Consider the following 56,552-nt stretch of genomic DNA (forward strand, 5'->3'; position numbering starts at 1 on the left):
TATCAAATTCCCCAAAATCATGATTAAAAAATTCTGCTGTAATGGCTTTTCTTTCAAGCATACAAACATAATCAGGCTTTATACCATGCTTAGCTAAAATAGGATAAGAAGAATCCGCACAAAAAATCGTAGCTTTATTAGCATATTTTTTTAATAAAGGAAGTTGTTTGGTAAGAGATGGCCCTGTAGAAACAATAATAGCTGTATCACTTAAATTCTTTCTTTTAGAAAGTAATTCTGTATAACTAGGATGAGTGATCATTTGAGGAAGATTATAAACAAATTGTTCTATGCCTTGAAGGGCATCAAGTGGATCATTGCCATTTCTTAAAATGATATTTTTAAAAGTTTCTGCTAGTTTATGATTGATTTTTAAAACATCTTCATGAAATCTTTCATAATAATTACTCATCAGTTCTAAAAAATAAATTCTAGAAAATTGAAAGAAAGGTTTGCTAGAACAAAAATCAGAAAAAAATTCTATATCTAAAGAACTAGTTTCTAAAATCATCAATCTTGAATTTTGTAATTCATTTGAAAAATCTAAGATATGAAACATCACCCAAATGATTTCTATATCTTTTTCAAAAACAACAATATGTTGATGATTTTTATTTTGCAATAAAGCTTTAAATAAAATTCCATTTCCAAAACCATAAAAATACAATACAGGATAAAGTAGATATTTATCATTATAAGTGTTTAACATAGTGTTTAATTCATCAATAACATTTTCATAAAGAAAAGTATTATCACTTGTATCTTTTAGATTGATATCAAGATTATCTTTACCTAAGATAAGTTCAAATTTACTAGATTTGATTTCTTTTAAACTTTCTTTTAAAAGAATATTGCTTAAAGCCTCAATGTTTTTGTTAAAGAGTTCTTTTTGGGTAGGGGTGAAAGTCATCATAAACCCCATCCATCATCTACTACTAAGGTTTGTCCTGTGATAAATTTACTCTCATCACTAAGCAAAAATACCAAAGTTCCGCATACATCATCTGCATCTAGCATACCCTTACTCGCACAACAATTTCTATAAGCTTTTAAAAAAAGTTCGTTTTGATTGTCTAAAATTCCCCCGCTTGCTAGGGTATTAACACGTATGTTTTGATTAAAAAGCTCTTTAGCTAGCCAAGCGCCCATGTGATTAATCCCTGCTTTTATCACGCTATATTCTAAAGAGCTTTGCATAGAAGTGCCTTTATAGTTTTCAAATTTTGGCGCATAAACTCCCATGATGGAGCTAAGATTGATGATATTGCCATGACCTTGTTTTTTAAAAAATTTCACAAATTCTTGAGCTGCCAGCATAAAACCTGCTAAATGTAAATTTAAACTTTCACAAATTTGTTCGTATTTGAGTTCATAATAAGGCGTTTTACCCCAATCTTTACCAAAAGGATAGCTTGAATTGACAAAAGCATCGATTTTACCGTATCTTTCATGGCTTTTTTGAAGGGCGGTTTGTAAGCTTTCTTGTTTGGTGATGTCAAGTTCTAAGCTTAAAAGTTTTGTTTTAAAATTTGTTTCTAAATTTTCTTGCAGTTCTTTTAAGCGTTCTTTGTTGATATCTGCGAGTATAGGGATACCTTTGCTAAGAAGTATTTTTTGACAAAGCGCTTTACCTATGCGTCCACAAGCTCCTGCTACAAAGATGATCTTATTTTCAAGCATTAAAAATCCTTTGGCGATAAATTTTTTAAAGAGATCAAAAACTCTACGATTTTAAAATCAAGTTCACTATCTACATCAAAAGCCGTGCTTTCATCCATCACAAAAAGCCCTGTTTTTTCTCCAAAAACACTATCATTTTCTAAAAGATAATCCCTTTTGAAGATATAAATACTAGCGTTCATATCGTAGCATTTTGGGGCACTTTGGCGGGTAGTAAAATTTCCTTCTTTGGATTTTACTACCTTGTTATTTTGTATTTCTATGAGATTAAAATAAGGATTGCGTCTAGCTGGAACTGCGGTAATGAGATTGGAATTATCATTTTTAACAAAACTTTCATAAGCTTTTTTTATATCAAGGCTTGAGCGTAGTGGAGCTGAAGCATCTAAGTCTATGAGAGTTTCAAAACGCGTTTTAAAGTGCTCTTCACTTCTTAGCAAGGCATCACGCATAACAGGAAGTTTTGCGGCCTGATCATTGGCAAGATGGGCTTCTCTTTTAAAAAAAACTTCAGCACCGTATTTTTGAGCTACACTTGCGATTTCATCACTATCAGTACTTATGACTATGTGTTTAAAAAGTTTTGAATTTTGAGCTTGTATGATGCTATAAGCTATCATTTCAATTTCGTTAATCTTTCTAATATTTTTGTTTTTAACGCCTTTACTTCCACCTCTAGCACAAATGGTGCATAAAATTTCAGCCATTTTTTTTCCTTACTTCATCGCAAAGTTCAAGTACTTTTAAAGCTTGCTTAAGATCGCAAAGTTCTTTGTCTTTTTCAAAGATTGCTTGATGTAAATTTTGAAGAGTTTTTATCGTATCGTTTTCAAAATTTAAGATTTTTTGACTTTGATCTTTGTGATAAATTTCGATTTTATTGTTTATTAAATCGGCTTTAAAGCTTTTTTCTAAAGTATGAATGGTAATTTCTCTTTTGTTAAATTTAGAAAAATAGCCTAATTCTATATGAATTTTAGCTTCTTGTGAATTTTTTAAAACCAAAAAGGCAAAATCATCGCTTGTTATGTCAAGCTCTGAAATTTTAGCATTTTGGGAGTGCTCAAGCTCTAAGTTTCCAAAAAGAAAAAAGGCTAGATCGATTTCATGAGAAAGATCGAGTAAAACCCCACCACCTAGCTCTTTTTTAGCGCTGTAATTTTGCCTGTAGTCTAAAGCCCTCCAATGGGGCAAATAAGAATTACAAACCAAACTAGCAAAATAATTTTTTTCCTCTTTTAAAAGCTTTTTTAAAGCCACAATCACAGGATGAAAACGTAGTAAATACGCCACATAAATGTGATTTTTTGAGCTTGTGAAATTTTGCACCTTTTCAAATAAAGGTTTTTCTACGAGTATGATTTTATCTTTTACAAGCTCATTTAAAGTTTTTAAGGTGTTAAAATGCTCTGTAGTGATATTTGCGATGATAAAAAGATCAAATTCGTTTAAATCACATTCTTTTAAAGAGCGATAAATTGGAGTTTTTTCAAACTCTTCTTTTTTAGCACTTAAAGAAAGCAAACTTACTTCATACTTTAAATTTTTTAAGGCTAAAAAATGCTTTTTTCCTATGCTTCCAAGGCCTATGATTAAGATTTTCATTTAAAATCCTCATTGGCTTTTAAAAACTCATCTGGCCTTCCAATGTCAATCCAATAATCATTGATGATATAGGTATTTACCTTGCCTTTTTGTAGAGCGAGTTTGATGAGTTCGGGCATGTCTAGGTATTCGTTTTTAGTAATTAAATTTAAAATTTCATTTTCAAGTACATAAATTCCTGCACTTACTAGAAATTTTTGAGTAGGTTTTTCTTCTATATTTTCTATAAAACCTTGCTTTTGAGTGATCACTCCATAAGGAATTTGTTGCTCAAACTCACGCACGCAAACGCTCATTAAAGCTTTTGATTTTTTATGCGCTTTTAAAAGATCATTAAAATCAAGCTCGGTTAAAATGTCTGCATTCATAACAATAAAGCTTTCTTTAAATTCTTGTTTTATAAGGCTTAAAGCCCCTGCTGTGCCTAGTTTTTTACGCTCTTTAATATAAGAAATTTTAACCCCAAATTTTTGTCCTTTTTGAAAATAATTTTCTATGATTTGTTTTTTATAATTCACACAAAAGATAAAATTTTCAAAATTTTGATTTTTAAATCTTTGGACTATGCTTTCTAAAATGGGTTTTTTGCCTACTTTTAACATAGGTTTTGGAGTATCTTTAGTCAGCTCTTTTAAGCGAGATCCTAAGCCTCCAGCCATGATGATAATGAAGTTTGGATTGGATTTTAAAAGTGATGAGATAGATTTTATAGAAAGGATTTGCTCTTTTTCATCTAAAACAGGAAAGTCATAAATATCGGTTTTAGCAGAAATTTTTAAAAGCTGTTCTTTGCTTGTGTTTTCTTTTATGGTGATGGGATTTTTAGTGTAAATATCCTTGATACTATCTTTTAAAGTTTTGCCACCAATTAAAGCTTTTCTGATGTTTGAATCACTAATGACTCCTAAAAATTTATCCTTTTTATCAACTATAATGCCTAGTCTAACACGTTCTTGCCCGACTATTTTTAAAGCTTCTTCTATGCTTGAATCAGGGGTGAGTTTGAGTTTGTTTATATTCATACTAAGCCTTATAAATCGATGAAATTTTTATGTAAAATTGTATCTAAATTTACATTTTTTAGGTAAGTTTTTATGATTTTATTGGGATTTTTATTATTATCATAAGGGTTTTTGAAATTTTTTAATTTTTGCTTAAATTCTTTGCTTTCTAATTTTTCAAAAGCTTGATCAAGAGCATTAATTTCACAATCAATGATATTTTGAGTTCTTAAACGCCCTTTTTGTCTATCGCCTATATTAATGCAAGGAGTTTTAAAAAAAGGGCTTTCGCTAATACCACTTGAAGAATTGCCTATCATGGCCTTGGCTATTTTCATAAGACTTAGGTATTTTTGTGAGCCAAGATTGTCAAAAATTTTAGCCTTGTGTGAGTTTTTTTGGCAGTAATTTTGCAAAATTTCATTGATTAAAAGTCCATTTTCATCGGCATTTGCTTTGGTAAAAATCAAACTTGCGTTTTTAAGGGTATCAAGTTTTTTAAGCAAGGTTTTAATCTCTTTTTGAGTGTTTTTTACATTTAAGGTTAAAGGATGATAAGTGATTAAGTAAAGTTCTTTATCTAATTTCATTTCTAAGGCTTTTTCTAAGTCTTTTTTGTTTAAAAAACTCATATTTTTTATGATAGTAGAAGCTAAAGAGCCTATGTTAAAAACCCTTTTTTCTTCTTCTCCAAGTTGTAAAAGCCTTTTTTTATAAATTTCATGACTTACAAAATGTAAATGTGACATTTTTGAAATGCTGTGTCTTATACTATCATCAATGGCTCCTAAAGTAAGCTCCCCACCACATAAATGCACTAAGGGTATGTGCATCAAAAGACACACACTTGCTACGCTAAGCATTTCATAACGATCACCTAAAATCACCACCATATCAGGTTTTAAGTCTTCAAAAGCTTGACTAAAAGCACTAAAGGCTAAGCTCATGCTTTTACAAAGGCTTATTTTATCATCACTTGCGAGTAATATAGGAATTTTTTTAGTGATTTTAAATTCTTTTTCTATTTCTTTATAAGTGAGTCCAAACTCAGGACTTAAATGTGCTCCTGTAGCGATGATTTGAAGGCTTAAATCTTTATCATTTTGAATTTCATGACATAAATTTCTTAAAAGATACCATTCAGCCCTTGTTGCACTGACTATACAAATCTTTCTTTTACTCACGGATAAGCTCATCTTCTTTGTAGTTTTTAGTAGCAATCTTACCCAAAAACTCTTCATATCTCATAGCACTTATACCATTTGCGGGACGTTTGGTAGTAAGATTTTCTTCGCTAAAAATTTCTCCTTTTTGTATATCTTTTTTGGCCACTAAACTTTTTCTTACTATGTTGATATTTTTTTGTTCGCTTTTACTTGCTTTTTTTATGCCATCACCCATAGCCTTTTGTATTTGTCTTATTTGAGTGCAAAGCATTTTAAGTTCATGAGGTTCTAGGCTTGCTTTATGATCAGGCCCTGGCATATTTTTATCTAGAGTGAAATGCTTTTCTATCACACAAGCTCCTAAGGCCACAGCAGCTAGAGAAATGTGTATGTCTTGAGTGTGATCAGAATAACCCACATCAAGCTTAAAAGCGTCTTTTAAGCTTTGCATGGCTTTAAGATTGACTTCATCAAAAGGGGTAGGGTATTCTGTAGTGCAGTGCAAAAGAGTGATATTTTGGCGTTTAGCGCCATTTTTGCAAAGCACATTTAAAGCTTCTTCTATCTCGCCTAAATTTGCCATGCCTGTTGAAAGTATGATTTTTTTATTAAGCTTTGCAATTTTTTTAAGATAGGGTAGATTGGTGATTTCTCCGCTTGGAATTTTAAAGATTTTTAAGCCTAACTCATTTAAAAGATCTACACTTTCAAGATCAAAAGGAGTAGAAAGAAAGGCAATATTGCATTTTTTTGCGTGTAGGATAAGCTCTTTATGAGCTTTAAGATCGAGTTCGAGTTTTTGTACCATTTGAAGCTGACTCTCATCACTAGCTGTGGTTTTAAGCTGATAGGGTGCTTTTTTAGCCTTTGTGCTGATACAGTTTTTGGCTTTAAAACTTTGAAATTTAACAAAATCAGCCCCTGAATCTGCTGCGATTTCTATTAACTTTTTAGCTAAATTTAAATCACCATTGTGATTGACTCCTGCTTCTGCGATGATTAAAGTTTTTTTCATGATTTTTTCCAAAAATTTTTTCTTTAATTATAGCATTAAAGCAAGAGTTGTTCCAAATTATTTTAAAGGATTTTTTAGCTTAAATTCTCCAAAATCATTTTTATAAAATAAATCCATATTATAGTGTTTTTCTACTATTTTCCAAAATGTAGTTTTACTAATATCTATGAAGTTGCAAAAATCTTCAACGCATTTATTGTCAAGCTTATGATCTCTTTTTTGTACAAGTTCAATAGCTTCTTTTCTGCCTAAAAGTCCATAACGCACGAAACGAGCTGTGTAATCACTCGCACAAGCATGACCAAATTTAGGGTATTTCATCCAAGCATGTAGGATATAACCTATACTATCAACTTGATCAAAATTTTCTGCACACATTGTTCTATCCCATTCGCCTTCTAGATCAGTAAAACCACGACTTTTAGCAAAAATATAATTGCTATAAGAATTCCATTTTACAAAATAACTTAGATAAATAGGGTCAAGTTTATCGAGCTTATCTTTGTTTGGATTGAAAAAGAGTTGCAAATTTTCTTCTTTGATTTCATCATCTATAAATTCATTTATATCTAAATCACTAGCTGTACCATTTAAAAATATTTCTTTGGCACTAGGAGTTTCTTTGGCATCACTACCTCCATATTCAAAGCTAACATTTTCCCCATAAACCAATAAAGGTGTATTAAATTTTAAAGCCATAGCAAAAGGATAGCTGTAAATCAACCTATCAATAAACCAAGTAGGTTTTCCATATTTTTCAAAGGTTTTTAGCATAACTTTTTTTTGAGTTTTGATATCGGGTTTTAAGCTAATGATATGACAACCAAAAGTTTCACTTAAATTTTTAAGATTTTTCTTACCCGCTTCAGTCATAGTGAAATTATCTTCAACACTAAAAAGAATAGGATTCATTCCAAGTTTTTCTTTCATAATATGCACTTGAAAATGCGAATCCTTACCTCCACTCACAGCAATAGCGCAATCATATTCAAATTTTCCATTCATTCTGCGGTATTTATCGCATAAGGCTTCAAGCTCTTTAAATCTTGCTTTATAGTCAATATTTTCTTTATTTTTATGATTGATACAAGCTGAACAGATATTTTTACCTTCTTTATCTTTTGTAAAATTAATACCAGGTCTAGTATTTGGCATCACGCAGTGATCACAATAAATCATTTCCACCCCTTCAATTTAATAAAAAGGTTAGATTATATAAAATATTAAATTAATATTTACTTATTTTATAAGATATCACTTATTTTTGTTTTATTTTTTCTACCTAAAATTCCTTTTTCTAAGGCCTTTTTAAAGATTTTTGGATGGTAAAAATTTTCATCTTCTTCTTTTAAATTCTTACAAATTTTATCACAAAGTTCTATGCCTATAGTGTCGATAATATTTAACAAATTTCTTTTTTCATAAAGCAAATCATAAACTGTTTGACATTCTTTGAAATTGTAATTGTATTTTTCTATAATTTTAAAAAACGATGAAATTTCATTGAATAAAAGTAAATTTGCTAAAGCTCCTCGATTGCCTTTGCCGTGAATGATATGAAATCCTAATTTTTTAAGATCTTTCAATGGGGTAAATCGTTCTAAATTAGAACCACAAAGTTCTATTAATTTGATATAAATAGGATTGAAAAAATGTATAAAATCGCAGTTTAAATCATCCATACCCAAAGAACTTGAATTTGAAAAAACTATATTATTATTGTCTCTAAGAATTTGTATGATTTCTTTTTTTAAATTTAAATCTTCATTTAAGCTTTCTATAGTCAAGCTATTTTTAAGATCTTCTATATGTTGGTAAATATTTATTTTTCCGGAGTTAAAATTAGAAAAATCTATTTTTCTTTGTAGAAGTTTTATTTGTTTTTCAAATTCGTATATATTGGGCTTGCTTTTACTATAAACACCTATTTCATAACCCAATAAATAAAATAAAGCACTTATTTGCCTACCCATTAAACCAAAGCCTATGATATTAATTTCTTTCATTGTTTTTTCCTTGTTTTAATTATATTTTTATGAAAAATAAGTTGATTGGATGTGTAGTTTTTGCTAATAATGCTACCTGCGCTTACTATGCAGTTATCTTCTAAGTTTACGCAAGGCAACAGGCTAACTCTAGTAGCTAAAAAACAATTTTTTCCTATGCTTGAATTTCCATTGAGTGTAGCATAAGGGCTTAAAATACTTCCTTCTCCTACCTTGCAATCATGAGCTATGCTTGAATAAATATTACAAAGCACAAAATCTCCTATATTTGAATTAGCATTAATGGTTGCAAAAGGACACACTATAACCCCTTGTCCTATTTTAGCTTCTTTTGAAATAAAAGATTGAGGATGTATAAAAGTGATAAAATTACATGATTTTTTTGAAAGTTTTAAAAGGATTTTTTTTCTTAAATTGATTTGTCCTACACCTAAAGCAAAAGATGCTTTTTGAATCAACTTTTTATCGAAATTATCTTCATTGCCTAGGTATTTTAAGTCAAAAAAATTATTTTCTTGTATATCGATATAGCCTATAATTTCGTAATTTGCATCTTTTAAATAAGAATAAAGCTCTCTAGCAAAGCCACCCGATCCTATGATGATGACATTTTTCACGCACTTCTCCTAAAAGAAGAAGTAAAAAAATCAAATCCCCCCCCGCTACTCTCATATTTTTTCTTATTAAAATTTTTTTAATGCTTTGAATTAAATTTTGCAACGCATCATTCCTTTTTATTTGCTATTCTAACGCTACTAGGTAAATTAACCAAGTGTTTTTCTAAATTTTTAGTGTTTATAAGCTCATCGCTTTGACAGTTTTGAAAAGCTTTTAAACTCGGTAAGCTTTTCCATACAGGACGGACGAAAATATTATTTTTCAAGCATTCTTCTAAAAAGATATTTCTTAAATTCTCATCCTTAAAAAGCAAGGTATTGAGCCAAAAATTGCTTTTTTCATTGCTTTTTTCGTCAACAAATTTGCATTTATCGTGATTTTTAAAAAAATCCTTGTAAATTTTAGCAAGTTCTCTTTTATTTTCTAAAAAAAGTTCCAAATTTTCAAGTCCTGCAAGCAAGATCGCTGCGTTTATATTGCAAAGACGGTAATTATAAGCCACCCTATCATGATCGTATTCGTAAGGATGAGAGATTTTGGCTGTAGTGCTAAGGTGTCTTGCAAGCTTGGCTAAATTTTCATCATCGCTTAATATCGCTCCACCGCATCCGCCTGTGATAATTTTATTGCCATTAAAACTTAAAATTCCACACTGTCCAAAAGTGCCTAAGGCCTTATTTTCATAAGTGCTTCCTAAGGCTTCTGCAGCATCTTCGATTAAAAGGATGTGATATTTTTCACAAAGCTCTTTGATGGCTTTTATATGAGCACTTAAACCAAAGGTATGCATGATAACACAAGCTTTGATGGGTTTGTGTGTAGTTTTGTTATAGCTAAGATTATCTTTTTGATAAGTTTGATTTTCTAAAAAATGCTCTAAAGCCTTAGGACTTAAACTCAGAGTGTTTTCATCTATATCTAAAAAAACGGGCTTTGCACCTGTATAAGTGATAGCATTGGCCGTGGCGACAAAACTTATGCTTTGAGTGATGACTTCGCAGTTTTCATCGATACCATTAGCTAGTAAAGCGATATGAAGGGCTGCTGTGCCTGTATTTGTAGCGACAACAAAGCGTGTTTTAGTTTTTTCTTTTAAAGCTTCTTCAAAACGCGTTACAAATTCTCCCATGCTTGAAACAAAACCACTATCGATACACTCTAAGAGATATTTTTTCTCATTGCCTATAAAACAAGGCTCATGTAGGGCGATATTTTCTTTATTAAAAAGACTTTTTATAAAAGAAATTTCTTTTTCAAACATTATAAAGCTCACTTTTATAATTTTCTAAATTTTCTTTAAAATACTCTATGCTTTGTCTTAAGCCTTCTTCTAGACTTATTTTGCTTTGCCAATTTGTAGTTTTTTTGAGCTTGCTTGCATCGCAACAAAGTCTAAAAACTTCGCTATTTTTAGGACGCAATCTTTGTTCATCTTGGATGATTTTTACTTTAGAATCTAAAATTTTTTGTATGAGATCAAGTACTTCTTGCATGGAGTATTCCGCTCCTGAGCCTATATTATAAACTTCTCCAAAATGTTTTAAGTTTAAAAGAGAGATAAAACCCTCGCAAGTATCTAGCACAAAATTTAAATCTCTTTTAGGGCTTAAATCTCCTAGTTTGATTTCCTTTGCTCCGCTTAAAATTTGTGTGATAATGGTAGGTATGATGGCTCTTGCGCTTTGTCTTGGACCATAGGTGTTAAAAGGGCGTGCGATATTGACATTTAAATTAAAAGAATTATAATAACTCAGTGCCATCATATCTGCAGCGATTTTGCTTGCAGAATAAGGGCTTTGAGGTTGCAAAGGGTGTTTTTCATCGATAGGTGCATAAAAGGCTGTGCCATAAACTTCGCTTGTTGAGGTGTGGATAAAATGTGAAATTTCATTTTTTTTAGCTGCTTCGAGCATATTTAAAGTGCCATTGACATTGGTATCCACATAGCTTTGTGGGGCTGCGTAGGAGTAGGGGATAGCAATTAAAGCGCCAAGATGAAAGATTGCGTCTATATTTTTGGTGATTTTTTCGCAAAAAAAACTGTCTCTTAAATCTCCACTTATAACTTCCATGTCTTTTAAAAAAGGACTTTTTTCTAAATGTCCCCAAAAATTAAAAGAATTATACTGACTTAAAGCTCTGACTTTAAAACCTTTTTTGACCAAGCTTTCGCAAAGATGAGAACCTATAAAACCATCAGCACCTGTAACTAAGATATTTTTCATTCAAAATCTCCTTGTTTTAAAGCATCGCCAAATTTTATATCTTTAGTGGCTTTTTTTCCCAAAAGTTCTTGATAAAATTTAGGATGTAGTCCAAAAGAAGGACGCACTGATTTTACATTTTCTTCGCTGAAAATTTCACCTTTTTTGATATTCTTACTTGCATATAAACTTCTTGCAAAAACACGGTTTTTAAGCGCCTTTTCATCTAAATCTAACTTACCATCGCCTAAAGCACTTTCGGTCTGTCTAACCGCATCTACCATAGCTTTAAATTCATCAAAATCAAGACTAAATTTATTGTCTTCACTTTCTATATTTTTATCTAACATAAAATGCTTTTCTATCACTCTAGCTCCAAGTGCTACTGCCATAACAGGAGCTAAAAGACCAAAGCTGTGATCGCTTAGTCCAACTTCAACATTAAATTTTTCTTTTAAACTTACTATACCTTTTAAATTCATATCTTCTATGGCAGCAGGATAAGCTGAAGTGCATTTTAAAAAGATGAGATCAGAATTTTTTTCTTCTTTAAAAATTTCACAGATTCTAAAAAGTTCTTCTTCTGTAGTAATGCCCGTTGAAACGATAGTAGGTTTTTTTTCTTTGGCGATTAAACGTACGAAATTTTCATCATTGGCTTCAAAAGAAGCGATTTTATAGGCTATAGGATCAAAGCGTTTTAGAAATTCTAAATCTTCTTTGGCAAAAGGACTTGAAAAACAAAGTACGCCTTCATTTTGTGCGGTTTCAAAGATTTGAGAATGCCATTCATAAGGGGTTTTTGCATTTTCATAAAGCTCATAAAGTTTTCTTTTATCCCAAAGCCCACTCTTGATGATAAAATCTTCTTTGTCGCTATTTAGCGTGAGGCTATCTGGAGTGTAGGTTTGGATTTTTATCGCATTAGCACCTGCTTTTTTGGCTGCTTTTATGCTTTTAAGTGCCATTTCAAGACTTCCTGCGTGATTTGCACTAAGTTCTGCGATGATAAAAACTTTTTTATTGGTGTTAAAATTTCCTATTTGCATGTATTTCTTTCTTTGGTAAATTTCCTAACTAAAAATAATATATAATTATATTATATATTTCTTCAATTTATATATTTATATTATATAAATATTACGACTTTGTTATGATTTTGCTTGGTTTTATTCAAAAAATGCCATAGGGATTTAAATCATAAAATTCATTCATTTTTTAATTTTTATATAATATAAATATATAAAATTATAAAATAAAATTTAATTATAACGATATATATTTAAGGCTAATTAAAGGAAATTTATGAAATTTTGCAAAAAATGTGTGATGCCAGATACTAAACCTGATTTGCATTTTGATGAAGAAGGGGTTTGCGATGCTTGCCGTTCTCAAGAAGCTAAAAATCAAAATATTAATTGGCAAGAAAGAGAAAAAGAATTTTTTGAGCTTATAAAAAAATACAAAAAACATCCTGTTTATGATTGTGTTATCGGAGTAAGTGGCGGAAAAGATTCTACTTTTCAAGTAGTTAAAATGCTTGAACTCGGACTTAATCCTTTATGTGTGTGTTTTGAGCCTAGTGTGCCTACGAAAATAGGGCGCAAAAATTTAGACAATTTAAATCATCTTGGCGTGGATTTGATCCATATCAAGCGTGATCCAAAAGTTTATCAAAAACTTGCCCGTGAAGCTTTTATAAGAACAGGGGATAATGAGTGGCAAAACCATTTGGGAATTTTTACTTCTGTTCCACGCATAGCGGTAAATTTTGGAGTGCCTTTGATCATCTGGGGAGAAAGTCCGCAGATAGAGTATGGCGGTCCTGCGAGTAGTAAAAATAAAAATATTTTAGGCAGAGAGTGGCTTGAAGAATTTGGCGGGCTTTTAGGAAATCGTGCTTCTGATATGCTTGGGGTAAATGGTATCACTGAAAAAGATTTGTTTTTATATACTTATCCAAGTGATGAAGAACTTCAAAAAGTAGGAGTTACAGGACTTTTTTTAGGATATTATTTTAAATGGGACTATAAAAAAATTCTTGAAATTTCTAAAAAATATGGTTTTTTAACTCTAGATCATCCTGTTGAGACTACTTATGAAAATTTTGAAAATTTAGATTGTTTTTCTAATCATGTACATGATTATTTAAAATACTGCAAATACGGCTTTGGTAGAGCGACAGATAATGCTTGTTTGGATATTCGTTTAGGTTATATCAGCCGTGAAGAAGGGGTGCGTTTGGTACAAAAATACGATGGCAAGCCCCCTAAAAAGGCTATTAAAAAATACCTTGAATTCAGTGGTTTTAGCGAGGAAGAATTTCAAAAAATAGTAGATTCTTTTACCAATAAAAAAATTTTTAAACGTGATGAAAATGGTAAATTTATAAGAGATTATGATGGTTCTTTGGTAAGAAAAGACGAGTGTGTTTTAAAATGATAGCGCTCATTGATTACAAGGCGGGAAATTTAAACTCCGTTGCTAAGGCTTTTGAAAAAATAGGAGCTACAAATTTCATAGCTAAAAATCCAAAAGATTTGCAAAAAGCAGATAAATTGCTTTTACCTGGAGTGGGATCTTTTAAAGAAGCGATGAAAAATTTAAAAGAACTTGGTTTTATAGAAGCTTTAAAAGAGCAAGTTTTAGTACAAAAAAAACCTATTTTAGGCATTTGTTTGGGAATGCAACTTTTTTTAGAAAGGGGTTATGAAGGTGGAGTTTGCGAAGGACTTGGTTTTATAGAAGGTGAAGTAGTCAAATTTGAAGAGGATTTAAATTTAAAAATCCCACACATGGGTTGGAATGAACTTGAAATTTTAAAACAAGAACCTTTGTATCAAGGCATAGATAATAAGAGTGATTTTTATTTTGTGCATTCTTTTTATGTGAAATGTAAAGATGAGTTTGTAAGTGCTAAAGCACAATATGGGCATAAATTTGTCGCATCTTTGCAAAAAGATCATATTTTTGCGACGCAGTTTCATCCTGAAAAAAGTCAAAATTTAGGCTTAAAACTTTTAGAAAATTTTATAAGGCTTTAAATGTTAAAAACTAGAATTATCCCTTGTGTGTTATTAAAAAATTCTCAACTTGTTAAAAGTATAGAGTTTAAAGATTTTCGCACTATAGGGCATTTAACTTCAACGATGAGAATTTATAATGCACGCAATGTTGATGAACTTATTATCTTAGATATAGATGCTTCAAAAAGCGGAGAAATAGATTTTGAAAGTATAGAAGATCTTGCTAAAGAATGCTTTATGCCTTTAACCATAGGTGGGGGGATAAAAACTCTTGAAGATATACAAAAGATTTTAAATTTAGGTGCGGATAAAATTTCTATCAATTCTAAGGCCTTAGAAGATATGGATTTTATAAGTAAAGCGGCTAATCGTTTTGGTTCTCAATGTATAGTTTGCTCTATAGATGTTAAAAGAAAAGGAGATCAACTTTGTGTTTATGATAGGGGAAATTTACTTGAAAAAAATCCTTTAGAACTTGCTTTAGAATATGAAAAAAAAGGAGCTGGAGAGCTTCTTTTAACTTCTGTGGATTTTGAAGGAAAAGCAAAGGGTTATGATTTAGAACTTTTAGAGATCTTTCAAAATAAACTTAAAATTCCTCTTATTATCAATGGAGGACTTAGCAATCCAAGTGATGGAGTTAAGGCTTTAAATTTGGGTGCTGATGCTTTGGCAGGAGCTTATATTTTTCATTTTTCTAAGTATACCCCTAAAGATATCAAAGAAGAATTAGCTAAGCAAGGCTTTGCAGTCAGATTGTTTTAGACTCATTTTTAAAATTTTTTGTTTTTTTATGAAAAATTCTTGTACAATGCTAAAACCAAATTTGCGGTGTAGGTTGATTACTTGTGTATTATTGCTAAAAATTTCCAACGAAAGTATAGGTACATTTATAATTTTAAAAGCATAATAAATGCTAATTTGTTCTAAAATTCTTCCTATGCCTAATATTTTGGAAAATGGATTAGCATAAAATCCAAAATCTATTTCATTTTCTCTGATGTAAAAATTTATATTTCCTATAATTTGACTGTCTAATATGACGCAAAAATAAGATTTTTTAGTATTATATTTGAGTTTTTTGATAAAATTTTTATGTTCTGGTTTTGATATGAAATGGGTTTGATAGAGATATTTTTTAACTTCTGGATGATTTCTATATTTTCTGATTTTTTCTTTTTCGATATAATTTAAATTGATGTAGTTTTTTAAAAGAATATTACATCGATAATCTTGCATTAAAAAAACAATATTTTTATTTTTTATATTATATTGAGTAATTTTAAAAAAATTTGTCATTAAAATATTTTTAATATTTGTATTTATCCCCCCCCCTATCCAGTTTACTTATTCTTTTTGCAAATTGCTTTTTATAGTTATAATTTTTAAGTTTTATATAAAAGATATTTTTATCTTCATCGTAAATAGTAAAATGATTTTGTTGATATAATTTTAAAGCTTTGTGATTATCTTTAAAAACATAAGCTTTAAGAGTATTTACTTTTAAGTTTTCAAAAGCGTATTTTATAATTTCATTCATTAAAATTTGTCCTACGCCTTTTAAATCAGGTTTTGCATAAAGTCCAAATTCACAAGATTTAGTTGTGATATTGACAAAATCAATCACACCGATCATCTGTTCGTCTTGAAAAACTAAAAAATATTTTTTACTAGAATCTTGATGTAAATTTTTTAAAAATCTTAAATGTTCTTCAAAATCAATGTATTTTGTTTTCATAAATTGACTGATATCGGGGTAATTACGCCATTTAAAAATCAGCTTTATTTCTTGAGAATTGAGTTCTGTGAAATTTTTAAGTTTTATCAATACTTATACTCCACTTCATAGCCTTTTTGAGCTAGCCAAGATGCTGTAAGCTCTTGATTTTTAACATAACAAATAGCTTTAAAATTTGCCTTTAAAAGTAAGGCTTCATTGACCAAAGAACTTGCACTGATGATGAGTTTATTGCTTTCATTCATCAATTTTGCAATATTTTCATGATCGATAAATAATCTAATATTACTATGTAATTTTGCAAATTTTTGCAATTTTTTAAGATTGGGATTAGAAGAGCTGGTTGCAATGCTTATGATTTTTGTTTTAGGTAATTCGCTAGCGATTTGCAAAGAAAGATTTTTTATATCAGTTCCGCCCATGCAAATGAAAAAATCATATTTTTTTTCTCTATTTTCTTTGGCTTCTTGATAAAATTCTTCTCTGATTAGGGCATAAGAAAAACCACATCTTACTTCACATTTAAAAGGTACTAAACCTTCATAATCACTTGCTTTTGAGTAAGCATTGACATTAAGTAAAATGTCACAATGATGAGGCTTTATTTCATCATCAAAGCTTAGAATTTTCGCCCCTGTTTCAAGCTTGATTAGTTTTTCATCATCTACGCTGATGCTATAGTGATCAATGATAAGAAGTTCAAATTTTTCTTCTTTGATGAGATTAATAAGCTCGTAGATACTTTCGCTACTAAGCTCATAAACAGGATAAGGAATTTCATCGATCAAAGAGCCTTCTAAAGGCAAACAAGCAAAACTTACATCATCATATTGTTTAGCTAAGATGAGATCTCTTTTAATATGACCAAAACCTATATGAATGGAGCTATCACTTCTAATAAGAACTTTCATGATTTGCCTTATAAAGTATTTTTGCAAATTCTAAATCTTGCATGGTGTCTATATCGCAAACTAAATTTCTTGGCAATACAAATACACTAGAATGAGATTTAAACATAAAATCTTCTTCAAACCAAGCTTTACTTGTACCAAAATAAAAAGCCCCTGCATCATGATAAGCTTTTGTTAAGTCTTGTGAGCGACTTTTATAATGTTTTTCATCAAACATATAAACTTGATTGTTTTTATTTAAATAAAAAGCTCTTTGTATAGGATACTCAAACTCAGTAGCGGCAAATAAAAACTTGCTTCGATTTTGGATAAATTGTTCATAGGCTTGTTTTAAAATGTCTTTATTTAACAAAGGAGCAGTAGCATAAAGACAACAGACATGATCATAAATTTGATTTTGACTTTGTAAAATTTCTATGGCATTTTGCACTACAGCAGTGCTTGAAGCATAATCATCGCTTAAATTTTTATCACGCACAAATGGAGCTTTTGCACCGTATTTTAAGGCTACTTCTATGATCTCTTCATCATCGCTTGAAAGCACTATTTCATCAAAAATACCCGAATTTAAAGCATTTTCTATGCTATAAGCGATTAAAGGTTTGCCTAGAAAATCAATGATATTTTTTCTAGGAATTCTTTTTGATCCACCACGAGCAGGGATGATACAAAGATTTTTCATAGCTAAGCCTTGTTTTTTGTGTTTTATTTTACTAAAATTTAAGTATAATTGTCTTTAAAATACAATAAAATAATACAAAGAGGGTGGAATAGTGCTCATAAATCAAACCTTTGAAATCGATTCTTGTGATGATGTAGAATTAGGTATTAAAAGAACTAGTAAGCTTGAATACCGCATAAGTTATGATGATGAAAAAGATATCAAAGCTATAGTTTTTGTCATAGGAGGCTATGGAGCTAATGCAAATATTTCTTTTTTAGATTTTGATAGAGAATATATTGCTAAAAATTTTGATGTTGTAGTGGTGCATGTTTTTTATCATTGTTTTTGTGCAAGAAAAAGTATTGATCAAAAGTACAATCCAAAGCTTATTCCTAACAAAGACGATTTAGAGCGTGTAAATAGTATTTTAAGAAATATTAATTTAGGACATTTGTTGGCTAATGAAGATAATTTTGAACAAATTATTTCTTTTATAGAACAAAGAGCTGGAGAGATTAAACAGGCAGGTTTGGTTGATGAAAGTCAAAAAATAGAACTTTTTTGCGATTTTATCCCACCTAATGGAGACTATCAAAACTATGGCATTATGGCAGCTATTGATCATATCAATGCTTTAAAAGATTTAGTGAAATGCTTTCCAAAATTTGCAGATTTACCAAAAATTTATGGGGGGGGGTCATACGGAGGATACCTATCTTTACTCATAGCAAAAATAGCTCCTTGGTATGTGGATGGTGTGATTGATAATTCAGGTGTTTGCTTACCATTCTTGGCGTGCATTTTAGGAAGAGAAATGAATCAAGGGGAATTTTATTTCGAAGGAAGTGGTCATAGACTTTATTGCTTTGTGTATAAATATTGGACTAGAAATATAAATTCTTCTTATTATTTTGGGGATGAAAATTATTTAATTAGAGCAATTTTAAATTCAAATCATCTTAAAATTCAAGCAAATATTGATAGTGATATCGTTTTTTCGAGTTATCATAGTTTGCAAGATATAGGTGCGCCAGTGCAAAACAAAATAGAGCTTTATAAGTGTTATCAAGAATTAGGCTATGATGCTACTTTGCATTTAATAAAAGATGAAAGTGATGTAGATGGTGGATTTATAAAAAGTTTAGAGCATGGGCTTAGAATGACTGATAGAGCTTTATTTAAAAAAGAACTTCCTTTAATGCTTGAAAAACTACAAGGAAAAAAATCTTTTATGCGAGAAAATTCCATCTCTTATCCTTGTGGAAATAAAATTTTTACTTTTAAAGATGTGGGAGATAAGTTTGAATTAGTCATAATAAACTAAAATAAAGACAAAGGATATATAAAATGACAGCATATTTACATATAGGAACCACCAATACAGGAAATCAAGAAAAACAAGGCTTCTTGATGCAAAACGAAGAAAAGCTTTTGCAAAAAGGTTATATTTATCCAAAAAGTCTTAGAGTGGCAAATAGACATTGGGCTTTGGTGGATATGGTTTTAGAATTGGTTCAAAAAGAAGATATTTTAAAAAAAGAGAGTGTTTTAAGTCATATTGCAAATGAAAGACTTCTTAGAACTATAGAAAATTTTAAAAGTGAAAGTACTTTACATAAAGATAAAAAATTTATTTTTTCAGCTGAGGGTATAGTTTGGGATTTTTCGACTAAAAAACATGTAGAAATTTTAGAAAAGATTATGAGAGAGTTAGGTTTTACTCAAATTTATGTTATTGTGTATTTTAGAGATATTTTAGGTTATTTAAACTCACATTGTTCTCAAGATCATAAAAACAATATGGGGTATTATTCTGCTGATTTTGCTCCGCAAGATCATCCTAGAAAATATATTTTTGACTACGAGTGGATTTGCAAAACTCATGCTGAGGTATTTGGAGAAGAAAATTTGATAGTAAGACTTCTAAGAGAGGATTATGTAGGAGGGACTTTGCTTAAAGATTTTGTTTATCATTTAGGACTTGAATGGGATGAGAGTTTTGTTTTAAAACAAACCAAAAATGAAAGTTTTAATCTTTTAGGAATGGAGCTTATGTCAAGATTAAATCAAAAAGATTTAAAGCAGGATAATCTTAATTCTTTGCTTTTTATGGCAAGAAGAAAATTTGAAGGCAGTAAAGAAAAAAGATTAAAATTTGCAGTGCAAAAAGATATTGCCAAAGCTTATGTGGATTATTTTGCTTCTTCGCTTGAATGGGTAAAAAACAAATATTTCCCGCATAAAAATTCTCTTTTTACTCCTGTAAATTGGGAAGAATATGAACAAAATTATACTTTAACTCATACACTAAGCAAAGACTGGGATGATGTGGTGGATTTTATAGCGCAAATTATTGTTTCTAAAAATGAAATCATCAGTTCTTTAAAAGAACAACTCGAACTTGCAAGGAAAGATTAGTCTTTCATTGCAATTTCAAGCATTTTCTTAATATTTTCAAAGCTTTCAAAATTTTCAGGTGTGATAAATTCTGCTTTTAAGGGTTTTTTATAAAATTTTTCTATTTCAGCAACCAAAGCCATGATATCGATACTATCGATAAAATCTTCACTTACTAGATTTTCCATACTCTCATTGATATCTGTTCTTTCTATATTGATAAAAAATTGTTTGATTTCTTGCATTTTTTCTCTCCTTTGGTTTTTTGAAATTATAAAACATTTATTTAAACAAGTTCTTTTAAAACTTTCCTATCAATCTTTCCATTTTGATTGAGTTTAAATTTGTCAATTTTAATAAAATTTTTCGGGATCATATAAGAAGGTAATTTATCTTTTAAAAAAGCTTTAAAATTAATCTCATCTTTGCTTTCATAAAAACAAATAATATCTTCTTTAAAAATACAAGCGCTGTTTTTTACACTTGTATGAGAATTTATCACGCTTTCTATTTCTCCAAGTTCTATCCTATGCCCCATATATTTGATCTGATTATCTGCTCTTCCATAGCATAAAAGCTCTCCAAATTCATTATAAGAAACAATATCTCCTGTTTTATAGAGTAAATCCAAATAATTATCATGCAAAGGATTTTGAATAAAAGCTTGTTTGGTTTTTTCTTTGTCATTATAATACCCTAAAGATAAAGAAGTTCCACGCACGAAAAGCCCTCCTTTAACACCTATTTGTTTAGGACTTATGAAATTCATATTTTCATCAAAAACTAAAAGTTCTGTGTTTTTACATGCTTTGCCTATGGGTAGAAGTTCTTCATCTTTAAAAGTGCGATTGATGATATAAAAAGAACATACATCAGTGATTTCTGTTGGACCATAAAGGTTGGCAAATAAGGCATTGGGTAAGTGTTTACGCCAAATATTTAGCTGTTTATTGGGCATGATTTCACCACAAAAAAGTATCTTTTTTAAGGCATTTAAACTAAAATTATTCAAAGCCTCAGTATTTGCAAAATAAATCAGCACCGAAGGTACCCAAAATATAGTGCTTACTTTTTCTTTTTCAAGACATTCTAAAATTTTATTTGGAAAGGCAAAAAGATGATTAGGTAAAAGGTGTAAAGTCGCTCCTGATTTTACACTTGAAAAAATATCTAAAATGCTATTGTCAAAATAAAATGGCGCTTGATTGGCTAAAATTTCATTCTCATCAAATTTAAAAGTCTCACACACCCAAAAAGTATAATCAATCACACTCTTGTGTGTTATGCTTACTCCCTTAGGAATACCTGTACTTCCACTTGTAAAAAGAACATAAAGTAAATTAGTATCTATATGTTTTTCTTTTGCAATTTTTATTAAACTTTCATCTATATTAAAACTTTCAAAGTCTTGTGTATGAAGCGTAGGTAAATCTAAGTTAAAATTTAAGTCCTTTGAAGTGATAAAAAGTTTAGGCTTTAAAACCTCTATAACTTTTTCTATTCTTTCTTTAGGACTTTTTTCATCTAAAAGGGTATAAAAATTTCCACTTAATGCCACTCCAAAAAATGAAATTAAACAATCAATCCCTTTAGGTAAGATGATTAAAATAGGAGTTTGAGTAGGATTATCATTTCCTAGGTTTCTTAAAATTTCACTGGCTAGTTTTTTAGAAAAGAGATCAAAGTCTTTATAAGTGATTTCTTTTCTTTCTTTAGCAAAAGGTTCTATAAAAGCAGTTTTTTCGCTAAATTTGATTAAACTTTTTTCTAAAAAATCGTAGATATGGGTTGTCATGATTTTCCTTTATAACAAACAATATGCATTTTTTTTAAGGCTTTTAAGGTTGCTTGTAGATATTTATTTGCATTGATGCTTACAATACAAGAATTTGCAAAATTTTCTACTTTAAAATTATCATCTTCTTGTAAAATTTTAATTTGTTTATATACATCTAAATCTGAGTTAATATCCAATTTTCTTACATAATAGTTTATTTTTATATTTTTACTCATGCCATTTTCAAAGATTATTTTACCTTGAAATTCTTTAAAATATCTATAAGGCACCCTAGCTTTTTCTTCGATAAAATGTGTAAAAGTATATCCATTAGTTTTCGAACCAAGAAGAATGATTTTTCCGTTTATTTTAGATAACATGTCATAAACACAGTCTTCTCCAAAACAACTTGTCTGTTCTTTTAAAAATTCTTTTTCATTCTTTCCTTTTATTGCAAAAGAAAAAATAGGATCATTATTTCTTTTTACTCCTTCCCATAATCTAAAAAATTCATTTAAAACTCCTACTTTACTTTTAGAATAAAGTTTGTTGTAAACTTCATTTTTGCAAAAACTATAACTAAAAACAGGCATAATTAAAGTGCCATTTTTTCCTATAATATCCAATATGGCTTCTATATAAATGCTAAGATGTTGTTTTTTTGGCAATAAAGCCGTTCCAAATTTAAAAAGTTCTGTATGCATGCATATGGTATCACCTTCTTGAATTTCTAGTTTTTCTAAAGTTGCTATCAAATCTTTTTTTGTGTAATTTTTATTACCTGCTTTTAAAAATTCAATCATAGATATCCTTGTTATTTATTGAATCGAGTATGGAGTTTTTAATTTTCATTGATCGCTAATCCTTTGAAATTTAAATTTTCTTTAACAATTTATTGTGTAGCAAAGCTAAAGAATGCACTTTTATTCTTGTTTATTTTTTGTTAAAAGTCGAAATTAAGTTAATATTAATTTTTTAGATTATATTAATTTTTTTATGGAAAATGCATCTTAATTTTACTTTTAATTATGGTTTTTGGAATTACAATTATAATCTATATTTGTTTAATATTTTTTAAGTCTAGTTTTAAAATATTATTTTAATTTTAATGTATTTTAGATATTATTTTAGAATTATATTAATAAAAAATGGAAATTTTCATTAATATTTTTTGTTCTTTTGTCGATAGTGATTTTATTAAAAATTATTAAGAAGGGATTGGATATGGATAAAAATGAATTTTTAAACGCACTTGCTGAAATTTTAATGATAGATACAAATGATTTAAAAGAAGAGGCGGAACTTAATTCTTTTGACGATTTTGATAGCGTGGCTATTTTAGAAATTTCTATTCTTTTTGAAAAAAATTTAGGTATAGAAGTATTTCCTATAGAAATAAAAAAAATGAAACAAATAAAAGATTTATTAAAACTCGGAAAATTTATATGATAAATTTAAAAAATAAAAAAATTTCTTATGTGTGCGGAATTTTACCATCTAAAAAAATTCAAAATATAGATAATCCTAATTTTGATGAAAAAACAAAAAATAAAATTATTCGTCTTTCTGGTATAAAAGAACGTTATATTCTAGATAGGGATAAAAATGAAAATATGCTCAGTCTTTATAAACAAGCCGGAGAACATGTGATCAAAAAGCAAGGTTGGAATAAAGATGAAATCAAGGGGATTATAGTAGTATCTCAAAACCATGAATATAGATTCCCATCTACCGCTGTATTATTACAAGAAGAATTAGGACTATCTAAAGATTGCTTTGCTTATGATATTGTAATGGGTTGTTCCGGTTATGTGTACGGACTTTTTGCAGCAATGGGTCATTTAAACGAAGAGTGTGATAAAATTTTACTTTTTGTGGGGGACCCTATTAATGATTTTGTATATCCTAAAAATAGATCTATCGCTTTTTTGTTTAGCGATGCAGCAAGTTGTACTGCTTTGGAGTATTGTCATGGATTCAATGTTCAATTTTTATTTGAAACGGATGGTTCTGGACGAAATGCTATTATTGTGCCACATGGAGGCAGTGCTAACTTAATTAATTGTGAATCATTTCAAGAATATCAAGATAGTGATGGAAATACGAATATTAAAACTTGCATGGAAATGAAAGGTTTGGAAGTTTTTAATTTTTCTTATAAAAATGTTTTAAATATGATTTTAAAAATTTTAGAAAAAAATCAATTAAATATTAAAGATATAAGTAAATTTTTTTTGCATCAAGCAAATCACTATGCTTTATTGCAAATAAAAGATAAATTAAAAATATCCGATGAATTTTTTCCAATAAATATAACAAAATATGCTAATACAAGCTGCACTTCCATAGCAATTTTGCTTGCAGAGGAAAAAAATATCATCAGGGATAACATTATAATGGCGGGTTTTGGTGTTGGCTTATCTATAGGCGTAGCTTTGTTTAATAAACTTGAGTTTGAAAGTGAATTGTTATTTGCAAATTAAATTTTTTGTATTATTTTAACTTATGATAGGAGTAATTAAAATGAATAAACAAGAAATGTTAAATGCATTGGAAGAAATTTTAATGCTAGATAATGGGGGTTTAAGCGAAGAAAGTATTTTAAGCGATTATGAAGATTGGGATAGTTTAGCTTATTTGAGCTTAATGACTCTTTTTGATACTAAGTTAGGTATGAATATTAATTCTGAACAAATTTCCACATTAAAAACAGTTAAAGATGTTTTAAAATTAGCTAATATTAATTAAAAGATTTATTATGCAAAGTTTTAGTCAAGCAAAAATTGCACATATTACTTCCATCATTCCGAGTAAAAAGTGTTTTAATCGGAAGAGTGAGCATTTTAGTGAAAGAGAAATTAATAAAACTTTAAAGCATATAGGTGTTGAAACACGCTATGTTATAGATAAAGACAAAAATGAAAAAATTAGTGATTTATTTTTAAAAGCTGCCAATAAAACATTAAAAGTACTCCAGTGGGATAAAGAAAGTATTGATGCAATTATTGTTGTTTCTCAAAGTAATGAATTTCGTTTTCCAGCTATGGCTTGCTATTTACAAGGAAAATTAGGCTTAAGGCAAAAAGATTTGTTTGCTTTTGATATTAATCTAGGATGTAGTGGCTATGTGTATGGGTTAAATGTTGCTTATAGTTATATCTCCAATGGATTAAATCGCATTTTGCTTTTTGTTGGAGATGTGTCAAGTAATGTTATTGACCAAAATACAAGAGATGTTGCTTTACTTTTTGGCGATGGTGTTAGTTGCACTGCAATTGAAAATAAAATATCTCAAAGTTATTTTTGTTTTAAAACCTTAGGTAAAGGATATGATTGTATTATGGCTCCTTATGGGGGGGGTAATGCAAATGAAGGGTGTGGATGTTTTTGACTTTGCATTAAAACATATTCCTTTAGAAATTGATAGAATATTGCAATTTTCATCTTTAAAAAAAGAATCTATCTCACAATTTTATTTTCACCAAGCTAATGCATTTTTATTGACCTATCTGGGAAATAAATTAAATATTCAGGATAAATTACCAATTAATATTAATAATTTTGGCAATACAAGCTCTAACTCAATTCCCTTATTAATCAGTGATACTAAAGATAAAGATTATTGTAATGTTATACTTATGGGCTTTGGCGTTGGATTATCTGTGGCAACTTGCATGTTGGAAACTCTGGATTGTACTTGTACTCTTTTTTATGAAGGAAGTTTATGAAATATTTAAATGATTATTGCAATTGTGATGTTGAAAAGAAGGAATTTGAAAAACTTTATAAAAAATTTTGGATTTTTGGTTGCCACAGGGATGAAATAAAAAATAATAAAGATTATATAGTTTTAAGAATTTATGATTTTGAAATTATTATCTATAATGATAATGAAGAAATTATTGGTTTTTATAATATTTGCCCACATCGTGGAGCAAGACTTTTAAATGTTGAAAATTATGGTTTTTTAAAAGATAATGGAGAGATAAAATGTCTTTATCATCATTGGAGTTATAAAAATAAAAAGCTTCTAATCCCCAATAGAACAGAATTTGATCAAGTTAAACAATTTGATCTTTTTAAGTTAAAAATAGATTTTTGTGGAGATTTTATATTTTTTTCACATGATGCAATATATAGCTTAAAACAACAATTAGAAGGTTTTTATGAAGAATTGGAAAAAATTAGTTATAGTATTAATTGTTTTATAGGTTGTAATTCTCCTATAGATTACAATTCTAATTGGAAGATAGGAGTAGAAAATAGTTTAGAAATTTATCACGTAAATTGCGTTCATCCAGAGTCATTAGGAATATTGCAAATCAAAGATGAGCCAAAATTTATTAATTACAACTCTAAAACACGTGGAAAAATTTTAAATGAAAAAATTTATTTAAAATTACAAAAAAGCAGAACAGTTTTTTTGGAGGATAATTATTTTGAAGATAGATATTTTTCTTATCATTTATTTCCTTTTACTATTATTAGTTCAACTTTTGGATATTCGTATTCTATTCAAAATTATTTTCCTAATACTTACAATAAAACTTATTTTATTTCAAGAAATTATATTGCTAAATCGAGGTTAGATACTAAACTGTTTGCTAAAGAGATTATTGCCATGAATAAAAGAATTTTTCAAGAAGATGCACAGGTTACAAATTTAATTAAAGGAAGTAAATTTTTAAATTTTCTAAATTTTAGTTATGCAAAAAATTTAGAACAGAGAATTTCTTATTTTCATAAACAATATGAAAAAGCAATGAAAGGAAAAGAATGAAAGAAGATTTTTTTCATTTAAAAGATAAAGTTTGTTTAATTACTGGTGCAAGTAGTGGCTTAGGTAAGCAAACATGTAAAATTTTGGATTCTTTTGGGGCAAAAGTAATTGCAGTAGCAAGACGGGAGGATAGATTAAAGGAGTTAAAAGATGAATGTAAAAATTTAGATTATAAAGTATATGATTTAAGCTCTCACATGGAAATTAAAAATTTGGTTGATGAAATCGTAAATCAATATGGCAAAATTAACGCGATGGCTTATTTTGCTGGAATTTCATGTATTAAACCTTTAAGGATGGTAGATATAGAAGAAGCAAAAAAAGTTTTCGATATAAATTTCTTTAGCTGTTTAGAGCTTTTAAAATGTCTTTACGATAAAAGAAAATCAGAAAATCTCAGCGTTGTTTTAATCAGTGCTGTCTCTTTAAAATTAAGTGTGTCTTCTATGAGTATTTATGACGCTTCAAAAGGAGCTTTAAATTCGTTGGTAGTAAGTCTGGTTAAAGATTTTGCTAAATTTGGATATAGAATTAATAGCATTTTGCCAGGGCATATAGATACAGAAATGACACATAAAGCTTCTTTGATAAGATCAAAAGACTATGAATATGAATTAGCAAATTTTTATCCTTTAGGGGTCGGAAAAGAAAGTGATATTGCTAATTTATGCACTTTCTTATTAAGTCCTTTTAGCACTTGGATAACAGGTCAAAGCATTGTTGCAGATGGCGGAAGAAGTATTTTTTAAACTTTAAAGATATTTTCATTCTTATTAAATGTTGTGATTAAATCAGTGTAAAAAGGCTTAGCTTCGATTAGAGCTAAAAGTGTATTGCCAAAACCAATTTCTTTGAAATATTGCTTTTTTCTTAAAAAACATGTAATTTTATCATCGCTAGTTGCCACTCCTTGATGTCTTACAAAAAAGCTAATACTTTTTTCGAATTTGTTGTTATTCTCATCAAGTATTATTCCTTTAAATGTTTTATGGTATCTGTATTTAATACCTGCACTTTCTTCTGGATAATGAACAAAAGTAAAGCAATCTTTATTTCCAAAATTTAAAATTTTTCCATTATTTCGCGTAAGTATTGCATAAACACAATTTTCATCAAAGCATGATTTTTGTTCTTTGTTTAAAAATAATTCTTCATGGGCACCTTTTACAGCAAAAGAAAAGATAGGATCGTTGGTTCTTTTTACTCCTTGTTGTTTTCTAAAGAATTCATTTAAAGCTCCTACGGTGCATTTAGAATTAAGTTTATCATAAATTTCGTTTTTGCAAAAACTATAAGTAAAAGTTGGCATGATAAGTGTTCCCTCTTTACCAATGACTTCAAATAAACACTCAAGTAAAGCATTTAAAAAATCTTTTATAGGTAAAAGAGGAATGCCAAAGTTGTAAATCTCGCTATGAGAGCAAATGATATCGCCTTTTTGTATACCTAGTTTTATCAAAACTTCTATTAAATCATCTTGAGAATATATTTTTCCATTATATTTTAAAAGCTCTTTCATATTTTCCTCACTAGTTTGTATTCTAAAATTTTTTCCAAAAGTTCTTTAAATTCATAAGCTTGCATGTTTAAGATATTGGCTATATCGATGATATCATTTTCCCCATCACAATAAGCTAGAAAATTACAAGCCAAAGGAATGTCATTGGCAGTGCTAAGGGTATGATATAGTCCTCTTTTGCCAAGATTAGGTTCGCATACTATAGTGTTTTCATATACAGCGTTGATTTCTAGATTTAAAATCATTTCTTGCATGCTTTGAAGTCCACCCATTAAACCTTTTTCAGAGATAAAATTGAGATCATCTTTTGAAGTGTGGTATTGTTTATACTCTCCATACTTGGTGCGAGATACTCCTACTATGCCAAGATTTACAAGCGGAGCATTATATTGTCTTTCATCGCTTCCACGATCTAAAAAACCAAAAGCTTTGAAATTTTCTTTATTTTTAAGCGTATGCAGGGCAACTTTATCGCTTAGAGTGTTTTCTTTAGGTGTATGTATGAGTGAGTAAGCATGATCATCGCCTAAGCAAGAAAGCACAAAGCCTGCTTTAACATGTTTTTTTAAATGCTCTAAATGTTTGCTAAGATAGACTATAGAGCCTATGGTTTCAGGGATGATGACAAAGCGGTAATTATATCTTCTTTCTTTTAAACTCAAAAGCCATTTTGCTAAGAAAATAGCTACCACAGGGCTACTAAGCTCATTATTTGCCATGGAAGGGTGGCAAAGATAGGTTGAAATTAAAATTTCATCTTTTGAATTTTGTGTGCTAGGTAGGATAAAATCAGCATAGTCCAAAACCCCATTTTTATCATGTTTTGCATCGATATAAACTTTGTATTTGCCTTTTTTAAGTTTTTTTCTTTCATTATGCGTGAGACAAAATCCCCAACGTCTTTTGTAATAACTCGTTACATAAGGAATAGCATCGGGCATTTCTTCTATGGAGTAAAGATGATTTTGAAGTTCTTCAAGTTCGATTTCTTGATCGATGGCTTCACTATAGTTTAGAAGGTGTAGATTATGCTTTTTAAAATCACAAATTTTTTCTCCTTCTGGAGTGATGATATAGGCTTCTTTGGCATTCCATTCATCAGGGACTATCCAGTCAAAAACCTTTGTACCACTTTTTATAGAGTGAAATTTGATTATACCCCCCCCCAGAGTTTTATTTAAAATTTCTAAACTATCTCTAAAACCTTGCCCTGTGATGCTTCTAGGGATAGGAAAAAGTTCGCAAGCTAGTTCATACATAGCCTTTCCAGTTTGGCTAAAATCTTGACTTCTAAAGTCTAGCTTATTCACAATATCCCTTTTTAACTTTTTCAAGAATGCTAAATAAAGTATCTTTTACAAATTTTGCATCTTTTAGATTCATTTCTTGATGACAAGGTATGCTAAGCTCGGCTTTGTAAAAATTATCCGCATTTTGGAGTCTGATTTCTCCTAAGAGTTTTTTATAAAAACTAAATTCATAAGTTGGTTTATAATGTACCTGTACGCCAATTCCTGCATGAAGTAAGCTTTCAAAAAGTTCTTCTTTTTGACAATAAAATTCAGGAAAAAGCAAGATAGGGTATAAATGTCTTGAACTTTTTTTATAATCTTTGATTTTTATCGTGGAAAAATAAGGATTTTTTTCAAATTCTTTATCGTAAAAACTTGCGATTTCTTCTCTTTTTTCAAGATTGTGATCGAGTTTTTTAAGCTGGTTTATCCCTAAAGCACAAGCAACATCGCTTAAGCGGTAATTATAGCCAAGTTCTACCATATCGCTATCCCAAAGCCTTTTTTTAATTATACCATGGCTTCTTAAAAGCTTGATTTTGGTGATAAGCTCTTCATTATCACTCACCACGGCTCCACCTTCAAAAGTGGTAATAGGCTTAACAGGGTGAAAAGAAAAGATAGAAAGATCGGCTTTTTTCCCTACTTTTTCACTTTTATACAAAGCACCTAAAGCATGGCTTGCATCATCGATTAAAGAAATATTATATTTTTTAGCAAGGCTTGAAATTTCATCCATTTCAACGCTATTGCCCGCAAAATCCACTACGCTAATAGCTCCTATATTTTCGCTATCCTTTAAAAGTCTTGCTTCTAGTTTTTTTTCATCGATATTGCCATCGTTTTTAATGTCGATAAACTCTACCTTAGCTTCCGCCATTAAGGCCGCATTAGCCGTAGCAGCGAAGGTTAAAGGGGTAGTTAAAACGATTTTTTCTTGGACACCTAGTGCCGTGTAGACAAGATGAAGAGCTGAAGTAGCTGAGTTTAATACACAAGCATGTTTTACACCCACATATTCGCAAAGGGCTTCTTCAAATTCATCTACCTTTTTACCCCCTGTTAAAATTTCATCTTTTAAGGCTTTTATAAGTGTATCTATATCGCTTTGATCGATGTTTTGATGAGAATAAGTAAGCATTTTAAAAACCTTCAGTGTGATTGATGATTTCTAAAAGTTCTTTTTCGCTTGCCCATAAAGGATTATTATCCGAACTATAAGAAAAACCATCTTTTACTTTTTGTCCTTTTTCGCCTAGGGCATTGATGCTAAAGTCATTATCTTTATCCACAAGTTTAATACTCGGGCTTATAGCATAGTAGTTTTCAAATTCATAGGTTAAATGACTATCATCGCTTGAAATCATGATTTCATGTAGTTTTTCTCCTGCTCTTATACCTATGATTTTATGGCTTAAATTAGGAGCTAAAGCATGAGCTAGATCGGTGATTTTCATTGAAGGAATTTTAGGGATGAAAATTTCTCCTCCGTGCATTCTTTCAAAATTACTCAGTACAAATTTCACTCCATCTTCAAGAGAGATCCAAAAACGAGTCATTCTTGTATCGGTGATAGGAAGTTCTTTAGCTCCTTCACTGATGAGTTTTTTAAAGAAAGGCACTACTGATCCTCTTGAGCCAACAACATTGCCATATCTTGTAACGCTAAAGCGTGTTTGTTTATTGCCTGCTATGTTGTTTGCAGCGACAAAAAGCTTATCGCTTGCAAGTTTGGTTGCACCGTATAAATTTACAGGATTGCAAGCCTTATCTGTGCTAAGAGCGATACATTTTTTAACCCCATTTTCAAAACAAGCATCGATGACATTTTGCGCACCGTGTATGTTTGTTTTTATACATTCCATAGGGTTATATTCAGCAATAGGCACATGCTTCATCGCAGCAGCATGTATAACAAAATCCACATCACGCATAGCAGCACTTAAACGCTCTTTATCTCTTACATCTCCTATAAAATAACGCATACAAGGAGCATTAAAAACGCTTGCCATTTCAAATTGTTTAAGCTCATCACGAGAATAAATGATGATTTTATTAGGTTTATAGTTTTTTAGTAAAACCTTGGTATAGGTTTTTCCAAAAGAGCCTGTTCCGCCTGTGATTAAGATATTTTTTTTGTTAAACATTTTGCCTTCCTTTGCTTAATTTTTAAAATTAAAGCAACAAGTGTTCCTATTTTAAAATTCTTGGCAAGGTTATGCCAGTTTGGGCTTGATACTTGCCTTTTTTGTCTTTATAAGTGGTGTCACATTTTTCATCACCTTGTAAAAACAACACTTGTGCTATGCCTTCATTGGCATAAATTTTTGCAGGTAAAGGCGTAGTGTTTGAAATCTCTATAGTGATATGTCCTTCAAAACCTGGTTCAAAAGGAGTAACATTGACGATGATACCACATCTTGCATAAGTGCTTTTGCCAAGACAAATAGCTAAAACATCATCAGGCATTTTAAAATACTCTATAGTTCTAGCTAGGGCAAAAGAATTTGCAGGAACTATACATACATCACCTTCAAAATCTACTACATTTTCTTCTACGAAATTTTTTGGATCTACTACGGTTGAATTAACATTGGTAAAAATTTTAAACTCACGCCCTACGCGTATATCATAGCCATAACTTGAAAGTCCATAGCTTATCACTCCTTTTCCTATATTTGCTTCGCAAAATGGCTCGATCATCTTGTATTCTAATGCCATTTTTCTTATCCAGTTATCTGCTTTTAAGCCCATTTTTAACCTTTTAATATTTGTAATTTTTTATAAGGATTATAACCTAAAAAATCTATATTTTTTATGATTTTTTTCTTTTTTAAAGTTAAATTTTAAGTTTTTTTATATAATACAAGATTAAGTTCTTAAATTTTAGGAGAATTTTATGACAAAAGAAGAAATTAAAGAGTTAGTAAACCTTTTTGCTGAAGCAAATATTAGTAAAATTAAGATCAAAGAACAAGATGGTTTTGAAATAGAACTTGAAAGAGATATGTGTTGCGACGTTCCAGCTCCTGTTTGTCCTCCAGTTCCAGCTCCACAACCTATCAATGTAAGTGTTGTAAATGAAGCTCAACCTAGCCAAAATGCAAAATCAAACAAGCCAAGTATAAACAGCCCTATGGTAGGAACTTTCTATCAAGCTCCAAGCCCAGGTGCAGCACCTTTTGTAAAAGCGGGTAGCACAGTTAAAAAAGGTGATACTATAGCTATTATCGAAGCGATGAAAATCATGAATGAAATTGAAGCGGAATTCGATTGTAGGATCGCTGAAATTTTAGTTGCTGATGGTCAGCCTGTAGAATTTGGAATGCCTTTATTTGCGGTGGAGAAATTATAAAATGGAAATTAAAAGCATATTAATTGCTAATCGTGGAGAAATAGCACTACGCGCTTTAAGAACGATTAAAGAAATGGGTAAAAAAGCAATTTGTGTGTATTCTGAAGCAGATAAAGATGCTTTATATTTAAAATACGCTGATGCAAGCATTTGTATAGGAAAAGCAAGAAGTTCTGAAAGTTATTTAAATATCCCAGCTATTATTACAGCAGCTGAAATTGCTGAAGCAGATGCGATTTTTCCAGGATATGGATTTTTAAGTGAAAATCAAAATTTTGTTGAAATTTGTGCTAAACATAACATCAAATTTATAGGTCCTTCTGTAGAAGCTATGAATTTAATGAGTGATAAATCAAAAGCTAAACAAGTAATGCAAAGAGCAGGTGTGCCTGTAATCCCAGGAAGCGATGGGGCTTTAGCAGGAGCTGAAGCAGCTAAAAAACTTGCTAAAGAAATAGGCTATCCTGTGATTTTAAAAGCAGCTGCTGGCGGTGGCGGCCGTGGCATGCGTGTGGTGGAAAATGAAAAAGATCTTGAAAAAGCGTATTGGTCAGCTGAAAGCGAGGCTATGACAGCTTTTGGTGATGGAACTATGTATATGGAAAAATACATTCAAAATCCACGCCATATAGAAGTGCAGGTTATAGGAGATAGTTTTGGTAATGTGATTCATGTGGGTGAAAGAGATTGTTCTATGCAAAGACGCCATCAAAAACTTATCGAAGAATCTCCCGCGATTTTGCTTGATGAAAAAACACGCACTAGGCTTCATGAAACTGCTATTAAGGCAGCCAAAGCTATAGGATATGAAGGTGCGGGAACTTTTGAGTTTTTAGTTGATAAAAATTTAGACTTTTATTTTATAGAAATGAATACACGTTTGCAAGTTGAACACTGTGTAAGTGAAATGGTAAGTGGGATTGATATCATAGAACAAATGATTAAGGTAGCAGAAGGTTATGCCTTACCATCTCAAGAAAGTATTAAATTAAATGGGCATTCTATAGAGTGTAGAATCACGGCAGAAGATTCTAAAACTTTCTTGCCAAGTCCAGGCAAGATTACTAAATACATTCCACCCGCAGGACGCAATGTCAGAATGGAAAGTCATTGTTATCAAGACTATAGCGTGCCCCCTTATTATGATTCTATGATAGGTAAGCTTGTAGTTTGGGCAGAAGATCGCAATAAAGCTATTGCAAAAATGAAAGTAGCTTTAGATGAGTTACTTATAAGTGGGATAAAAACAACCAAAGATTTCCATCTTTCTATGATGGAAAATCCTGATTTTATTAACAATAACTACGATACAAATTATCTTGCAAGACATTAAAATTTCCCTATTAAAGGGAAATTTTAATTGTAGTTTTTATCTTAAATATTCTATATTGATTTTAGAGCGGAGTTTATCAAAATAATCCTGTATGAAATTTTGTCTTTGTTCGCTTACATAAGCGTTTAAAACTTCATTTTTAACTTGCTCATATTCAGGAGTTTGTGCTCCATCTTTGCTTTTAACTTCATAAAGTTCATAGCCATTTTTTCCATTTAAAACAGGGGAAAAGCCTCCAACAGGAATTTGCGATAAAAGCCCTAAAAGTCTTGGATCGGCATTGCTTGTGTTTAAAGATGCATTTTGTGGTTTAAGGATTGTTTTTTTTGTATTTTTGATATTTTCTAAAGTTTGAGGATTGTTTGATAAATAAATATTTGCATTAATTTGTGTATAAAAAGTGAATTTATCTTTATTTTGTTCGAAAAATTTTTTTGCTCCATCATCACTAAAATCAGTTTTTGCCATACTTACGATTTTTTCATAAAGCTTTCTTTTTTCTAAATCTTTTTTTAAATTTGCACGAAATTGTTCATAGCTTTGATTTTTGGATTTTAAATTTGCTTTGAAAGCATTTAAAGTAGTTTTGTTTTGAGCAAGCATTTTATTTATAGCATCGTCAAGCTCTAGTTCATTGACTACAATACCCAGTTGTTTCATTTGTGAAATTTCCATTTTTTCATTGATGAGTATGCCTAAAGCTTTATTTCTATCAATTTTAAGTGCTTTCATAGTTTGATCTATATCATAAGTCGTGATAGGCTCTTTGTCTACAATTACAGCTATAGCATTAATGGTATTTGCACTAGCTAAACTTGCAAAAAATGCAAAACTTAATAAAATTTTTTTCATTTCAAACCTTTATTTAAGTATAAATATCGCATTATATCAATAAAAATTTAAGAAAAGGCAAAAAATGCACGAAAAACTTACAACGCGTTTTGCTCCAAGCCCAACAGGGTATTTGCACATAGGTGGACTTAGAACAGCTCTTTATAATTATTTATACGCTAGAAAAAATGGTGGAAATTTTTTACTTCGTATTGAAGATACGGATTTAAAAAGAAATTCCAAAGAAGCTACTAAAGCAATTATCGAAGCTTTTAAATGGTGCGGTTTAGAACATGATGGAGAAGTAACTTACCAATCAGAGCGTTTTGATCTTTATAAAGAATATGTCAAAAAGCTTTTAGATGAAGACAAGGCGTATTATTGTTATATGAGTAAAGAAGAATTAGAAGAATTACGCGCCAAGCAAGAAGCCGCCAAAGAGCGCCCAAGATATGATGGAAGATATAGAGAATTTAAAGGCACGCCACCTCAGGGTATAGAACCTGTTGTGCGTATTAAAGCACCTCAAAGCGGCGAGATTATTTTTGAAGATGGGATTAAAGGCGAGGTAAAATTTAAAGCAGAGGATATAATGGATGATTTTATCATTGCAAGAAGTGATGGAACTCCAACTTATAATTTTACTGTTGTTATTGATGATGCTTTAATGGGAGTAAGTGATGTGATTCGCGGGGATGATCATCTTTCAAATACTCCTAAACAAATTGTACTTTATGAAGCATTGGGTTTTAAAATTCCTAAATTTTTTCATGTGGCTATGATACATGGAGAAGATGGTAAAAAGCTTTCAAAAAGACATGGGGCAACTGATGTTATGGAATACAAAGAAATGGGAATTTTACCTCAAGCTTTGCTTAATTTTCTTGTGCGTTTAGGTTGGAGTCATGGTGATGATGAGGTATTTTCGCTAGAAGATTTGAAAAAACTTTTTGATCCTTATCATATTAATAAAAGCGCATCTTGTTATAATGCTAAAAAGCTTGAATGGCTTAATACTCATTATATTAAAACTTTACCTTTTGAAGAGATTAACCGTCAGCTTAAAGATCTTGGTTTTGATTTATCTGTTTATGAAAAGGCAGGATTTTTACTTGATTTATTAAGAGAGCGTGCAAAAACCTTGCATGATATTATCAATGGTGCAAAAAGCATAGTTAATACGCCGCAAAATTATGATGAAAATGCAGTGCAAAAATTTGTTAACGAAAATAATTTAGAATTGCTCCAAGCATTTGCTAATACACTTAAAGATCAAAAAACAGGTAAAGATTTTGAAGATTTTACAAATGATTTTTTAGAAAAAAAAGAAGCAAAGTTAAAAGATTTGGCTCAGCCTATACGCATAGCTTTAACAGGGAGTGCGGTAAGTCCTAGTATTTTTGAAGTATTAGAATTTTTAGGGGTTGATGAGTGTAAAAAAAGAATAGAAAATTTTTTAAAAGTTAGAGGAAAATAAAATGAATTTAAAAGAAGAAGCTTTAAAATACCATTTAGGTGGGAAAATTGATATTGTGCCAAGTAAGCCAATGGCTACAAGTTATGATCTATCTTTGGCGTATAGCCCAGGAGTTGCAGAACCTTGCCTTGAAATCGCTAAAGATAATGAGCTTGCTTATACTTATACAAATAAGGCTAATTTGGTAGCTATAGTTAGCGATGGTTCTGCTGTTTTAGGACTTGGAAACATAGGAGCACAGGCTTCAAAACCTGTTATGGAAGGTAAGGCTTGTTTGTTTAAAAAATTTGCAAATGTTAATGCTTATGATATAGAAATTGATGTTCATAGTGTGGAAGAGATTGTAAATTTTTGCAAAGCTTTGGCTCCGACTGTGGGTGGGATAAATTTAGAAGATATAGCTGCTCCAAAATGTTTTGAAATTGAAGCGGCTTTACAAGATTTAGGAATTCCTGTAATGCATGATGATCAGCATGGAACGGCTATTATTTCAACTGCGGGACTTATGAATGCTATGGAGATAAGCGGTAAAAAATTTAAAGACATTAAGGTGGTTGTAAGTGGCGCAGGTGCCGCAGGTATAGCAAGCGCTAAGATGTATAGAAATTTAGGGGTCGAAAATATTATTTTAGTAGATAGCAAAGGTGTTGTTTCTAAGGATAGAAATGATTTAACTCCTCAAAAGCTTGAATTTGCTGTTGATTCTAAGGAAAAGACTTTAAAAGAAGTTTTAAAAGGAGCTGATGTTTTCCTAGGACTTAGTGCGCCAAAAATTCTTGATGATGAAATGGTTTTAAGTATGGCAAAAGATCCTGTAATTTTTGCTTTGGCAAATCCTATCCCTGAAGTGATGCCTGAAGATGTGGCTAGACTTAGAAAAGATGCGATTGTAGGAACAGGAAGAAGTGATTATCCAAATCAAATCAATAATGTTTTAGGTTTTCCTTTTATTTTTCGCGGGGCTTTAGATGTGCGTGCAAGTAAAATCACTGAAAATATGAAAGTAGCTGCTGCTAAAGCATTAGCAGATCTTGCAAAACTTCCTGTAAGTGATGCGGTTAAAAAGGCTTATAATTTAAGCGCTTTAGAATTTGGAAGAGATTATGTCATACCAAAACCTTTTGATGAAAGAGTAAAAGCTGCAGTAAGTACAGCTGTAGCAGCAGTTGCGGTAAAAGATGGTGTGGCTAAGGTAAAAAATTTTAACGAGAAAGCTTATTTTGAAAGCTTAAAATGAAAAATATTCATTGTATCAATCATCCATTGATCGAACATAAATTAGGAATTTTAAGGGCTAAAGAGACAAAGCCCTTTCAATTTCGCATGTTAATCGATGAAATTTCATCTTTTTTACTTTTTAAAGCGAGTAAAGATTTTTCTTTAAAAGAAATTGAAATTTCAACACCTATACAAAAAACTACAGTAAAAAAACTTGATGAAAAAATTATGATTTGCCCTATTTTAAGAGCTGCATTAGGAATGCTTGAAAGTGTTTTTAAGATGATTCCTGATGCAAGTGTTGGATTTTTGGGATTTGTAAGAAATGAAGAAACTTTAAAGGCGGATTTTTATTTTCAAAAACTTCCCAAAGATGCAAAACAACGCACCGCTATTGTCATAGATCCTATGTTTGCTACAGGTGGAACTGCTATAGAGGCTTGTAATTTTTTAAAAAGCCAAGGAGTTAAAAAAATAAAATTTATATCCATACTTGCTACTCCACAAGGTTTGCAAAAATTTAGCCAAATGCATGATGATGTAGAAGTTTTTGTGGCTTGTATTGATGAAGGTTTAAATGAAAAAGGTTATATTATACCAGGACTTGGAGATGCAGGAGATAGAGTGTTTAACACTCTTTAAAAGAGATGATTTTTGGAAAAATTGATTATATTAATCTTTTGCCTTTACATATATATCTTAAGAAATATCCCTTACCTAATGGTCATAAAGCAAGCATGGAGTATAAAAAAGGAGTTCCAAGTAAGCTAAATAAAGATTTATTTTATAGAAGAATTGATGCAGCTATCATTTCAAGCATAGAAAGTGCTAGAAAAAAATATAAAAATTTAGATTTGGGTATCTGTGCTAATAAAAGAGTTTTAAGTGTTTTAGTAGAAAAAAATACATCAAATGCTAAAGATCCAAGTTCAGCAACTTCAAATGCTTTAGCTAAAGTATTAAAACAAGATGGAAAAGTAATTATAGGTGATAAGGCTTTAAAGCTTTATCTAAAAGATTCTTCTAAATATATCGATTTATGTGCAAAATGGCACGAAAAAACAGGGTTGCCTTTTGTTTTTGCTAGATTCTCTTGTGTGCAAAAAAAAGCTTTATATAAACAAATTTTGAAAAAATTTCCAAAAACAAAGATTAAAATTCCTTATTATATACTGCAAAATTATGCCAAAACAAGGGATTTGGATATAAAAGATGTTAGATATTATTTAGATGAAGTTATATATCATAAAATTTCTACTAAAGAAAAAACAGCCTTAAAGCGTTTTGTAAAGGCTTGCAAGGCTTTAAATCTTGATTAGTATTCGAATTCTCTAAGTTCTTTAACTGTTCCAAGGAGTATTACAACATCTCCGCTATAAACTGTAGTGGTTTCTAAATCAGGCAGTATTTCCCAGTCGCTATTTAATTTTTTATAAGAAATCACTTTCATATTTTGTGCTACATGTTTTAAAGAATTTCCTGCTAATTTTTCATCTATATTGATCTTAATAGCTCGTATAGTATTTGCTGAAAGATCAAAAACTTCATAATCGGCATCTTTGGTTAAAAATTCTTTTACCAGTCTTTTAGCGCTTTCTTTTTCAGGATAAATAACCTTTGTTGCGCCTAACTTAGAAAGAATTTGACCATGGATATTAGAGGTTGCTTTAGCAATGATGTTTTTAACGCCTATATCTTTAAGTGCCATAAGAGTAAGGATTGATTTTTCAACATTTTCTCCTATGCTAACAATAACAACTTCAACATCATGAAAGCCTGCTTCTTTTAGAGCTGAAATATTTGTAGAATCTAAAATATAAGCATAGCTTGGAGGATTTTGTATACTTTTTAAAGTTTCCTCATCTTTATCCGCAACGATAACAGTATGACCTCCAGCAATGAGTTCATCTGCTACAACTGAGCCAAATTTTCCAAGTCCTATAATTCCATAATTAAGATTTTTCACGATTTTACCTTTATAAATTAACCTTTCCTTCAGGGAATTTTAAATGAATAGCTTTGTCTTGTTTGAATACCGAGAGTAAAAAAGCAAAAACACCTATCCTGCCACTTAGCATCATAATGATGATAATCACCTTGCTAGGATCGCTAAACAAAGCGCATAAAGATAAAGTTCCACCATTTCCTACCGAAATTCCTACCGTTGCAAAAGCTGAAGAAGTTTCAAAAAGTAAGGCTATAAAATCAAAATTTGACTCTAGCAAGGAAAGCAAAATAACAGCTATTACTATATAAACAGCTGAACCTACAGCTATAATAAAAGCTTTAGATATAGTTTCTCTTGGAATTTCATGTCCAAAAATTCTAACTCTTCCATCTCGGATACTCCAATAAGCATAGAGCAATAAAACCATTACAGTTGTTACTTTCATACCCCCAGCTGTTCCTCCTGGTGCACCACCAATAACCATAAACAATGATCCAAAAAATAAGCTCGCATCATGCAAATGTCCCATATCTAAGGTGTTAAATCCTGCTGTGCGGTAATTAATAGCGATAAAATATGAGCTTAAAATTTTATCAAAAAATGAAAAATGTCCTATAGTTTGAGGATTTGAGTATTCAAAAGCAAAAATAATAAGCGTTGAAGAGAAAATAAGAAAAATACTTGCAACAACAACCATTTTTGTATGTAGGCTTAAATTTTGCAATTTTTTTCTTTGAAAAAAGTATAATTCAACCAAAACAAAATATCCAAGCCCTCCAATAATAATCAAAGAAGTGATAATAAGATTAATTGCTATATCATGTTTGTAAGCTATAAGTCCATGTTCAAATATGGTAAACCCAGAATTATTAAAAGCGCTAATAGAATGAAAAATTCCAAACCATAAAGCTTTCTTAAAATTCATTTCAAGGGCAAAACGCATGGTAAGAAGTATAGCACCTATCAATTCTATAGTAAAAATGAACAGTAAAACCTTTTTAAAAAATTTAAATAAACCATCCATTGATGGATAAAATAAAGACTCTTTTAGTAAATTTCTTGCACTAAATCCCACTTTTTTGCGTATGAGTATATAAACAAACAAACCTATACCCATATATCCCAAGCCTCCAATTTGTACCAAAGCTAAGATAATAATTTGTCCTGCTAAGGTAAAATCAACCGCAGTGTTCTTAACTGCTAATCCTGTCATACTAACAGCAGATGTGCTTGTAAAAAAGGCATCTAAAAAATCAATAGGAGTTGTATGTGCCCAGCTTGAATGTAGCAATAAAGCCCCAAACAATGCAATAATAATATAACCAGCTAGTAAAATTTTAAAAGTTCGTCTATCTAATCCAAATTGTTTCAAAAAATTTCCATTTGATAATGATCTAAAGCGGGTATTCTATCTTATTAAAACTTTAAGGGAAATAAAATTTTATTTTTGTATTTAAACTTAAATTAAAGAAAAAAAGATACAATTACATTTTTACTTTATCAAACTAAGTGGTTGGATAGCTCAGTCGGTAGAGCAGCAGACTGAAAATCTGCGTGTCGGCAGTTCGATTCTGCCTCTAACCACCACTTTATCTTTCAAAAAATCACATCACATATTTTTTTACACAAGACCGAAATATTTAAAGGACTAAAAATTATTATTTTAAAGAGAGAGTCTATAACTTATAATAGAATGGTGGATTTAGCAGGACTCGAACCTGCGACCAACCGGTTATGAGCCGGTTGCTCTAACCAACTGAGCTATAAATCCGCCTAAGTTGAATTAAAAGATAAAATTATATCTTATTAATGCTTAAAAATATTTTATTTAGCCTTTATATCCATCCAAAAATATCTAAAAGTGATTAAATGCTGTAAAATTCCAAAAAAAATCATAAAAATAGTAAAAGAACTTCCACCATAACTAAAAAAAGGCAAAGGGATCCCAACTACTGGTGCAAAACCTATAGTCATTGAGATATTTACTGCCGCATAAATAAAAATAAATAATGCAACACAATTAATAGCAACTCTAGTAAAATAATCATCTTTAAGTTTATAATTTAAACTAAGTAGATGAAAAATAAGTAAAATATAAAATATAATTAATGTCAATCCCCCAATAAATCCAAATCTTTCTATCATATAAGCGAAAATAAAATCACTAGTTGAAATAGGTAAAAATTTAAAATGAGTTTGCGTAGCTTCATCTTGAGATTTTCCAGTTAAACCACCATTTCCAATAGCTATCATTGATTGGGCTACTTGATAACTTGGTTTTTCTGAAATAAAATCATGAATTCTTTGCTTTTGGTAGGGTTTTAAAAGATGTGTATAAATAATAGGAGAGCTAACACTTATAGCTATAACAATACTTAACCAAATTTTATAATGAACTCCCATGATAAAAAGCACTCCAAAACCAACAAGTAGTAAAACCATAGCACTTCCTAAATCAGGTTCTTTTGCAATTAGCAAAAAAGGCAAGATGATGTAAAAGCTAAGTTTGATGAATTGTTTAAGTTTGTATCCATTTTTTGGAGGAGGATTTTGATAAATAAGATAGGCAAGCATTAAAATAAAACTAGGTTTAAAAATTTCAGAAGGTTGTATAGTAAAGTGAGTAAAAGGAATTTCAAGCCATCTTTTAGCACCTAATTTTTCAACCCCAAAAATATCTACGCTTAGCAATAAAAAAATATTAATCCAATAAGCAACAGGAATAATCCAAATAAATTTCCTTATAGGAAAGAAGAAAAAAACCATAAAAGCAAACAATCCCACACAGGCATAAACAAACTGTTTTTCTGCTAAAAAAGGATTAGCTTCAAAGATCAAGAAAAATGAAATAAGAATTATGGGTAAAAATAAAATGGGTTGCATATAGTCAAAATGAGTTAAAATTCTTCTATCTAATCTAAACAAAATTTGCCTTCAGTTGGTAATATAAAGCTATAATTATAAACTAAAATTTTAAATTTATCAAAACCTCCAAGGAAAAAATGCAAACTTTTTTAGTAGATGAAAATTCAAGGCTTGATGTGTTTTTGGCTAAAAAATTAAACCAAAGTCGCAATCAAGTTGCTTTACTTATAGAAAAAGATTGCGTACAGGTTAATGATAAAATTCAAGATAAAAATTCATTTAAGCTTAAAAATGGTGATATTATTTCTATTGCAAGTTTAAAGCTTTGCAATGAGATAAAACCTCAGTTTGAAGTGGATTTTGATATTGATGTGTTATACGAAGATGAAGACTTGCTTGTTTTAAATAAACCTTCAAATTTAGTCGTTCATGGAGCAAGTAGCGTTAAAAATGCCACTTTGGTGGATTGGTTAATAGAAAAAAAATATACTTTATCAAATTTAGGAGGAGAGATAAGAGCTGGTCTTGTTCATAGATTAGATAAAGATACAAGCGGAGCTATACTAATAGCGAAAAATAACTTCACCCATCAAAAATTAAGCGAACAGCTTGCAGATAAAAGCATGGGAAGAATTTACCTTGCGTTAATTGATTTGCCACTAAAAGAAGATAAAATTATAGTAGAAAAATTTTTAATGCGTTCGCCTTCTAATGCTATTAAAAAAATAGCCATAGATAAGGAAAATAAATTCAGTAAAAATGCAAAATCAGCTTTCATAAATGTAGTAAAAACTGAAAATTTAACTCTGATGGCTGCTAAGCTTTTTACAGGAAGAACTCATCAAATTAGAGCGCATTTGGCTAGTTTAAATCGCCATATTTTGGGCGATAGTTTGTATGGTTATAAGGGTAAGTATGATTGTAGGATAATGTTGCATGCCTATTTTTTGTATTTTATCCATCCAAAAACTAAAGAGCAAATTTTTGTTAAAGCACCTTTGATGGAAGATTTTAAAAACATTATGTTTGAACAAATTAATTTAGGAGAGAATGATGAAAAGATTTCGCTTGAGTTTTTACTTGAGTTTTTTAACTCTTTTGCTTAGCGCTTGTAGTGTTTCGCAAATGAATTCGCTAGCTTCAAGTAAAGAGCCTGCCGTAAATGAAAGCTTGCCAAAGGTTGAAAGTTTAAAAAGTCTTAGTGATATGAGTAATATTGCTTTTGAATGGGAGCCTTTATATAATGAAAATATCAAAGGATTTTATTTGTATCGTTCTAGTGATGAAAATCCTGATTTTAAACTTGTAGGCACTATTAAAGATAAGTTTCAAACTCATTATGTAGATACTAAATTAGAGCCTGGTACTAAGTATCGTTATATGATGAAAAGCTTTAATGAGCAAGGACAAATTTCAGAAGATGGCAAGGTTATAGAAGTGAGCACAGCTCCAAGACTTGAAGCTGTTCCTTTTATTCAAGCTGTGACCAATTTGCCTAATCGTATTAAACTTATTTGGCGTCCGCATCCTGATTTTAGGGTTGATTCTTATATTATTGAAAGAACTAAAGGTGATGATAAAGAATTTAAAAAAATTGCAGAAGTAAAAAATCGCTTAAACGCTGAATACATCGATAGTGATTTAAAACCTAATGAAAATTCAAGTTATAGAATTATTGCTGTGAGTTTTAATGGGATAAAGAGTGAGCCAAGTCAAGTTGTAAGTTCTACAAGCAAGGCTTTACCCCCTCAAGTTGAGCATTTAAGTGCTAGCACAGATGGTTCTAATAAAATCATTTTAACTTGGGATGCTCCTACATATGAAGATTTTTCTTATTATAAAGTTTATTCTACGAGCTCAAGCTTCCTTCCTTTTAGTGTTTTGGCAAAGACTGATAAAAATTCTTATGAGGATATAGTAGAAGGAGCAGGTAAAAGCAAGTATTATAAAGTAACAATAGTGGATAAAGATGGTCTTGAAAGTCCTATGCCAAAAGATGGTGTAGAGGGTAGAACTTTAGATAATCCTTTGGCTCCTAGTATTATTTTGGCTCAAAGCACAAGCGAAGGGATAAATTTAGAATGGAGTGATAATGATACTAGAGCTGTTGAATATGAAGTAAGACGCTATGGTGGAGAGCAAAATGCAGTTTTTAAAGGCATTAAAGAAAAGCGATTAAAAGATGTAAAAGCTTTACCAGGGGTGGAATATAGTTATGAAGTTATTGCTATTGATTCGGCTGGGCTTCGTTCAGAACCTTCAAGCAAAGTTAAGGCGGCTCAGTAGTGCCAAATTTTAGAAGCAAAAAGATCAAAGAAATGAATCTGCCTTATAGCAAGGATGATGTTGAATTTCTTTGGCTTGCTAAGAATGATAATGTTAGTCTTATTTATACAAAGGTTCAAGAAGAGAGTTTTTTTCTGCAGATTAAAAAAGCACAAAATGGTTTTGTGATTAAAGGCGATAAACATACAAAACCTTCTAAAATAGGTTATCTACAAAAGGCTTTAAAAATCTTTAAAGAAGGTTTTTGTGAGGATATTATCAATGAAGCTTTTGGACTTAAAAACAATGCTTTAATTGAAAAAACACCATTTATCGTTGATAACTTTGATGAACTTTTATCTAGACTTCAAGGTAAAATTTATATAGAAATAGGCTTTGGATCAGGAAGACATTTGCTTTATCAAGCAAAAGAAAATCCGAATGTTTTAATTTTAGGGGTGGAAATTTACAATCCAGCTTTAACTCAAGTAGCTAAACTTGCTAAGGCGCAAAATGTAAATAATATTTTGCTAATCCAAAGTGATGCGAGATTGTTATTGAGTGTATTAAAATCAAAATCAGTTGAAAAGATTTTTTTACATTTTCCTGTTCCTTGGGACAAAAAGCCTCATAGGCGAGTTATTGGGAAGGATTTTTGCAAAGAATGTGCTAGGGTTTTAGTTCAAAATGGTCGTTTTGAGCTTAGAACAGATAGCTTTGAGTATTTTAATTTTACTTTAGAGCAATTTTTGACTTTTCCTGCGCCAAAATTTAGTCTTAGAAAAAATGAAAATTTAGAAATTTCAAGCAAATATGAAGATAGATGGAAAAAGCAAGAAAAAAATATATATGATCTTTGGGTGTGGAATTTTAACCAAGAGTGTAAAAACTATGAGTTAAATGAATTTAATCTCTCATCGGTTGAATTTTCTAAAGAGGATTTGAAAAAAATAGAGCAGAACTTTAAAAATATTACTATAAAAAAAGATGATTTTTTCTTGCATTTTGAAAGCATCTATAAACAAGATGAGAATTTGCTTTTAAAGGTTGCTTTTGGAGCTTTTAATAAGCCTGAACATTGTTATTTGCATCTTGATAAAACGATTGATTTTGCTTTTAAAGAGCCATTTAAAATTCAAGAAAATATTAAAGCGATAAATGAATTAAAAGAAATTTTAAAAGTTCAGTTTAAAATATAATTTTTCTTGAAAATTAAGCAAAAATAAAGCATAATTTAAAAATTTAAAAAGGGAAATTAAGGAAAAAGGATGCCTAATTTAATCCAAGCAAATAAACTTACTTTAGGTTATGATGAACTAGTTATTAAAGAAGCGAGTTTTGCTTTTAAGGATGATGATTTTGTTTTTATTACGGGTAAAAGTGGGAGTGGTAAGAGTACGCTTTTAAAGTCTTTTTATGGAGATTTAGAACCTATTTCTGGTAAACTTGAAGTATGTGGATCTTTGATGAATAAAATTGGAAATTTAGAACTTTTAAAATTACGTCAAAGAATAGGGATTATTTTTCAAGATTATAAACTTGTACAAGAATATAGTGTTGAAAAAAATGTTATGTTGCCTTTAATGATTAAAGGTTATAGCAAAAAAGTATGTCATGATCAAGCTGCTAAGCTTTTAAAGCATGTAAATTTAACTTTTAAAGCAGATAAATTGCCTAATCAACTTAGCGGTGGTGAGCAACAACGCGTCGCTATGGCTAGGGCTTTAGCTCATAATCCAAAGCTTTTGCTTTGTGATGAGCCAACGGGAAATTTGGACGAGTATTCTTCTGATATTATATGGACTCTTTTAAAATCTGCTAGAGAGCTTTTAGGAACTTGTGTTATAGTGGTAACACATAGAATTCCTAGTAATTTAAGAGTGGATTATCGTCGTTTTAATATAGAAAATGGAAAAATGAATGAAATTTTTTAAAACACATTTATCTTTAATTTTACCTTTACTTTTTATGATGTTTGCTTTTGAATTTATTTTGGTTACAAATGCAACTTTAAAGCATTATGAAGAACTTGTTAATAAAGATTATAATATTATAGTTGTCAGCAAAACTGAACTTGATCAGAATGTAGTAAAAACAAAAGTACCATTTTTTGCTGGACTTGAATCTTTAGATCCTAAGGGTTTAATCGATCGTTTGAAAAATGATGTTTCTGAAAAGAATTTGAAAGTTTTAAAAGATTCTCTGCCGAAATTTTATACTTTAAAATTAAATTCTTTGCCCGATCAAAATGAACTAAATTCGATTAAAAATCAACTTTTAAATATTGTAGGTGTTAGTAAGGTTGAAACTTTTTCTAAAACCCATGATAAGATATACTCTTTGCTTATTTTGATGAAATTTGTTTTTTGGTTGTTTTTATTTATCATTATTTTGCTTGCCTTTGTTTTGTTTTTAAAACAGATGAGAATTTGGCTTTATGAACATACCGATCGTATTGAAATTATGTGTTTATTTGGAGCTCCGTTTTGGTTTAGATCTTTTATGCTTTATAAGGTGGTTGTGGTTGATTGTTTTATTGCTTTTGTTATTTTACTTGCCTTTTTTACGCAAATTTTTGATCTTTCTATTATCCAAGAAAGTTTAAAGGCTGTAGATATTATTTTTCCACCTATTAATTTTATTTTACATTTGACTTTAATTTTTTTAGCTACTTTGTTTATTTGCTTGTTGTGTGTAAATACGGTTATGTTTAAGGTTAAAAGATGAGAAAAAATATTCTTATCTTTTTTTGTTTTTTTTTGTTTGTTGATATAAGTTTAGCAAACGCTATAAATGAAAAAACAAAAAGTTTAGAAGAAAATAAACGCATACAAGAACAGTTAAATAAAAAACTTGAAGATTTGGCTAGCGATATTTTAAATGGTGAAAAAAGTTTGAAAGATCTAAGTTTTCAAATTGAAAGCTTAAATTCACAAACTTCTAAGCTTGAAGCAAGCGCTAAGGCTCAAAATCAAGAGTTAAACACCCTTACAAGCCAAAATGAAGATTTGCTTAAAAGTAAATCAAATATGGAAAGTAAGCTTATATCTTTAATGGCTAAAGATTTTGCTTATGATTTACCTATCCCTCAAGGCTATATTGAAAGTGAAGAAAGTTTTATGGCTTTTGAAATTTTAGGAAGTTTAAACAAAGTTTTAAATGAAGAAATTTTAAAAATTTCTAAAGATTATGAGGGAGTAAATAGGCTTATTGATGATAAACAAGCTCAGATTAAGAAAATCAATGATAGTCTTAAGGATTACAACGCTCAATTAGCTAAACTTCAAAGTTTAAAACAAAAACAAATTAGCGAAATCAACAAACAAAAAACAGATCGAACCATATATGCAAAAAAACTTGATGACTTACAAGCTCAGCAAGAAGAGCTTAGAAAAACATTAAATCAATTAAAAATTATTAATGATAAAGAAAATGTAAATTCAAGCAAAAATGATACTAAAATAGTAAAAAATAATCAACAAATAAGGCAATTAGGTTCAAGCTATCAAGGAGGTTCAGTCAAGCGTTACACAGGAAAAAAAACCATAGCTCCATTGGATTCTTTTACTGTGAAGCAAAAATTTGGAAATTATGTTGATCCTGTTTACAATCTTAAAATTTTTAACGAGAATGTAGTTTTAAGAAGCAATAAAAGCGATGCAGTTGTTAAAAATGTGCTAGATGGAAAAATAGTTTTTGCCAAAGATACTAGTATGTTAGCTCGAGTTGTTATTGTTGAACATGATAATGGCATACATACAATATACGCACATTTAGATAAGATTGCTCCTAATATTAAAGTTGGTAAGAATATTAAAAAAGGTGCCGTAGTGGGTAGAATAAAAAATGATCTTACTTTTGAAGTAACTCAAAAAAATTTTCATATCAATCCTTTGGAACTCATTAGCTTAAATTAGCTAAATTTAATGGAATTTAAAATATAATTTCAAGTTAAATAAGGAGAAATAATGCAAGAGAGAAAAAGAGTTTTAGTAAAATTTTCAGGAGAGGCTTTAGCAGGTGAAAATGGCTTTGGCATAGAAAATTCTATTTTAAAATTCATAGCTTCAGAGATTAAAGAACTTGTAAAAAATCAAATAGAAGTAGGCATAGTTATAGGTGGTGGCAATATTATTCGTGGAGTAAGTGCTGCTAAGGGCGGATTGATTAAAAGGACAAGTGGCGATCATATGGGAATGCTTGCTACGGTTATCAATGCTATTGCCATTCAAGAAGCCTTGGAAAGCTCTGGGCTTGAAGTGAGGGTTCAAAGTGCTATTCAGATGGAAGCATTTTGTGAAACTTATATTATGAGAAGAGCACAAAGACACTTAGAAAAGGGTCGTGTTGTGGTTTTTGCTGCAGGCACTGGAAATCCTTATTTTACTACAGATACAACAGCTATTTTAAGAGCTGTAGAAATTGATGCAGATATGGTAATAAAAGCTACAAAAGTTAATGGAGTTTATGATAAAGATCCAAAAAAATTTGATGATGCAGTATTTTTAAATACTTTAAGTTATGATGAGGCTATGCAAGATAATATTAAAGTGATGGATGATACAGCGATAGCTTTAGCTAAAGACAACAAACTTCCTATAGTGGTTTGTAATATGTTTGAAGAGGGTAATTTGCTTAAAATTATACAAGGTGATACTAGCCTTTGTTCAATCGTTAAAAATAATTAAGGAGAAAATTATGGATAAAAGAATAGAAGAAGTAGCGGCAAAAGCTTTGGAAAAAATGGGCAATGATAGATATCGTCTTTCTTTAGTGGTGGCAAAAAGAGCAGAGCAATTAGCAAATGGTGCGACTCCTTTAGTGGATTTTGATAAAAATAAAAATAAACTTGCAGATATAGCTTTATATGAAATTGCAGAAAATAAAATCACTTTAGAGGGTTTAGTTGAAACCAATCGATGAAGAATTATTACTTGAACAATTAATCGATAATGTAAAAAATTGTAAAGATTTAGAAGCTGCTAAGGTTTTACTTTTCGAAATTTGTGGCCATGATGCCATTCTTGAAAAAGCAGTAGATTACTGTATATTTTGCCATAAAGGGCAGTTTAGAAAAAGTGGAGAGCCTTATGCGGTACATCCTATTTTAGTAGCAACACTGGTTGGATTTTTAAGTGAAAATAAAAGCAATATTTTAGCTGCTTTATTGCATGATGTGATCGAAGATACAAACTGCACCGAAGAAGAACTTAGAGAGCAGTTTGGTTCTGAGGTTTTAAAACTTGTTTTAGGGCTTACTAAAATTATAGAAATTAGAGAAGATAATCTCATTTCATCAAAATCTAAAAAAAGTTTAACTAAATCAGCCTTGACTTTCAGAAATATGCTTTTAGCAAGCATTGAAGATGTTGGGGTTTTGATTGTGAAGTTATGCGATAGGTTGCATAATATGCTTACTCTTGATATTCTAAGAGAAGATAAGCAAAAAAGAATCAGCGAAGAAACTTTAGTTGTATATGCCCCAATAGCTCATAGACTTGGTATTTCAAGCATAAAAAATTATTTGGAAGATCTTAGTTTTAAATATCTTATGCCAGATGAGTATAAGCTTATTGACAATTATATCAATTCCAATAATCAAGAAATGCAATTAGGTTTAAATGAATTTATTTCCAAAATCGAACTTTTATTTTTGAGCAATGGCTTTAGACAAGGTAGTTTTGAAATTCAAAAACGCATTAAGCATAGTTATTCTATTTATCTTAAAATGCAAAGAAAAGGCATTGGTATTGAAGAAGTTCTTGATTTACTTGGGGTAAGAATTTTGGTTGAAAAAGTAAGTGATTGTTACTTGGCTTTGGGAATTTTACATACGCATTTTAATCCCTTGGTTTCGCGTTTTAAGGATTATATAGCCTTGCCTAAACAAAATGGTTATCAAACCATACATACCACACTTTTTGATACTAAAAGTATTATAGAAGCACAAATTCGAACTTTTGATATGCATAAAATTGCGGAATTTGGTATAGCAGCGCATTGGAAATATAAAGAAGATGGCAGCGTGGTTGCACCTCGTCTTGATTGGCTTACAGATATTTCAATGCAAAGTATAAACAATCTTGAAAATGCAGAAGATTATAATGCTATTGAACTTTATGAATATGCTAAAGATAGTCTTTATGTTGAAGATGTTGCAGTTTATTCTCCTAAGGGAGAAATTTTCACTTTGCCTCGTGGTGCAACGGTTCTTGATTTTGCTTATGAAGTGCATACCAAAGTAGGGCTTCATGCAAAAAGCGCTTATGTAAATCGTATTAAAGTGCCTTTGTTAACTGAGCTTAAAAATGGCGATATTGTGCGAGTGGTTACTAGCAATGATAAATTTTATCGCTGTTCTTGGATAGATAGTGTTAAAACAGGAAAAGCAAAAGCAAGTATAAGGGAATTTTGTAAGCAAAAAATCAGAGAGATTAATCTAGCAAGTTCTATTAATATGTTAAGTTTTATTTTTGGAGTTGATAAAAACAGAATTGAAACTTGGATAGAAAAAGAAAATTTAGCCAGACGTATTAGACAAGTAGCAACAGATAGTGCTTATTTGAAAGATATAGTTAATGGTCTTAAAAAATACGCCAAGAAGTCATATTGGTTTGATAAATATGAGATTAAAGAACAAAAAATAGGAAATTTTACTCTATATTGTAACCATAAAATTGCTAATGTGGATTTTGATTTTTGCTGCCATCCAAAAAGAGGTGATGCTGTTTTAGCTTTTGTTAAAGGTGGTAACGCTATTGTCCATCATAAGCTTTGCGATAGAGCTGATAAAATGATAGATAATAATCAAGATATGGTATTTATAAAATGGGATTCTAACATCCCTAAATCTTATAAATTGATTTTTTCTTTGGAAAATAAAAAAGGTGTTTTAGCGGAATTTTTGGCATTTTTAGCTAAAATGCAGATAAATCTATTAACAATTAATTTATCAAGTGATTTAAATTCGGCGGTAGATTATTTTGAGATTACAATGGAAATTCCTGATAATATCAATCCAGATAGTGTCAAGGATAGGTTAAAATCTCGTTGTAAAATTTTAGATTTTACATCTTTAAATGATGCTTATAAAGAAGGTTAAAAAGGTTTATTATGGATATAAAAAAAATATTAGCAGAAGTTAAGCGTGGCTGTGCAGAGCTTATTGATGAAGAAAGAATAGAAAATTTAATTAAAAATTATTATGAAAAGGGTGAAAATTTCTTTATAAAGGCAGGGTTTGATCCTACAGCGCCTGATTTACATTTAGGCCATAGTGTGGTTTTAACAAAAATGGCTTTTTTGCAAAAACATGGAGCTATTGTGCAGTTTTTGATTGGAGATTTTACGGGACAAATTGGCGATCCAAGTGGAAAAAGTGCAACGCGTAAAAAGCTGGATAAAGAGCAAGTTTTAATCAATGCTAAAACTTATGAAACGCAGGTTTTTAAGGTTTTGGATAAAGAAAAAACACAGATTAAGTTTAATTCTACTTGGCTTAATGAACTTGGAGCTGCGGGTATAGTAGAGCTTACTTCAACTTTTAGTGTAGCTAGAATGCTTGAGCGTGACGATTTTACCAAGAGATTTAAAGAGCAAAGCCCTATTTCGATTTGCGAGTTTTTGTATCCTTTACTTCAAGGATATGATAGCGTGGCTTTAAAAAGCGATATTGAAATGGGCGGAACGGATCAAAAATTTAATCTTTTAATGGGAAGACAGCTTCAAAGGGTTTATAACATAGGAAAAGAACAAGCTGTGATTATGATGCCTTTACTCGAAGGTTTAGATGGTGTAAACAAAATGAGTAAGAGTTTAAATAATTACATTGGTGTTACAGAAAAAGCTAATGATATGTATGCTAAAATTTTAAGTATTAGCGATGAATTGATGTTTAGATATTATGAACTTTTAAGTCAAAAAAGCCTAGAAGAAATCGCGCAAATAAAAAAAGATATAGAACAAGGCAATTTACATCCTAAAAAAGCTAAAGAAAATTTAGCTTTAGAGATTACGGAGCGTTTTCACTCCAAAGAAGAGGCTAATAATGCTAAGTCTGAATTTGATAGGATTCATTCTCAAAATGCTTTACCAAGTGATATGGCTGAGTTTGAAATACAAGGAAAAATTTGGCTTGCTAAGGCTTTGGTTGAATGTGGTTTGGAAAGTTCTACTTCTGCAGCAAGAAGAAGCATCATCGCTAATGCAGTAAGTGTAAATTCTCAAAAAGTTAGCGACGAGCAAATGCATTTAGAACAAGGAGAATACATCTTACAAATAGGTAAAAGAAAATTTGCAAAATTAAAGGTAAAAGAATGAATTTACAACCCTTACAAATAGGAAAACATACTATAAAATATCCCATTTTTCAAGGGGGAATGGGACTAGGCATAAGCTGGGATAGATTAGCTTCTGCAGTTTCTTTAAATGGTGGACTTGGGATCATTTCTTCTGTGGGAACAGGATATTATGAAGAAAGAAAGTATGCGAGTAAAGAATTAAACGCTAAGCCTTATGGAAGTGAAAATTTTTACTCACGCAAGGGTTTGCAAGCTTTAATTAATAATGCAAGAAAAGTTTGTGGCGATGCACCTTTGGGGTGTAATATCTTATGTGCAAGTAATGATTATGCAAGAATAGCACGCGATGCTTGTGAGGTTGGTTTTAATGTGATTGTTTCAGGCGCTGGGCTTCCTACAAATTTGCCTGAATTTACTGTAGATTTTCCTGATGTGGCTTTAGTGCCTATTATTTCATCTGCAAAGGCTTTAAAAATTATTTGCAAAAGATGGCAAAGCCGTTACAACCGCCTACCTGATGCAGTGGTTTTAGAAGGGCCAAAAAGTGGAGGTCATCAAGGTTTTACTTATGAGCAGTGCTTAGATCCAAATTATCAGCTAGAAAAATTAATCGCTCCTGTGGTAGAAGAGGCTAAAAATTGGGGATCTTTTCCTGTGATTGCCGCAGGTGGAATTTGGGATAAAAAAGATATAGAAAACGCTATTTCTTTAGGAGCTAGTGGTGTTCAAATGGGAACGCGTTTCATAGGAACTTTTGAATGTGATGCAAGTGAAGAGTTTAAAAGTGTTTTGTTAGCTTCCAAAGAAGAAGATATAGAGCTTATTAAATCTCCTGTGGGCTATCCTGCTCGTGGAGTTAGAACCAATCTTTTAAATTTGGTAGATAAAAGAATGGGTCCAAAGATCAATTGTATAAGCAATTGTGTAGCACCTTGTGGACGCGGAAAAGAGGCGACTAAAGTAGGGTATTGTATAGCAGATAGGCTTTTTGATGCGTGGTCAGGTAAAAAAGAAACGGGGCTTTTCTTTACAGGTGCAAATGGATATCGTTTAGATAAACTTATCAGCGTTAAAGAACTTATGGAAAAATTGGTTAATGGTGAATAATGGCTAAAATTTTTGTATTTTTAGTATTTGTTTTCACAACTCTTTTTGGAGCTTATGAAAATGAACTTGCAAATTTCGATAAAAATTTTATCAGTTCTAAAAGCGAAGTGCAAGTAAAATTTCATCATCAGCTAAAAAGCCTTTATATACAAAGTGTTATCAATGAAGATGAAAAAACTAAAATTGAAATCTTAAAAAGATTGATCATCAGTTCAAATACTTTAAATTTAGACGACAAGTCATATGCTAATGAGTTAAAAGAAAGTGGTATAAGTGAAGCAAGTATCAATGCTTTAAGAAAGGCTGTTATTAAAGATATTAAGGTTCAAAATATTTCTCAAGATACTGAAAAGTCAACTTTTAAACCTGTAAAAACAGTTCAAAAAAGTGAAAAAAAATCACCTAATGAACAAATAAAAAATATAGAAAAAATAGATTCTAAAACTTCACAAGAGCCAAAGAGTAGTATCGTTTCTAAAACAAAAAGTGATGATAAAATTTACGTTTTAAGGTCAAGTAAAACAAGCCAAGGTGTAGAGCTTGAACTAAATGCAAATTTAGATAAGAATCAATTAAAAAGTTTTGCTTTAGATGAAAAAGGAAACTATCGTTTTATTAGTGATTTTGATGGGGTTTTAGAAGGAGGTAAAAAAGAGTTTAAATTTGATGACTATCGTTTAGTGATTTCACAATTTAATCCCAAAACCATACGCATAGTGGTTTATGCTAAAGAAAAAATTCCTATTGATATATCTTTTAAAGAAGAAAAAATAATTTTTTCAAAAGAAATTACTAGCCAAAAAAAGACTGAGCAAGTTAGTAAAATTTCAGAGAAAAAGCAGGATCAAAAAACAGAAATTAAAACCAAAGTTTTAGAAATAAAAAAACAAGATAAAAAAACCAATAACGAAAAAGAAGATCAAGGACCTTTATATGTTTTAGATGTGGATAAAATTTCTAACGCTGTGGTGTTAAATTTGAGCGATGATTTGGATGAAAAAGAAATAGCAATATTTGAAACCAAAGATCAAAAATTCCGATATGTTGTAAGTTTTAAAGGTGTGTTAGAAGGTAATAGAAAAAGCTTTACCTTTGGACAAAATACAATTGTCGTTACGCAATATAATCCAAAAATTGTTCGTGTGGTTTTGAGTGCTCCTAAAGAATTTAAACTTTTAAAAAAGTTGGATAATAAAAATCTCACTTTAGGTTTTCATGCGCAAACTTCAAGTCAAAGTGTAGATAAAAAAGCAACTCAAAGCTTTAATAAAACCTTAAGTACGAGATATAAATCAGGAAAACTTATAGTTATCGATGCGGGGCATGGTGGAAAAGATAGCGGTGCTCTAAGTGATAAAAAAGGAAGTTTAAAAGAAAAAGATATAGTTTTAAGCGCGGCTTTAAAACTTGGAAATGAACTTAAAAAACGCGGTTATAAAGTGCTTTACACTAGAAGTTCGGATAAATTTATCAATCTTCGCGATAGAACTAAATATGCTAATGATAAAAGAGCGGATTTGTTTATTTCTATACATGCTAATGCAGCACCCAATGCTGCCAAGGCCAAAAGTAGCGAAGGCGTGGAAACTTTCTTTTTAAGTCCTGCAAGAAGCGAAAGAAGTAAAAAAGCAGCAGAAAAAGAAAATCAAGGAGATTTTGAAGAGATTAATTATTTCTCAAAACAAAGTATTTTAAATTTCTTAAATCGTGAAAAAATCGTTGCTTCAAATAAACTAGCCATTGATGTACAAAAAAATATACTCACTCAAACACGCAAAAAGTATAAAATTGTAGATGGCGGTGTAAGAGAAGCACCTTTTTGGGTTTTAGTGGGTGCGCAAATGCCTGCAATTTTGATTGAAATTGGCTATATCACACATCCAAATGAAGGTAAAAGAATCGCCAATAAAGCTTTTCAAGATTTATTGGTTAAGGGTATTGCTGATGGAGTTGAGAGTTATTTTTATAACAACCGATGAAAAAAGCTAAGCTAATTTTTAAGGATAATACTCCTTTTTCTTTGGATTTTGATGATTTTTATTTTAATTCCAAAGATGGCTTAAATGAAAGCAAATTTGTTTACACTCATTCTTTTGAATGGAAAAATCAAGAAAATTTTATTATCGCAGAGAGTGGTTTTGGTATAGGTTTAAATTTTTTTCTTACTTTGAAACGCTTTTTAGAAACCACTCCTTCTAAGCGTCCCAAAAAACTTTTTTATATCAGTATAGAAGCTTTTTATATCGAAAAAGAACAATTAAGAGAAATTTATCAAAAACTAGGATTTTATGAAGAGTTTAAAGAGTTTTTAGAGCAATTTTTAAAATTTTATCCTAAAGCTAAAGAAGGAATTTATCGTTTTTATTTTGAAGATTGTTTTTTAGATCTTGTTTTTGAAGATATTGCTATTTTAAAAGAATTAGATTTTAAAGCTGATGTTTGGTATTTAGATGG

Annotated in this window: 61 protein-coding genes and 2 tRNA genes (1 of these 63 running past the window's edge); 32 read left to right on the plus strand and 31 right to left on the minus strand. The window is 30.3% G+C overall.

From position 1 onward, the window contains the following. The 14 genes from AJ886_RS08130 to pseI form a co-directional block, all read right to left on the minus strand. On the minus strand, positions 1 to 910 hold a 910-nt coding region (locus AJ886_RS08130), incomplete at its 3' end, for a motility associated factor glycosyltransferase family protein (protein ID WP_148124022.1). Continuing rightward, entirely contained in the window at positions 910 to 1,680 is a 771-nt protein-coding gene (gene ptmA / locus AJ886_RS08135; protein ID WP_070286254.1) for a flagellin modification protein PtmA, read from the minus strand. The genes ptmA and AJ886_RS08130, both read right to left, overlap by 1 nt. Next, positions 1,680 to 2,387, minus strand: coding sequence for a CMP-N,N'-diacetyllegionaminic acid synthase (legF, locus tag AJ886_RS08140; protein ID WP_070261722.1), 708 nt, complete (start codon positions 2,385 to 2,387; stop codon positions 1,680 to 1,682). The genes ptmA and legF overlap by 1 nt, the downstream gene beginning before the upstream one ends. Next, positions 2,380 to 3,285, minus strand: a complete 906-nt coding sequence (gene ptmF / locus AJ886_RS08145) for an L-glutamine-D-fructose-6-phosphate isomerase subunit (RefSeq protein WP_070287523.1) — start codon at positions 3,283 to 3,285, stop codon at positions 2,380 to 2,382. The genes legF and ptmF overlap by 8 nt, the downstream gene beginning before the upstream one ends. After that, positions 3,282 to 4,307: a nucleotidyltransferase family protein gene (locus AJ886_RS08150; protein WP_070286256.1), complete on the minus strand. Its 1,026-nt coding sequence runs from the start codon at positions 4,305 to 4,307 to the stop codon at positions 3,282 to 3,284. The genes ptmF and AJ886_RS08150 overlap by 4 nt, the downstream gene beginning before the upstream one ends. Before the next feature lie 8 nt (positions 4,308 to 4,315). Beyond that, complete coding sequence (legG, locus tag AJ886_RS08155) at positions 4,316 to 5,470, minus strand: GDP-N,N'-diacetylbacillosamine 2-epimerase (hydrolyzing) (RefSeq protein WP_070286257.1); 1,155 nt, start codon at positions 5,468 to 5,470, stop codon at positions 4,316 to 4,318. Then, positions 5,463 to 6,467: a N,N'-diacetyllegionaminate synthase gene (legI, locus tag AJ886_RS08160; protein ID WP_070287639.1), complete on the minus strand. Its 1,005-nt coding sequence runs from the start codon at positions 6,465 to 6,467 to the stop codon at positions 5,463 to 5,465. The genes legG and legI overlap by 8 nt, the downstream gene beginning before the upstream one ends. 57 nt (positions 6,468 to 6,524) lie before the next feature. After that, positions 6,525 to 7,646 carry an N-acetyl sugar amidotransferase gene (locus tag AJ886_RS08165; RefSeq protein ID WP_070286258.1) on the minus strand — a complete coding sequence of 374 codons (1,122 nt, stop codon included), beginning with the start codon at positions 7,644 to 7,646 and terminating at the stop codon, positions 6,525 to 6,527. A gap of 65 nt (positions 7,647 to 7,711) precedes the next feature. Continuing rightward, positions 7,712 to 8,473, minus strand: coding sequence for a 3-hydroxyacyl-CoA dehydrogenase NAD-binding domain-containing protein (locus tag AJ886_RS10345; RefSeq protein ID WP_079861573.1), 762 nt, complete (start codon positions 8,471 to 8,473; stop codon positions 7,712 to 7,714). Next, positions 8,470 to 9,090, minus strand: coding sequence for an acetyltransferase (locus AJ886_RS08180; RefSeq protein WP_126215107.1), 621 nt, complete (start codon positions 9,088 to 9,090; stop codon positions 8,470 to 8,472). The genes AJ886_RS10345 and AJ886_RS08180 overlap by 4 nt, the downstream gene beginning before the upstream one ends. After that, positions 9,050 to 9,193: a hypothetical protein gene (locus AJ886_RS10640; protein WP_186820749.1), complete on the minus strand. Its 144-nt coding sequence runs from the start codon at positions 9,191 to 9,193 to the stop codon at positions 9,050 to 9,052. Before AJ886_RS10640 ends, AJ886_RS08180 begins: the two co-directional genes overlap by 41 nt. Positions 9,194 to 9,197: 4 nt before the next feature. Then, positions 9,198 to 10,352, minus strand: coding sequence for an aminotransferase LegC (gene legC / locus AJ886_RS08185; RefSeq protein ID WP_070286259.1), 1,155 nt, complete (start codon positions 10,350 to 10,352; stop codon positions 9,198 to 9,200). Next, a complete protein-coding gene (gene legB / locus AJ886_RS08190; protein ID WP_070287524.1) occupies positions 10,345 to 11,316 on the minus strand; it encodes a 4,6-dehydratase LegB in 972 nt (323 codons plus the stop codon). The genes legC and legB overlap by 8 nt, the downstream gene beginning before the upstream one ends. Next, positions 11,313 to 12,344: a pseudaminic acid synthase gene (pseI, locus tag AJ886_RS08195; RefSeq protein WP_070287525.1), complete on the minus strand. Its 1,032-nt coding sequence runs from the start codon at positions 12,342 to 12,344 to the stop codon at positions 11,313 to 11,315. Before pseI ends, legB begins: the two co-directional genes overlap by 4 nt. Positions 12,345 to 12,600: 256 nt before the next feature. Here pseI and pseA point away from each other — a divergent pair, with 256 nt between their 5' ends. The 3 genes from pseA to AJ886_RS08210 are packed head-to-tail and all read left to right on the plus strand — an operon-like array spanning position 12,601 to position 15,086. Next, complete coding sequence (gene pseA / locus AJ886_RS08200; RefSeq protein ID WP_070287526.1) at positions 12,601 to 13,737, plus strand: pseudaminic acid biosynthesis protein PseA; 1,137 nt, start codon at positions 12,601 to 12,603, stop codon at positions 13,735 to 13,737. After that, entirely contained in the window at positions 13,734 to 14,339 is a 606-nt protein-coding gene (gene hisH, locus AJ886_RS08205; protein ID WP_072225600.1) for an imidazole glycerol phosphate synthase subunit HisH, read from the plus strand. Before pseA ends, hisH begins: the two co-directional genes overlap by 4 nt. Beyond that, entirely contained in the window at positions 14,340 to 15,086 is a 747-nt protein-coding gene (locus AJ886_RS08210; protein WP_070287527.1) for a HisA/HisF-related TIM barrel protein, read from the plus strand. Here AJ886_RS08210 and pseH (AJ886_RS08215) read toward each other — a convergent pair. The 4 genes from pseH (AJ886_RS08215) to pseF are packed head-to-tail and all read right to left on the minus strand — an operon-like array spanning position 15,051 to position 17,652. Next, positions 15,051 to 15,620 (minus strand): UDP-4-amino-4,6-dideoxy-N-acetyl-beta-L-altrosamine N-acetyltransferase, encoded by a 570-nt coding sequence (gene pseH, locus AJ886_RS08215; protein ID WP_070287528.1) that lies wholly within the window; start codon positions 15,618 to 15,620, stop codon positions 15,051 to 15,053. The two genes, AJ886_RS08210 and pseH (AJ886_RS08215), sit on opposite strands and share 36 nt — an antisense overlap. Before the next feature lie 10 nt (positions 15,621 to 15,630). Then, positions 15,631 to 16,149 carry a UDP-4-amino-4,6-dideoxy-N-acetyl-beta-L-altrosamine N-acetyltransferase gene (gene pseH, locus AJ886_RS08220; protein WP_070287529.1) on the minus strand — a complete coding sequence of 173 codons (519 nt, stop codon included), beginning with the start codon at positions 16,147 to 16,149 and terminating at the stop codon, positions 15,631 to 15,633. Next, positions 16,146 to 16,970, minus strand: coding sequence for a UDP-2,4-diacetamido-2,4,6-trideoxy-beta-L-altropyranose hydrolase (gene pseG, locus AJ886_RS08225; RefSeq protein WP_070287530.1), 825 nt, complete (start codon positions 16,968 to 16,970; stop codon positions 16,146 to 16,148). The genes pseH (AJ886_RS08220) and pseG overlap by 4 nt, the downstream gene beginning before the upstream one ends. After that, on the minus strand, positions 16,954 to 17,652 hold the full coding sequence (gene pseF / locus AJ886_RS08230) for a pseudaminic acid cytidylyltransferase (protein WP_070287531.1): 699 nt from the start codon (positions 17,650 to 17,652) through the stop codon (positions 16,954 to 16,956). The genes pseG and pseF overlap by 17 nt, the downstream gene beginning before the upstream one ends. Before the next feature lie 91 nt (positions 17,653 to 17,743). On the opposite strand from pseF, the gene AJ886_RS08235 reads away from it, so the two are divergent. Then, positions 17,744 to 18,958: a DUF2920 family protein gene (locus AJ886_RS08235; RefSeq protein ID WP_070287532.1), complete on the plus strand. Its 1,215-nt coding sequence runs from the start codon at positions 17,744 to 17,746 to the stop codon at positions 18,956 to 18,958. A 23-nt stretch (positions 18,959 to 18,981) separates the two neighbouring features. Continuing rightward, positions 18,982 to 20,052 carry an acyl carrier protein gene (locus AJ886_RS08240; RefSeq protein ID WP_070287533.1) on the plus strand — a complete coding sequence of 357 codons (1,071 nt, stop codon included), beginning with the start codon at positions 18,982 to 18,984 and terminating at the stop codon, positions 20,050 to 20,052. Here AJ886_RS08240 and AJ886_RS08245 read toward each other — a convergent pair. From AJ886_RS08245 to AJ886_RS08255, 3 genes are read right to left on the minus strand one after another with little or no spacing between them, the layout of a single operon-like run. After that, the gene (locus AJ886_RS08245; protein WP_002875378.1) at positions 20,049 to 20,276 is read right to left on the minus strand and encodes a hypothetical protein; all 228 of its coding nucleotides are present in this window, start codon (positions 20,274 to 20,276) and stop codon (positions 20,049 to 20,051) included. The genes AJ886_RS08240 and AJ886_RS08245 overlap by 4 nt on opposite strands. A 41-nt stretch (positions 20,277 to 20,317) precedes the next feature. Next, positions 20,318 to 21,826, minus strand: coding sequence for an AMP-binding protein (locus AJ886_RS08250; RefSeq protein ID WP_070287534.1), 1,509 nt, complete (start codon positions 21,824 to 21,826; stop codon positions 20,318 to 20,320). Continuing rightward, complete coding sequence (locus AJ886_RS08255) at positions 21,823 to 22,611, minus strand: AAC(3) family N-acetyltransferase (RefSeq protein ID WP_083267259.1); 789 nt, start codon at positions 22,609 to 22,611, stop codon at positions 21,823 to 21,825. Before AJ886_RS08255 ends, AJ886_RS08250 begins: the two co-directional genes overlap by 4 nt. A gap of 421 nt (positions 22,612 to 23,032) precedes the next feature. On the opposite strand from AJ886_RS08255, the gene AJ886_RS08260 reads away from it, so the two are divergent. From AJ886_RS08260 to AJ886_RS08290, 7 genes are read left to right on the plus strand one after another with little or no spacing between them, the layout of a single operon-like run. Further along, positions 23,033 to 23,257, plus strand: a complete 225-nt coding sequence (locus AJ886_RS08260) for a phosphopantetheine-binding protein (RefSeq protein ID WP_052949190.1) — start codon at positions 23,033 to 23,035, stop codon at positions 23,255 to 23,257. Beyond that, complete coding sequence (locus tag AJ886_RS08265; RefSeq protein ID WP_070287535.1) at positions 23,254 to 24,291, plus strand: ketoacyl-ACP synthase III; 1,038 nt, start codon at positions 23,254 to 23,256, stop codon at positions 24,289 to 24,291. Before AJ886_RS08260 ends, AJ886_RS08265 begins: the two co-directional genes overlap by 4 nt. A gap of 40 nt (positions 24,292 to 24,331) precedes the next feature. Continuing rightward, positions 24,332 to 24,556, plus strand: coding sequence for a phosphopantetheine-binding protein (locus AJ886_RS08270; protein WP_052949192.1), 225 nt, complete (start codon positions 24,332 to 24,334; stop codon positions 24,554 to 24,556). A 10-nt stretch (positions 24,557 to 24,566) separates the two neighbouring features. After that, positions 24,567 to 25,199 carry a hypothetical protein gene (locus AJ886_RS08275; protein WP_070287536.1) on the plus strand — a complete coding sequence of 211 codons (633 nt, stop codon included), beginning with the start codon at positions 24,567 to 24,569 and terminating at the stop codon, positions 25,197 to 25,199. Continuing rightward, on the plus strand, positions 25,186 to 25,536 hold the full coding sequence (locus AJ886_RS08280; protein WP_222548776.1) for a 3-oxoacyl-[acyl-carrier-protein] synthase III C-terminal domain-containing protein: 351 nt from the start codon (positions 25,186 to 25,188) through the stop codon (positions 25,534 to 25,536). Before AJ886_RS08275 ends, AJ886_RS08280 begins: the two co-directional genes overlap by 14 nt. Beyond that, positions 25,533 to 26,588 carry an aromatic ring-hydroxylating oxygenase subunit alpha gene (locus AJ886_RS08285; RefSeq protein ID WP_070287537.1) on the plus strand — a complete coding sequence of 352 codons (1,056 nt, stop codon included), beginning with the start codon at positions 25,533 to 25,535 and terminating at the stop codon, positions 26,586 to 26,588. Before AJ886_RS08280 ends, AJ886_RS08285 begins: the two co-directional genes overlap by 4 nt. Then, on the plus strand, positions 26,585 to 27,337 hold the full coding sequence (locus AJ886_RS08290) for an SDR family NAD(P)-dependent oxidoreductase (RefSeq protein ID WP_070287538.1): 753 nt from the start codon (positions 26,585 to 26,587) through the stop codon (positions 27,335 to 27,337). Before AJ886_RS08285 ends, AJ886_RS08290 begins: the two co-directional genes overlap by 4 nt. On the opposite strand, the gene AJ886_RS08295 is transcribed toward AJ886_RS08290, so the two are convergent. Genes AJ886_RS08295 through dcd form a run of 5 tightly spaced genes read right to left on the minus strand, consistent with a single transcriptional unit; the run spans position 27,334 to position 32,153 of the window. Beyond that, the gene (locus tag AJ886_RS08295) at positions 27,334 to 28,107 is read right to left on the minus strand and encodes an AAC(3) family N-acetyltransferase (protein WP_070287539.1); all 774 of its coding nucleotides are present in this window, start codon (positions 28,105 to 28,107) and stop codon (positions 27,334 to 27,336) included. The genes AJ886_RS08290 and AJ886_RS08295 overlap by 4 nt on opposite strands. Beyond that, positions 28,104 to 29,417, minus strand: a complete 1,314-nt coding sequence (locus tag AJ886_RS08300; RefSeq protein ID WP_070287540.1) for a DUF4910 domain-containing protein — start codon at positions 29,415 to 29,417, stop codon at positions 28,104 to 28,106. The genes AJ886_RS08295 and AJ886_RS08300 overlap by 4 nt, the downstream gene beginning before the upstream one ends. Continuing rightward, positions 29,410 to 30,540, minus strand: a complete 1,131-nt coding sequence (gene pseC, locus AJ886_RS08305; RefSeq protein ID WP_070284335.1) for a UDP-4-amino-4,6-dideoxy-N-acetyl-beta-L-altrosamine transaminase — start codon at positions 30,538 to 30,540, stop codon at positions 29,410 to 29,412. The genes AJ886_RS08300 and pseC overlap by 8 nt, the downstream gene beginning before the upstream one ends. A gap of 1 nt (position 30,541) precedes the next feature. After that, a complete protein-coding gene (pseB, locus tag AJ886_RS08310; protein ID WP_070284334.1) occupies positions 30,542 to 31,546 on the minus strand; it encodes a UDP-N-acetylglucosamine 4,6-dehydratase (inverting) in 1,005 nt (334 codons plus the stop codon). Between the two features lie 46 nt (positions 31,547 to 31,592). Next, entirely contained in the window at positions 31,593 to 32,153 is a 561-nt protein-coding gene (gene dcd / locus AJ886_RS08315; protein ID WP_002861983.1) for a dCTP deaminase, read from the minus strand. Positions 32,154 to 32,298: 145 nt separating this feature from the next. On the opposite strand from dcd, the gene accB reads away from it, so the two are divergent. After that, positions 32,299 to 32,754: an acetyl-CoA carboxylase biotin carboxyl carrier protein gene (gene accB / locus AJ886_RS08320; RefSeq protein ID WP_052949200.1), complete on the plus strand. Its 456-nt coding sequence runs from the start codon at positions 32,299 to 32,301 to the stop codon at positions 32,752 to 32,754. A 1-nt stretch (position 32,755) separates the two neighbouring features. After that, on the plus strand, positions 32,756 to 34,087 hold the full coding sequence (locus AJ886_RS08325) for an acetyl-CoA carboxylase biotin carboxylase subunit (protein ID WP_002854112.1): 1,332 nt from the start codon (positions 32,756 to 32,758) through the stop codon (positions 34,085 to 34,087). A gap of 36 nt (positions 34,088 to 34,123) precedes the next feature. Here AJ886_RS08325 and salC read toward each other — a convergent pair whose 3' ends face one another. After that, positions 34,124 to 34,939 carry a peptidylprolyl isomerase SalC gene (gene salC / locus AJ886_RS08330; RefSeq protein ID WP_070287541.1) on the minus strand — a complete coding sequence of 272 codons (816 nt, stop codon included), beginning with the start codon at positions 34,937 to 34,939 and terminating at the stop codon, positions 34,124 to 34,126. A gap of 64 nt (positions 34,940 to 35,003) precedes the next feature. Between salC and gltX the strand changes: the two genes are divergently transcribed. The 4 genes from gltX to AJ886_RS08350 are packed head-to-tail and all read left to right on the plus strand — an operon-like array spanning position 35,004 to position 38,932. Continuing rightward, positions 35,004 to 36,395, plus strand: a complete 1,392-nt coding sequence (gene gltX / locus AJ886_RS08335) for a glutamate--tRNA ligase (RefSeq protein ID WP_044780588.1) — start codon at positions 35,004 to 35,006, stop codon at positions 36,393 to 36,395. Between the two features lies 1 nt (position 36,396). Beyond that, complete coding sequence (locus AJ886_RS08340; RefSeq protein WP_070287542.1) at positions 36,397 to 37,632, plus strand: malic enzyme-like NAD(P)-binding protein; 1,236 nt, start codon at positions 36,397 to 36,399, stop codon at positions 37,630 to 37,632. Continuing rightward, positions 37,629 to 38,255 carry a uracil phosphoribosyltransferase gene (gene upp, locus AJ886_RS08345; RefSeq protein ID WP_070287543.1) on the plus strand — a complete coding sequence of 209 codons (627 nt, stop codon included), beginning with the start codon at positions 37,629 to 37,631 and terminating at the stop codon, positions 38,253 to 38,255. The genes AJ886_RS08340 and upp overlap by 4 nt, the downstream gene beginning before the upstream one ends. A 5-nt stretch (positions 38,256 to 38,260) precedes the next feature. Beyond that, positions 38,261 to 38,932, plus strand: a complete 672-nt coding sequence (locus AJ886_RS08350) for a menaquinone biosynthetic enzyme MqnA/MqnD family protein (RefSeq protein WP_070285136.1) — start codon at positions 38,261 to 38,263, stop codon at positions 38,930 to 38,932. Here the strand turns inward: AJ886_RS08350 and AJ886_RS08355 are convergent. Together AJ886_RS08355 and AJ886_RS08360 are read right to left on the minus strand one after the other, a co-directional pair. Beyond that, a complete protein-coding gene (locus tag AJ886_RS08355; protein WP_002861975.1) occupies positions 38,929 to 39,579 on the minus strand; it encodes a potassium channel family protein in 651 nt (216 codons plus the stop codon). The two genes, AJ886_RS08350 and AJ886_RS08355, sit on opposite strands and share 4 nt — an antisense overlap. A gap of 10 nt (positions 39,580 to 39,589) precedes the next feature. Beyond that, complete coding sequence (locus tag AJ886_RS08360; protein WP_044778992.1) at positions 39,590 to 40,933, minus strand: TrkH family potassium uptake protein; 1,344 nt, start codon at positions 40,931 to 40,933, stop codon at positions 39,590 to 39,592. Positions 40,934 to 41,072: 139 nt separating this feature from the next. Here AJ886_RS08360 and AJ886_RS08365 point away from each other — a divergent pair. Continuing rightward, positions 41,073 to 41,148 (plus strand) — tRNA-Phe (locus AJ886_RS08365). Between the two features lie 107 nt (positions 41,149 to 41,255). On the opposite strand, the gene AJ886_RS08370 is transcribed toward AJ886_RS08365, so the two are convergent. Both AJ886_RS08370 and AJ886_RS08375 read right to left on the minus strand, forming a co-directional pair. After that, a tRNA-Ile gene (locus AJ886_RS08370) sits at positions 41,256 to 41,332 on the minus strand. A 53-nt stretch (positions 41,333 to 41,385) separates the two neighbouring features. Further along, on the minus strand, positions 41,386 to 42,486 hold the full coding sequence (locus AJ886_RS08375; RefSeq protein ID WP_044780131.1) for an FtsW/RodA/SpoVE family cell cycle protein: 1,101 nt from the start codon (positions 42,484 to 42,486) through the stop codon (positions 41,386 to 41,388). Positions 42,487 to 42,563: 77 nt separating this feature from the next. On the opposite strand from AJ886_RS08375, the gene AJ886_RS08380 reads away from it, so the two are divergent. The 13 genes from AJ886_RS08380 to mnmC all read left to right on the plus strand — a co-directional run. Further along, complete coding sequence (locus AJ886_RS08380; protein ID WP_070275058.1) at positions 42,564 to 43,532, plus strand: RluA family pseudouridine synthase; 969 nt, start codon at positions 42,564 to 42,566, stop codon at positions 43,530 to 43,532. Next, positions 43,477 to 44,712, plus strand: a complete 1,236-nt coding sequence (locus tag AJ886_RS08385; RefSeq protein WP_074470159.1) for a fibronectin type III domain-containing protein — start codon at positions 43,477 to 43,479, stop codon at positions 44,710 to 44,712. The genes AJ886_RS08380 and AJ886_RS08385 overlap by 56 nt, the downstream gene beginning before the upstream one ends. Next, positions 44,712 to 45,890: a tRNA (guanosine(46)-N7)-methyltransferase TrmB gene (trmB, locus tag AJ886_RS08390; protein WP_053872704.1), complete on the plus strand. Its 1,179-nt coding sequence runs from the start codon at positions 44,712 to 44,714 to the stop codon at positions 45,888 to 45,890. Before AJ886_RS08385 ends, trmB begins: the two co-directional genes overlap by 1 nt. Positions 45,891 to 45,959: 69 nt before the next feature. Continuing rightward, the gene (locus AJ886_RS08395) at positions 45,960 to 46,625 is read left to right on the plus strand and encodes a cell division ATP-binding protein FtsE (RefSeq protein ID WP_002856386.1); all 666 of its coding nucleotides are present in this window, start codon (positions 45,960 to 45,962) and stop codon (positions 46,623 to 46,625) included. Next, entirely contained in the window at positions 46,612 to 47,418 is an 807-nt protein-coding gene (locus tag AJ886_RS08400; protein ID WP_002860478.1) for an ABC transporter permease, read from the plus strand. Before AJ886_RS08395 ends, AJ886_RS08400 begins: the two co-directional genes overlap by 14 nt. Then, positions 47,415 to 48,608, plus strand: a complete 1,194-nt coding sequence (locus tag AJ886_RS08405) for a murein hydrolase activator EnvC family protein (protein ID WP_070242765.1) — start codon at positions 47,415 to 47,417, stop codon at positions 48,606 to 48,608. The genes AJ886_RS08400 and AJ886_RS08405 overlap by 4 nt, the downstream gene beginning before the upstream one ends. A gap of 51 nt (positions 48,609 to 48,659) precedes the next feature. After that, positions 48,660 to 49,379 carry a UMP kinase gene (pyrH, locus tag AJ886_RS08410; protein WP_002871033.1) on the plus strand — a complete coding sequence of 240 codons (720 nt, stop codon included), beginning with the start codon at positions 48,660 to 48,662 and terminating at the stop codon, positions 49,377 to 49,379. 10 nt (positions 49,380 to 49,389) lie between these two features. Beyond that, entirely contained in the window at positions 49,390 to 49,614 is a 225-nt protein-coding gene (locus AJ886_RS08415) for a DNA-directed RNA polymerase subunit omega (RefSeq protein ID WP_002853464.1), read from the plus strand. Beyond that, positions 49,598 to 51,793, plus strand: a complete 2,196-nt coding sequence (locus AJ886_RS08420; RefSeq protein ID WP_070287544.1) for a RelA/SpoT family protein — start codon at positions 49,598 to 49,600, stop codon at positions 51,791 to 51,793. The genes AJ886_RS08415 and AJ886_RS08420 overlap by 17 nt, the downstream gene beginning before the upstream one ends. An 11-nt stretch (positions 51,794 to 51,804) precedes the next feature. Beyond that, the gene (tyrS, locus tag AJ886_RS08425; RefSeq protein ID WP_070242767.1) at positions 51,805 to 53,010 is read left to right on the plus strand and encodes a tyrosine--tRNA ligase; all 1,206 of its coding nucleotides are present in this window, start codon (positions 51,805 to 51,807) and stop codon (positions 53,008 to 53,010) included. Next, the gene (locus AJ886_RS08430; protein WP_002861964.1) at positions 53,007 to 54,098 is read left to right on the plus strand and encodes a nitronate monooxygenase; all 1,092 of its coding nucleotides are present in this window, start codon (positions 53,007 to 53,009) and stop codon (positions 54,096 to 54,098) included. The genes tyrS and AJ886_RS08430 overlap by 4 nt, the downstream gene beginning before the upstream one ends. Next, positions 54,098 to 56,077, plus strand: a complete 1,980-nt coding sequence (locus AJ886_RS08435; RefSeq protein ID WP_002871031.1) for an N-acetylmuramoyl-L-alanine amidase — start codon at positions 54,098 to 54,100, stop codon at positions 56,075 to 56,077. Before AJ886_RS08430 ends, AJ886_RS08435 begins: the two co-directional genes overlap by 1 nt. Continuing rightward, positions 56,074 to 56,552 carry the 5' end (the start) of a bifunctional tRNA (5-methylaminomethyl-2-thiouridine)(34)-methyltransferase MnmD/FAD-dependent 5-carboxymethylaminomethyl-2-thiouridine(34) oxidoreductase MnmC gene (gene mnmC / locus AJ886_RS08440; RefSeq protein WP_070242768.1) on the plus strand. 1,363 nt of this gene lie beyond the right edge of the window, so only the first 479 of its 1,842 coding nucleotides appear in the window; the start codon lies at positions 56,074 to 56,076; its stop codon lies beyond the right edge, outside the window. Before AJ886_RS08435 ends, mnmC begins: the two co-directional genes overlap by 4 nt.

The organism is Campylobacter sp. BCW_6465 (genome assembly GCF_001762815.1).
Lineage (GTDB): Bacteria > Campylobacterota > Campylobacteria > Campylobacterales > Campylobacteraceae > Campylobacter_D > Campylobacter_D jejuni.

What these genes read in the sequence shown, in the direction of transcription:
- ptmA (WP_070286254.1), bottom strand. Translation starts at nt 1,680, where the DNA reads ATGCTTGAAAATAAGATCATCTTTGTAGCAGGAGCTTGTGGACGCATA.
- legF (WP_070261722.1), bottom strand. Translation starts at nt 2,387, where the DNA reads ATGGCTGAAATTTTATGCACCATTTGTGCTAGAGGTGGAAGTAAAGGC.
- ptmF (WP_070287523.1), bottom strand. Translation starts at nt 3,285, where the DNA reads ATGAAAATCTTAATCATAGGCCTTGGAAGCATAGGAAAAAAGCATTTT.
- AJ886_RS08150 (WP_070286256.1), bottom strand. Translation starts at nt 4,307, where the DNA reads ATGAATATAAACAAACTCAAACTCACCCCTGATTCAAGCATAGAAGAA.
- legI (WP_070287639.1), bottom strand. Translation starts at nt 6,467, where the DNA reads ATGAAAAAAACTTTAATCATCGCAGAAGCAGGAGTCAATCACAATGGT.
- AJ886_RS08165 (WP_070286258.1), bottom strand. Translation starts at nt 7,646, where the DNA reads ATGATTTATTGTGATCACTGCGTGATGCCAAATACTAGACCTGGTATT.
- AJ886_RS10345 (WP_079861573.1), bottom strand. Translation starts at nt 8,473, where the DNA reads ATGAAAGAAATTAATATCATAGGCTTTGGTTTAATGGGTAGGCAAATA.
- legC (WP_070286259.1), bottom strand. Translation starts at nt 10,352, where the DNA reads ATGTTTGAAAAAGAAATTTCTTTTATAAAAAGTCTTTTTAATAAAGAA.
- legB (WP_070287524.1), bottom strand. Translation starts at nt 11,316, where the DNA reads ATGAAAAATATCTTAGTTACAGGTGCTGATGGTTTTATAGGTTCTCAT.
- pseI (WP_070287525.1), bottom strand. Translation starts at nt 12,344, where the DNA reads ATGCAAATAGGAAATTTTAACACCAATAAAAAAGTTTTTATCATCGCA.
- pseA (WP_070287526.1), top strand. Translation starts at nt 12,601, where the DNA reads ATGAAATTTTGCAAAAAATGTGTGATGCCAGATACTAAACCTGATTTG.
- hisH (WP_072225600.1), top strand. Translation starts at nt 13,734, where the DNA reads ATGATAGCGCTCATTGATTACAAGGCGGGAAATTTAAACTCCGTTGCT.
- AJ886_RS08210 (WP_070287527.1), top strand. Translation starts at nt 14,340, where the DNA reads ATGTTAAAAACTAGAATTATCCCTTGTGTGTTATTAAAAAATTCTCAA.
- pseH (WP_070287528.1), bottom strand. Translation starts at nt 15,620, where the DNA reads ATGACAAATTTTTTTAAAATTACTCAATATAATATAAAAAATAAAAAT.
- pseG (WP_070287530.1), bottom strand. Translation starts at nt 16,970, where the DNA reads ATGAAAGTTCTTATTAGAAGTGATAGCTCCATTCATATAGGTTTTGGT.
- pseF (WP_070287531.1), bottom strand. Translation starts at nt 17,652, where the DNA reads ATGAAAAATCTTTGTATCATCCCTGCTCGTGGTGGATCAAAAAGAATT.
- AJ886_RS08240 (WP_070287533.1), top strand. Translation starts at nt 18,982, where the DNA reads ATGACAGCATATTTACATATAGGAACCACCAATACAGGAAATCAAGAA.
- AJ886_RS08245 (WP_002875378.1), bottom strand. Translation starts at nt 20,276, where the DNA reads ATGCAAGAAATCAAACAATTTTTTATCAATATAGAAAGAACAGATATC.
- AJ886_RS08250 (WP_070287534.1), bottom strand. Translation starts at nt 21,826, where the DNA reads ATGACAACCCATATCTACGATTTTTTAGAAAAAAGTTTAATCAAATTT.
- AJ886_RS08255 (WP_083267259.1), bottom strand. Translation starts at nt 22,611, where the DNA reads ATGATTGAATTTTTAAAAGCAGGTAATAAAAATTACACAAAAAAAGAT.
- AJ886_RS08260 (WP_052949190.1), top strand. Translation starts at nt 23,033, where the DNA reads ATGGATAAAAATGAATTTTTAAACGCACTTGCTGAAATTTTAATGATA.
- AJ886_RS08265 (WP_070287535.1), top strand. Translation starts at nt 23,254, where the DNA reads ATGATAAATTTAAAAAATAAAAAAATTTCTTATGTGTGCGGAATTTTA.
- AJ886_RS08270 (WP_052949192.1), top strand. Translation starts at nt 24,332, where the DNA reads ATGAATAAACAAGAAATGTTAAATGCATTGGAAGAAATTTTAATGCTA.
- AJ886_RS08275 (WP_070287536.1), top strand. Translation starts at nt 24,567, where the DNA reads ATGCAAAGTTTTAGTCAAGCAAAAATTGCACATATTACTTCCATCATT.
- AJ886_RS08285 (WP_070287537.1), top strand. Translation starts at nt 25,533, where the DNA reads ATGAAATATTTAAATGATTATTGCAATTGTGATGTTGAAAAGAAGGAA.
- AJ886_RS08290 (WP_070287538.1), top strand. Translation starts at nt 26,585, where the DNA reads ATGAAAGAAGATTTTTTTCATTTAAAAGATAAAGTTTGTTTAATTACT.
- AJ886_RS08295 (WP_070287539.1), bottom strand. Translation starts at nt 28,107, where the DNA reads ATGAAAGAGCTTTTAAAATATAATGGAAAAATATATTCTCAAGATGAT.
- pseC (WP_070284335.1), bottom strand. Translation starts at nt 30,540, where the DNA reads ATGCTTACTTATTCTCATCAAAACATCGATCAAAGCGATATAGATACA.
- pseB (WP_070284334.1), bottom strand. Translation starts at nt 31,546, where the DNA reads ATGTTTAACAAAAAAAATATCTTAATCACAGGCGGAACAGGCTCTTTT.
- dcd (WP_002861983.1), bottom strand. Translation starts at nt 32,153, where the DNA reads ATGGGCTTAAAAGCAGATAACTGGATAAGAAAAATGGCATTAGAATAC.
- accB (WP_052949200.1), top strand. Translation starts at nt 32,299, where the DNA reads ATGACAAAAGAAGAAATTAAAGAGTTAGTAAACCTTTTTGCTGAAGCA.
- AJ886_RS08325 (WP_002854112.1), top strand. Translation starts at nt 32,756, where the DNA reads ATGGAAATTAAAAGCATATTAATTGCTAATCGTGGAGAAATAGCACTA.
- salC (WP_070287541.1), bottom strand. Translation starts at nt 34,939, where the DNA reads ATGAAAAAAATTTTATTAAGTTTTGCATTTTTTGCAAGTTTAGCTAGT.
- gltX (WP_044780588.1), top strand. Translation starts at nt 35,004, where the DNA reads ATGCACGAAAAACTTACAACGCGTTTTGCTCCAAGCCCAACAGGGTAT.
- AJ886_RS08340 (WP_070287542.1), top strand. Translation starts at nt 36,397, where the DNA reads ATGAATTTAAAAGAAGAAGCTTTAAAATACCATTTAGGTGGGAAAATT.
- upp (WP_070287543.1), top strand. Translation starts at nt 37,629, where the DNA reads ATGAAAAATATTCATTGTATCAATCATCCATTGATCGAACATAAATTA.
- AJ886_RS08350 (WP_070285136.1), top strand. Translation starts at nt 38,261, where the DNA reads ATGATTTTTGGAAAAATTGATTATATTAATCTTTTGCCTTTACATATA.
- AJ886_RS08380 (WP_070275058.1), top strand. Translation starts at nt 42,564, where the DNA reads ATGCAAACTTTTTTAGTAGATGAAAATTCAAGGCTTGATGTGTTTTTG.
- AJ886_RS08385 (WP_074470159.1), top strand. Translation starts at nt 43,477, where the DNA reads ATGATGAAAAGATTTCGCTTGAGTTTTTACTTGAGTTTTTTAACTCTT.
- AJ886_RS08395 (WP_002856386.1), top strand. Translation starts at nt 45,960, where the DNA reads ATGCCTAATTTAATCCAAGCAAATAAACTTACTTTAGGTTATGATGAA.
- AJ886_RS08400 (WP_002860478.1), top strand. Translation starts at nt 46,612, where the DNA reads ATGAAATTTTTTAAAACACATTTATCTTTAATTTTACCTTTACTTTTT.
- AJ886_RS08405 (WP_070242765.1), top strand. Translation starts at nt 47,415, where the DNA reads ATGAGAAAAAATATTCTTATCTTTTTTTGTTTTTTTTTGTTTGTTGAT.
- pyrH (WP_002871033.1), top strand. Translation starts at nt 48,660, where the DNA reads ATGCAAGAGAGAAAAAGAGTTTTAGTAAAATTTTCAGGAGAGGCTTTA.
- AJ886_RS08415 (WP_002853464.1), top strand. Translation starts at nt 49,390, where the DNA reads ATGGATAAAAGAATAGAAGAAGTAGCGGCAAAAGCTTTGGAAAAAATG.
- tyrS (WP_070242767.1), top strand. Translation starts at nt 51,805, where the DNA reads ATGGATATAAAAAAAATATTAGCAGAAGTTAAGCGTGGCTGTGCAGAG.
- AJ886_RS08430 (WP_002861964.1), top strand. Translation starts at nt 53,007, where the DNA reads ATGAATTTACAACCCTTACAAATAGGAAAACATACTATAAAATATCCC.
- AJ886_RS08435 (WP_002871031.1), top strand. Translation starts at nt 54,098, where the DNA reads ATGGCTAAAATTTTTGTATTTTTAGTATTTGTTTTCACAACTCTTTTT.